Raw genomic sequence first — 55,745 nt, forward strand, 5'->3', positions numbered from 1 at the left:
CCTGGCAACGGCCCGCGGACCCAAGGTGACCAACGCCGTCGTCGCGGTGAAGCTGAGGAGCCGCCAGGACCTGATCGTCACCGCCACCGGCCATGTGATCTCCCTGATCCCGGGCTCGCTGGTGGTGGAGGTGGACCGTTCCACGTCCACCCTCTACCTGCACGCCCTCAACATCACCTCAAAACAGGACGTGGAGGGCCTGCGGAACGAAGTCCGTTCCATCGAAGCCGGCCTGATCCGCATCATGGGCAGCCGCGAGGAACTTGAAGAAGTGCGAATGGAGGCCACCGCATGATGAACGTTGTCCTGGCCGTCACGGCCGTCATTTTCTCGCTGGCCGCGGCGGGTGCCATCCTCCGGATCGCCCGCGGCCCGTCGCTGCTGGACCGTGTCCTGGCAGCCGACGTCCTGCTCGCCATCCTGGGCGGTGCCCTGTGCGTGGATATGGCAGTGAACCGGCACTTGAACAACCTGATGCTGGTGGTGGCCATCTCCATCATCGGGTTCATCGGGTCCGTTACAGTGGCCCGGTTCGTGGCGGACCGGAGGGTGAAGCCCAATGAATCCTGACTTTTCCGGGCCGGATGCCTGGATCGACGCTGTCTCGGCCGTGTTCATGGTGGTGGGCGCGCTCATGTCCCTGGGCGCGGCGATTGGCCTGCTGCGCTTCCCGGACCTGCTGAGCCGCATGCATGCCGCCACCAAGCCGCAGGTCCTGGGCCTGTTCCTGCTGCTGGCCGCCATTGGGCTGCAGATGCGGACCTGTTCGGTGTGGCCGGTCCTGGCTGCGGCATGGATCTTCCAGCTGCTCACGGTGCCCGTGTCCGCCCACATGGTGGGCCGGGCCGGCTACCGCACCAAGCACCTGCACCGGGAACTGCTCACAGCCGACGAGCTGGAAGCCGTGGTGCAAAAAGCCGCCGCCGAGACCGCCCTGGAGGACAGTTCCGACGACGGCCGGCAGCGCTAAGCGAAGCTTTGGGCAGCTAGACGATGTCTTGCGTCTTGGCGAACCGGGTGATGGCACGCTGGGTGCCGCGGTTGGCCAGGACCTGGATGATGGCGCTGACAGACGCCGAGATCAGCGCGAAGGTCAAAGCAGACCGGAGGCTGGTGGGGACGTCCTCATTCTTGCCGGTGGGTGCTTTCTGCCCCGTGGTCTTTTCCCAGATGGTGTTGACCAGCTTGGTGCCGGCCAGGCCTGCGCCGAGGCTCACGGCGGTCCCGAGCAGTTTGATGAGAAGGTTCATTGCTGGTACTCCTTGCGGGCGGAAAACGGACTGGTCCCAGCCTAGCCTCACACCCGGGCTGGTCCGGGCAGGGCGTGGCCGGCGGGCGGCTCTGTGGTCAGGCCGGGGGCTGGCCGGCCTTGGGTTCGGTGCGGAACTTGATCATCTTGTGGGTGCCGTCGCAATAGGGCTTGATGGCGGACGCCCCGCACCGGCACAGGGCGACGGTCCTCCGCTCCCTGGGCACGGCGTCGCCGGAAGGGGTAACGATCTCGAAGTCACCCCTGACAATGAGGGGACCATCGGGGCACACCACGATCGAGCCGGGGGCGGGTTCCTGCTCCACGTCCGGCCGTGTTCCATGCTGTTCGAAGTTCATGCCTGCACCACATTCATTGTTGTTTCCGGTTTCCTCGGCGCCCAGCCGCTGCGGCTTCGCAGAATCGTCGTAGGCCTGCCGCCAGCCTGTCACGCTGCCGCCGGCACGGCCGCCCGGAGCGATGTTTCCCCGGCTTCCCAGGAGGACAGGAGGTGGGCGGAGACGCGGCCGTCAATGGCCATGACGGCGGTGGCACCGAACAGGACGTCCGCAAGGAGCTTTGGCTCGGCCTCAACCAAGCCGCCGGCGAGGTCCCGCCCGGCAATCTGCTCATGCACGGCGTCGGCCTCCACATGCTCATCGAAGTAGTGGGTGACGTCCGCGGCGAAACCGTGCCGGCGGAATCCGTTGCCGTAGAAACGGTTGGGCTGGGATGAAGTCATTTCGTAGATGGCCAGGTGGCCGGTGATTGCCCCGCGGAGCCGCCGGTTCAGGCCGCACAGCGACATGAGGTTCACGGATGCGAGGGAGACGGCCGGGATGGTGTCGACGTACGCGCCGTACCTGTCGTCCAGGCCCAGCCCGCGCATGGTCCGGGCAAACAGCGCGCTGTGCATCCGTTCCGGCCTGCCGCCGCCGTATTCGTCCGCCTGGATTTCCACGAGGGCAGCCTTCGCCCGGCCGGTGAGCCGCGGAATGGCCCAGGTGTGCGGATCCGCTTCTTTCAACTGGTACACGGACTTGTGGATCAGGAACTCTTTGAGCTGCTCCAGGCTTGCCTTCCGTGCGACAAAGCGGGAAACGCTGGGACCGGTGTCCATACCGGCGAGGCCAAAAAGGACGTCGGCAACGGCATCGCTGGTCATGGCAATCCCGGCGGGCAGGTCGGCGTCACCGGCGGCCTGGCGTGCGGCGGCACGAAGGGCGGCTTCGAAGGGTTCCTCGATCAGGCGCCGGACCCTGATCAGGGCCGGTTCCCACTCCCAGGCGTCGCTGACCCCGTCCAGGCCCGAATAATGCAGTTCGTAGAGGCAAAAGAGGGACAGCTGGATGTCTTCGTCGGCGATGATGTCACCGGTTCGGGCCACCTGCCCCGCGACCAGCCGGTGCAGCCCGTCCAGCTCGGGCGTGGCTGCATCAGGGGCCTTGGACAGGGCCGCAAAGAGGGCGCTGCTGATGGGGCCTCTGGTGTCCGGGATTCTCATGGTGCTCCTTGGTTGCCGCGCCGGTTGCGGGAAGGGACGCCGAAGGTGCTCCCATTCCCTGTGGTGGTCGTACCCCGGGGACAATATAGTAAGCATGATTACTAATGAAAGCTAAGCGGCCTGGTGTCGCCGGGCATGTACGGTGCTTGTCCCGCTGCGCCTGGTCAGCCAGGGCTGGTTGGCCGGCGCTACTCGTCCAGCGCCGACCCCAGGATGTCGCGCAGTGCCTCAACCACCAGTTCGTGGTCCTGCAGCTGCGGCAGTCCGGACACCGCCACGGAAGCCACCACCCCAACGCCCGTGACGTGGATCGGAAACGCGCCCCCGTGTGCCGCATAGCGGGACTGGTCGAACCAGGCGTTGTCCTCGATCCGGCCGCCGCCCAGCCGGCCACGCAGTCCCACCAGGAGGGAGGGCACCTCGTACCGGAGGGCAGTGCGCTGCTTGGCCCGGATCCAGTGGCCGTTGTCAGGCGTGGCGCCAGGAAGTGCGACATGGAACAGCACCTGCTCACCCTTGGCGATGTCGATGGCGATGGGCAACGACCGCTCCTTGCCCAGTTCAACGAGGAGCAGGCCAAGGTTCAACGCATCGTCCAGCGAGAAGCCGGGGAACTGGAGCTCCCGGACCTCCGCCTCGATGCGGGCAATCTGCGCCTCCAGTGAGCCCTCCGGCTGGGCGTCGCTGGAATCAGGATCGAACCCGGTCACATCCGGTGGATTGGCGGTCATGGCCCTCAATCTACTCCTGCCAGGTGTAAACTTGACCACGCCCAACTGGGCGAAATGAACAGCGTTACCCAACCACAAAGCAACACTAAAAACGACAGGGGAGCGCCGCCGTCGGGCATCCTGGCGCAGGCCGGGCACCGCAGGTGGGCGCTGAGAGTGCGGACAGCCGCAGACCCTCGAACCTGATCCGGTTAGTACCGGCGCAAGGGAGTCGAGTTCTCAAAGTGTCGCGGATGCACGGCCACAGGCCGGCAGCCGGGTCCACTTTCCCCTCCTGTTTCCCAGGAGGATCACATGAGTACTGCAGCAATCAAGAAGACCACCAGTAAGTCCTGGCGCGTCGTGGACATCGTCGTCGCCGCCCTGGTGGCCATCGCGGGCGGCGTCATTTTCTGGGCATGGGACCAGGGGGCCGCCGCACTGTCCGCCCCCATGAACGCCGCCTACCCGCCCCTGACCGGACTGCTCGCCGGCGGCTGGATGATTCCCGGGGTGCTGGGCATGCTCATCATCCGCAAGCCCGGGGCTGCCCTGTTCTGCGAGACCGTAGCCGCCACCGGCGAACTGCTGATGGGTTCCCAGTACGGCGCCTCGGTCCTGTTTTCGGGTTTCATCCAGGGCCTGGGCGCGGAAATCATTTTCGCGATCTTCGTCTACCGCAAGTTCAACCTTCCTGTATCGCTGCTGGCCGGCGCCGCGGCAGGGTTCTTCTGCGGCCTGAATGACTCGTTTGCCCCGTGGGGCTGGAACATTGCCTACTCCGGCGCGGACAAGCTCGCCTACATCGTGCTGACCACCCTTTCCGGGGCCATCCTGGCGGGCGCTTTGTCCTGGCTTGCCACCCGCGGCCTGGCCCGCACCGGCGTGCTGAGCTCCTTCGCGTCCCGCAAGGCTGCCACGGAGCCCGTCTTCTCCTGATGGCACCCTCCCAGGACGCCTCCGGCATGGTCCGGCCTGCCGCCATCGCCGCCCGCGGCTGGGGATGGCGGCACGCCGGCCGGGCCAAGCCCGCCGTCCACGGCCTTGACCTGGACATCGCCCCCGGGGAGCGGGTGCTCCTGCTGGGGCCCTCCGGCGCCGGGAAGTCCACGCTGCTGCACGCCCTTGCCGGCGTCCTGGGGGACATCAACGACGACGGCGAGGCAGGCGACGCCGACGAGTCCGGTTCGCTGCTGGTGGACGGGGCCCCGCCACGGGCACGGCGCGGCCGCGCCGGCCTCATGCAGCAGGACCCGGAGACCCAGGTGGTCCTGTCGCGGGTGGGGGACGACGTCGCCTTCGGCGCCGAAAACCTTGCGGTGCCCCGCGACGCCATCTGGCCGCGCGTTCACGAGGCACTTGCCGACGTCGGGCTCGCCCACCTCCCGCTGGACCACCCGACGTCGGCCCTCTCCGGCGGCCAAAAGCAGCGCCTGGCGCTGGCGGGCATCCTGGCGATGCGTCCCGGACTGATCCTGCTGGACGAGCCCACCGCCAACCTGGACCCGGACGGCGTGCTGGAGGTCCGCGACGCCGTGGCCCGCTCCCTGGACAAAACCGGGGCGACGCTGGTGGTGGTGGAGCACCGGGTGTCCGTCTGGAAGGACCTCGTGGACCGGATCGTGGTCCTGCAGCCCGGCTCCGCCGCGGATCCTGCAGTGCTCCTGGACGGGCCGCCGGACCGCGTCCTTACGGAGGCGCGGACCATGCTGGCCGCTGCCGGCGTGTGGGTGCCCGGGTATGTGCCGGCCACACGCGCCCGCGCCGCCGTCCCGGCTCCCGGTGCAGGCAGCCTCCTGCTGGCCGCAGAGCAGCTGGGCGTCTCCCGCGAACGCCCCCGCCGCAAAGGCTTCCGGAAGATCCCGCCGGTCCCGGTCCAGGAGGGCGTGGCCGCGCAGGTCCGTGCCGGGCAGGCCCTTGCCATCACCGGCGCAAACGGTGCCGGCAAGTCCACTTTCGCGCTGACCCTCGCAGGGCTGCTTGAGCCGGTGTCCGGAAAAGTGTCCGCGACGCTGGATCTCAGCCGCGGTGCCGGCATCGATCCGTACAAGTGGAAGGCCGAGCAGCTGATATCGCGGGTGGGCACGGTGTTCCAGGAGCCGGAGCACCAGTTCGTCACCGGAAAGGTGCTTGACGAGCTGCTCTTCGGCCCGCGGCACCTGGGGCACGGCGAGGACCGGGTTGAGGAACTGCTGGAGCGGCTGCGCCTTACCCAGCTGGTGGACGCCAACCCCTATACGCTCTCCGGCGGTGAGAAGCGGCGGTTGTCCGTGGCCACCGTCCTGGCCGCCAGCCCCCAGGTGCTGATCCTGGACGAGCCCACGTTCGGCCAGGATGCCAATACCTGGGCCGAGCTGGCATCGTTCCTGTCCGAGCTCCTTGATGCCGGCACCGCGGTGGTAGCCGTGACCCATGATGCCGAATTCACGGAGGCGATCGGCGGGGCGGAACTGCGGATGGCCGTGGCGGAAGCGGTGGCGCCATGAGGCAGCAACTCGCCTTGAGCGGCAACCACGCCCTCCTGGCCCGCGCCAACCCCTTGAGCAAGTTCGCGGCCGTCCTGCTCATCACGGCCGTCCTGGCGCTGTCCATCGACTGGGTGTCCGCGTCCGTGGCCCTGGTGTTCGAACTTCTGCTGTTTCCCCTGGCAGGGCTCACCTTGTCCCTGCTGTGGCAGCGCGGCTGGCCGCTGATCCTCGCCGCTGCCGTGGGAGGCTGGAGCACCTCCATCCTGGCACCGGACAGCGGCAGGATCCTGCTCGACGCCGGCATCTGGAGCATGAGCGAGGGTTCCCTCCAGCTGGGCATCGGATTCCTGCTGCGGGGTTTTGCGATCGCCCTCCCGGCGGTGCTCCTGATGAGCTGCACCGATCCCACCGACCTCGCCGACGCGCTCGCGCAGAAGGCACGCCTGCCGCACCGGTTCGTCCTGGGAACCCTGGCTGCGATGCGTTTGGTGGGGCTCATGGCCGAGGAATGGCAGACCATCGGGATGGCGCGGCGTGCCCGCGGCGTAGGTGCGCGGGGCAGCCTGGGGCAGCGGGTGAAGGCGACACTCGGGCAAAGTTTCGGGCTCCTGGTCCAGGCCATCCGCCGTGCATCGAGGCTCGCCGTCACCATGGAGGCGAGGGGTTTCGGCGGCGGCCGGCGGACCTGGGCCCGGGTGTCCACCTTCAGCCCGCTGGACCTCTGGGTGGTGGCAGGCGGCGTCCTGGTGGCCGGACTCGCCCTTTTCGCAGCTGTTACGGCCGGTACCTGGAATATGGTGTGGCTGGGGAGTTAAGCCACCCGCCCGGGGGACAGGCGGGGCTCCCTATCGCACCGAATGGGTACCGCCCTCCTGGAGCCCCCTTCCCCGCCCGCGGGTAGCTGCCACGAAGGCTGGATAACTCATTTATGATATATTCGCGGTATGACCCAGGAGACCGCTGAACACGTTGCCGCCATGCTGAGGGACGCCCGGAGCGAGAAAGGGTGGACCCAGGGGCAGTTGGCCGCCGAACTTGGCACCAGCCAGAGCGCCGTGGCCCGGATGGAACAGGGCAAGCAGAACCTGAGCCTGAAAATGATCCAGCGGCTGGAAAACATCTTTGACCGCAGCATCGTGAACGTGGCCAAGCCGCAGATGACCCACCTGCGGGTGGAAGGCGGCCGCACCCTGTCCGGAGCCGTCGACGTCAACAGCAGCAAGAACGCCGGCGTCGCCCTGCTGTGCGCCAGCCTGATCAACAGGGGCACCACCGTGCTCCGGCGCCTGGCCCGGATCGAGGAAGTCAACCGCATCGTCGAGGTTCTGACCAGCATCGGCGTCGAGTGCACCTGGCTCAATGACACGGATCTCCGCCTGCGCCGGCCTGCCGTCCTGGACCTGGACGCCATGGACGTGGACGCGGCACGCCGGACCCGCAGCGTCATCATGCTTCTGGGCCCCCTGCTGGATGAGTCCCGTGAGTACCGGCTTCCCTACGCGGGAGGCTGCGACCTGGGCACCCGGACCGTGGAGCCCCACATGCAGGCACTGCGCGAGTTCGACCTGTCAGTGGAGGCCACCGCAGGTTTCTACACCGTGCAGGCGCCGCCCGCCGATACCCGGGACCGCTCCTTCGTCCTCACCGAACGCGGGGACACCGTCACCGAAAATGCGATCATGGCCGCGGCGCACCGCGCCGGAACAACCGTGATCCGCAACGCCAGCCCCAACTACATGGTGCAGGACCTGTGCTTCTACCTGCAGATGCTCGGCGTCACCATTGAGGGCGTGGGCACCACCACGTTGAAGATCACCGGACAGCCGGAAATCGACGCCGAGATCGAGTACTTCCCCTCCGAGGATCCCATCGAGGCCATGAGCCTCATCACGGCCGGCATCGTCACCAACTCCGAGGTCACCGTGCGCCGGGTGCCCATCGAATTCATGGAGATCGAACTGGCCACTCTGGGCCAGATGGGGCAGAAGCTGGAGATTTCGGGCGAGTACATGGCCCGCAACGGCCGCACCCGCCTGGTGGACGTGACCACCAAGCCCTCCGAGCTGCGTGCCCCGGAGGACAAGATCCACCCCATGCCGTTCCCCGGGCTGAATATCGACAACCTGCCGTTCTTCGCCGTCATTGCTGCGAACGCCCACGGCCAGACCATGATCCACGACTGGGTGTACGAGAACCGCGCCATCTACCTGACGGAGCTGAACCGGCTCGGCGCGCAGGTGCAGCTCCTGGACCCGCACCGGATCTACGTCAACGGACCCACCAAGTGGCGCGCCGCCGAGGTGGGCTGCCCGCCCGCGCTCCGGCCTGCCGCCTGCCTCCTGCTGGCCATGCTCGCAGCGCGGGGTGTGTCCGAGCTGCGGAACATCTATGTGATCGAGCGTGGTTACGAGGACCTGGCGGAGCGGCTGAACACCATCGGCGCCAAGGTGGAGTACTTCCAGGACTGACCCATTCACGCTTCGTCATGAACGGCGGGCCACGGTTCCAATGGCCGCCCGCTGCCGCAGAATATTCGTATGCGTACATTTGGCGTAGAGGAAGAACTCCTGATCGTTGATCCGGAGTCCGGGGAGCCGCTTGCCCTGGCCGACGCCCTCCTCGCCAGCCACCGCGTCGCAGCCGACGATCTTCCCGTGGACCTGGATGGCCGCCATGCCGGCAACCAGGCGGATTACGACGACGAGATGGGCCTGAGTGCCGAGCTCAAGCTTGAGCAGATCGAGACGCAGACCCGGCCGTGCCGGGAGTACGGCGGCCTGCTGGAGCAGATCCGGGCAGGCCGGGCGCTGGCCGACCAGGCAGCCCGGAAGCACGGAGCCAGGGTGGCGGCGCTGGCCACCTCACCCGTGGCATCGCCCAGCCACACCACACCTGACCCGCGCTATGCCAGGATGCTGGAGCGCTTCGGCCTCACCGCCCAGGAACAGCTCACCTGCGGTTTCCACGTCCACACCTTCATCGAATCGCCGGAGGAAGGGGTGGCGGTCCTGGACCGCATCCGCGACAAACTGGCCGTCCTCACGGCGCTGAGCGCGAACTCGCCGTTCTGGAACGGCGTCCCCACCGGCTTCGAAAGCTACCGCACCCAGGCCTGGAACCGCTGGCCCACAGCCGGCCCGGCCGGCATCTACGGAACGTACCCTGCCTACCGCCGGGTGGTGACCCGGCTGCTGGACAGCGGCGTCATGCTCGACGAGGGCATGCTCTATTTCGACGCGCGGCTCTCCCGCAACCACCCCACGGTGGAGGTGCGGGTGGCGGACGTATGCCTCCGTGCCGGGGACGCCGCACTCATCGCCGTGCTGGTCCGGGCACTGGTGGAATCCGCCAGCCGGGAGTGGCGGGACGACGTGGACCCTGCGCCCGTTCCCACCGTCCTGCTGCGGATGGCGTCCTGGCAGGCCAGCAGCGCCGGGTTGAGCGGCGAACTGCTGGACTTTGGCAACTTCCGGCCGGCGCCGGCTGCGGATGTGGTGCGTTCCCTGGTGGATTACCTGGCCCCCGTCCTTGACGAACAGGGCGAGCTCGCATTGGCCCGCCAGGGGGTGGAGGACATCATCGCCCGCGGGACAGGGTCCGCTGAACAGCGCCGCGCCCGCGACAAGGCCCTGGCGGGGCAACCGCCGGAGGACATGGGGTTCGGCGCGGTGGTCCGGCAGGCCGTCCACCTGACCATGCGTGATGCGCTGGACCTTGCGGACGTGGCGGCCACGCCCGAGCTGCTGCGTGTCCGGCAGGCCTGACGGGGCAAGAGCCGCCAGGAGCAGACTTGTAGAACCTCAGGTGTCTTGTAGAACGGCAGGTGTAGAGACCCGCAGCGAAGCAGGTGCTAGGTAGCGAGGCGCTGTAGAACGACCTGTTCCAGCGGGCTTCGTTGCGCCGACAGGATGCCCGGGGGCCAGTGGGTTGGTTCTGGGTCCTGGTATTCGGCGTTGTAGTGCCGTCCCGTGGGTGAGGTCCAGCCGGGTGGTTCATTCTTGGTGGCGGGGTCGGGTGTCCATTGGCTGTGGTGTTTGAGCCGGTGGTGCTTGGGGCAGAGTTGGGCCAGGTTGCTGACGTTGGTGGTGCCGCCGTGTTGCCAGGCGGTGAGGTGGTCTGTTTCGTTATCGGGGGTGCGGTTGGCGCAGCCCCGGAAGGTGCACTTGGCATCGCGCATCCTGATCCAGCGTTTGATGGTTTCGGTGAGCCGGTAGTTTTTCCGGCCAATTTCCAGTGGTGCGCCGTCGCGGGGGTCGACCAGGACCCGGTAGAACGATTCCGCCCCGTCGGCGACAAGTTTGCGCGCCATGGACGCCGGGATCGGCCCGAAACCATCCAGTACGGCGGGTTCATCGGTCACGCCGAGGAGGGAGAACACCGGCACCATCACCAGGACGTCGGCCCGCGGCGCAGGGACCTTCCCGATCCCGGTGACACCCTGCGTGCCCTGAACGCCGGGGCCGGGACCGTCTTCCTCGGCGTGGGCGGCGGTCTCCCCGGCTGCGGGCTTCATGCCAACCCCCAGCAGCAGGGATGCTGCGATGTCGGGGCGGAGCTGGGTGAGGGGGCGGGGTTCGTCAGGGCCTTGGAGTCCGCGGGCGGTGGCGGTGGTCCGGTTCCAGATGGCGCAGGCGGTATCGCCGGGCAGGTAGAGGGAGATCCAGGCCATGCCGTCCTTGTCGGGGGTGTATTCCATCCGCCGGTCGGCCACGCCCTTTGCGTGGCGCTTCTCGATCGATTCCGGATGGTGGCGTTCCCGCCACCCACGGACCTTGGCCCGGAACCGTGACGGGACGAGCTCGCCGGGCGCGGCGCCGCGGGCGGGCTGGGGTGCAGCCGGGTCGAAGAAATGCGCCACCAGAGACGCCGCGCCCTCCGGGGTGAGGCCTTCAGTCTCATCGGCGACAATCCGGGCGTGCTGCCAGGACATCGCGCCCGCGGACAGGGCGTTCATAACGGGCGGCAGGGAGCAGATCCGCCGTGACTGCTTCACAAGGGCGCCCGCGGCTGCGGAGCTGATGGTCAGGACTCCGGCGATTTCCTCCACCACCGACATGTCAGCGTAAGTGCGATCCTGGACGGAGGCGTCCGGCGGCGTCATCGCCTGCTGGAACTCCACTGCCTCAGCAGCGGTCGCCGCTTTCACCGCGGCCAGTTGCGCCTCCAGCCGAGCCATAAGCTCCAGCCGTTCCAGCCGGATCCCATACCGCCGCTGCAAAACATCCGTACCGGCACCAATATCCACACCGGCACCACCATGAGCCCCGGCAGCAAGGAAAGAGTCCTCACGGTTCAGCGAATCGAGGGCGGCAACAGAGGCATCGATTGACGCCAGCACCACCCCGACACCACCGCCGATTCCCATACCGACATCATCCAACGAGGCACTGACATCTGTATTTGGCCACGCGGACCTGGTCCCGCCCCCGCTAGATCTGCTTCAGCGCCTGTTCCAGGTCGCGGAGGAGGTCCTCCGGGTCCTCGAGCCCCACCGAGAGCCGGACCACGCCGTCGCTCAGGCCGATGGCGGCCCGCCCCTCCGGGCCCATGGCGCGGTGGGTAGTGGTGGCGGGGTGCGTGATCAGGGACTTTGCATCACCGAGGTTGTTGGAGATATCGATGATCCGCAGCCCGTCCAGCAGTGCGAACGCCGCTTCCTTGCCCGTGCGTCCGCCGGAAGGAGCGAGCTCGAAGGTAAGGACAGTGCCACCTGCACTCATCTGCTTTGCCGCCAGCCCGTACTGCGGGTGCGACTTCAGGAGCGGGTACTTCACCCAGCTCACCGCCGGCTGTTCCTCCAGCCATTCTGCGAGCCGGAGTGCGGTCGCCGAGGAGTGGTTGACGCGCAGGCCCATGGTCTCCAGGCCCTTGGTCAGGACCCAGGCGTTGAAAGCGGAAAGCGCGGGGCCGGTGTGGCGCATCAGCTGCTTCACCGGTCCGTCGATGAATTCCTTGGTGCCCAGGATGGCTCCGCCCATCACCCGGCCCTGCCCGTCGATGTGCTTGGTGCCGGAGTAGACGATCACGTCGGCACCAAGGTCCCCGCAGCGCTGCAGCAGGGGAGTGGCGAACACGTTGTCCGCCACTACGGTGGCCCCGGCCGCGTGCGCCAGTTCGCTGACGGCGGCGATGTCCACGATCTCCTGCATGGGGTTCGACGGGGACTCGAAGAAGACGGCGGTGGTGGGCTTGGACAGGGCTTCGCGCCACTGGTCCAGGTCCGGGCCGTCCACGAAGACCGTCTCCACACCCCAACGGGGCAGGATCTCGTTCAGGATCACAAAGCACGAACCGAACAGTGACCGGGCGGCCACCACCCGGTCGCCCGCAGCCAGCAGGGCACCCAGCGCGGTGAACACGGCGGACATGCCCGACGCCGTCGCGAAACATGCTTCGGTGCCTTCGAGCAGCCTGAGCCGTTCCTGGAAGGTGGCCACGGACGGGTTGCCGTAGCGGGAGTAGACAAAGCGCTCGTCCTCGCCGGTGAAGGCCCGTTCAGCTGCCGCGGCGGATTCGTAGACGAACCCTGAGTTCAGGAAGATGGCCTCGGATGTTTCCTGGAAGTTGGAGCGGTCCAGGCCTCCGCGGACTGCCTGGGTGTCGGGGTTCCAGCCGGGGGCGTCTGGGTTGAAGGTCACTTAGTTCTTTCCGAGGTTGGTGGGGAGGCCGCGGTTCTTCCAGCCATTGACGGTCCGCTCGCCGTAGCGGTCGGGCTCGCCTTCGAAGCCCTCCAGCACGCTGTACGCGGTGAAGCCCGCCTGGGTGGCGGCAGTTGCGGCCGCGATGGACCGCTGGCCGGACCGGCACAGGAACAGCAGTTCCGCGTGGGGATCCTCCGGCGCCTGCTCCTGGAGGTCCTTGACGAAGTCCGGGTTGGGGATGCCTCCGGGGAAGGTCCACTGGATGAACAGGGGATCGTTGTCCGTGGCCTTGGTGTCCGGGATGCCGATGTGGGCCCATTCGCCCTCGGTGCGGACGTCCACCAGGATGGCGCCCTGCTCCAGCTTGGCCCAGGCTTCCTGCGGCGTCAGGTCTCCCGCGTAGCTCATGCGTGGCCCTCGCCGTCGAACTCGCCCTCAAATTCGGCATCGAGCTGGTCCACGGCGGTGGCCACGGCGGCGTCGGCGGAAGCGATCGCGGCCGGAAGGACGATTGCCTGCGCCACGATGACGGTGGTGCCGTTGAAGGTTGCCGCCGGGCTGCCGTGCAGGACGTAGCCATCGGCGAGTGCAGCGGAGATCCGCTCACAGAATTCACGGTTGTCCGCGCCCGTAATCAGGCGGTAGGACAGTCTTTCGTCAGGGGCGGGTGCGTCGGACACGACGGATCTCCTTCTCTCACGCTTGCAGCTCGAATCGGTCGATATGCCGAGTATTCACCTGAGGCACCCCGCCGCGAAAGGGAGGGTTGCCGACCGGCAAGTCAGGGCTTGGCGCCGGTACTCATTACTCCCCAAAAACGTAACACCTGCCGCGCCCGGCCGCATCGCCGCCGTCGTCATGTTCCGTAATTGAGCCGTCCGCGTCACGGCACGGGTTATGCCCACGGGCCGATAAAGTTCTTACCGGGGGCGCCGCCCCGTATCCAGAGCAATGAGTACCGGGGGGTCCTTGTCAGCATGCGGGCACACGTATCGCTCCACCACGCCGCCATCCGGCGGAACCGTCCGCGATCCATCGCAGCCTTTTTCGCCGCCGCGTTCATCGCCCTCCTGGCCCTGGTTGTCCCGGCAAGCCCGGCACACGCCGCGCCTGCTGCACCGGACAAGGGCAAGCCGTGGCTGGGGGCGGTCCTCGAGTGGGGCGAGGATACGGCCGCGGGCTTCAGCGACAGGCTGGGCGCCGGCCCCGCCGTCTTCGGCCACGACATCACCATTCCGTACCGCGAATCGGAGCGGAATGACATCGACGGCTTCCTGCAGCAGACTGCAGCCAAAGGCGCCCACGCCCTGCTCTCGGTGAAGCCGTCGGTGCCCCTGGACCAGCTCGGCTCCGCGGAGGCGGAAGCGTTCGCAGCCCAGGTCCGTGACCTGACATCGGGGTTCAAGGGCCAACTGCTGGTCCGGTTCGCCCCCGATATGAATGCCAGCTGGGTGGCTTGGGGCCAGCAGCCGGCCACGTACCGGCAGGCCTTCCAGGCCGTGGCGGCAGCCTTCAAGAAGGACGACGGCGGCCGGGCCGCCATGGTGTGGGCGCCTTACCTGGGCAAGGACTACCCCTTTGAACGGAACCGGAATGCCCCGCAGCCGGGAAGCGACGGGTTTTCCCTCCTGGATACGAACGGGGACGGGACCTGGAACGGAAGCGACAGCGCCTATGCCCCCTACTACCCGGGCGATGACGCCGTGGACTGGGTGGGCCTGACCGCCTATCACGACGACACTGCCGGCGGGGCCGCCGTCAACACGACGCCGCGTCCGGGCGAACTCCAGGAAATGCTGACGGCCTCCGGCGGCGAGAACTTCTACGGCACCTACGCCGAGGGACGCAAAAAGCCTTTCCTCCTCCAGACCTCGGCCTTCTACAGCCCTGCGTCCGGTGGGGCGCCCGAGGCGGACATCAAGACGGGTTGGTGGGATCAGGTGGTGGCCACTGCCACGTCACCCGCTTTCGCCGGGACGGCCGCCGTGGTGTGGGACGAACGGACCAGCACGCGGGATACCGGCGTGGCGAGCATCAGCTGGCTACTCACGGGAAGCCCGGATATTGCCAAGGCCGCCCTGGACAGGCTGAAGGCATCGCCGATGGTCACCGGCCCTGTCACGGATGTGGCGTCCACAGGCACCTACGTGCGGGCCAACACGCTTTCCGGCGCCGCCCCCTGGACCGTTGGTGCCGCCATGGTCATCCTCTTGGTGGCCCTGTGGCAGGTTCCCCGCCGGATCAACACCGCCACGTCCTGGAGCTACCAGGACCCTTCCACCAGGGATTCGCGGGTGGACCTGCTGCGCGGACTGGCCATTGTCTTTGTGGTGGTCAACCACTTGGGCATGGCCTCACTGTTCCAGCTGCTCACCCAGGAGGCGGTGGGCTTCGTGTCAGGCGCGGAGCTGTTCGTCCTGTTCTCCGGCCTGGTGGTGGGCATGGTGTACGGGCCCAAGGCCAAGGAGGACTTCGGCCGGGTGGTGGACCTGACGTCCCGCCGGGCTGGGAAGCTCTATGTGACCGCCCTGGCCGTGCTGATCGGCGTCTTCCTTCTTTCCCTGCTCCCGTTCTTCCACACTGAGGCCCTGACCACGTTCGTGGACCAGGGGACCGGCGGCGCGGGACACAGCGGTGCCGGCCGGACCTACGACCTCTACGCCGGCATGTCGTCGCTGTTCCAGTTCCCCGTGCCGCCGCAGGTGCTGCCGGCCATCGTGCTGCTGCAGTTCGGGCCTTGGCAGTTCAACGTCATGGGCCTGTATGTGGTGCTCCTGCTGGCCAGCCCGCTGATCCTTGCGGCGCTGAACCGCGGCAAGGCCGTCTGGGTTTTGCTGGCGACGTTCGCCGTGTACGCAGTGGGCGCCGTGACCCGGTTCAGGATCCTGCCATCCCAGTTTGAGGACTCGTTTCCGCTGCTGGTGTGGCAGGTGCTTTTCGTCCTCGGCCTGGTTGTTGGCTACTACCGCCGCAGCATTGTTGCGTGGTTGTCGGCGCACACGTGGGTGGTGGCGGCCTGCACTGCGGCAGCGTTTGCGCTGGCCTTCCTGTCCTGGGGGAATCCGTACCTGGCCAACAACTACGACGTCCGCCTGGCGCTCATGCCGGACGCCTCCTACCGGGCCATGTATGACGCACTCTTCGGCCGGACCTACCTGGCGCCCGGCCGGCTGTTCAACGTCCTGGTCCTGGTGGTGGCCGCCTACGCGTTCCTCAGCGCTTACTGGAAACCGGTGGAGCGTGCCCTGGGCTGGTTCCTGATTCCGCTGGGCCGCGCCACGCTGTATGTCTTCATCATGCATGTGGTGCTGATCGCCGTCGTCACAAACATCCCGGCGCTCCAGCAGCAGAGCATCTTCCTCAACACCGCGGCCTACGCCGTGGTCCTGGGCCTGTTGTGGGTGATGGTCCGCACCAGGTTCCTTTTCCGGATCATTCCCACCTAGGGATTCCCGCCTGGGGGATGGCTCCTTTGCCTGGTTCCAGGGTGCATCCGGACACGAAAATGCTGCGGCACAAAAGTGCCACAGCATGTGATCGTGCGCCGCTGGTTACCCTGCGGCCTGTTGGCAGCCCGGTGGGGCCTTAAACAAGCCGCGGGTAGCTGCTGAGGATGTAGTCCGCAGCGGCCGGCCCCTTCATGCGCAGTCCGTTGCGGCGAACCGAGACTTTGTGTTTCATGGCAGCCCAGAAACTGGACTCGGTGCCGGTGGGCTGCTCGTTGACGAAGCACCAGCTGGTGTACAGCCCGTACAGGCGGTCGCGGTCCAGGCTGGATTCCGAGGCATGGTCTGCGTAGGTGGCTTCGTGGAGGAAAAGATCAAACTGCGAATTGGCCATGAGGCGTCCCTTCGCTCGGTGCGTGGTGCCGCCGGTAGGCTCCAGCGGCGAACCTCGATGCCCTGCACAAGGTGGCAAAGGATTGTGTAGCCGCTTTCCTTGAGAGGTCCCGAAAAGCTCAAGAGTTCATCTTGTCTACGATGTAGACTTTACCTGTAGACCAGATATGAGGCAACCGTCCCAGTTACTTCGGGACGAGGGCCGCCAGTGAGGACCTTTGTGATGACTTCCGCCAACACTTCCCAGACCGGGCAGGCCAAAACGAGGCTGAGCAGGGACATTGTGCTGGCCAAGGCCCTGGAGTTGGTGGACGCCGAAAGCCTGGAGGCCCTGACCATGCGCCGGCTGGGGCAGGAACTCGGCCGGGATCCGATGAGCCTCTACCGCTACGCCGAGAACCGCGCCGCTCTGCTGGACGGGGTTACCGAGCTGGTACTCAACCAGCTCAGCATCCATCCATCGGACCCGGACTGGAAAGCCCAGCTGCGGAAGATCGCCCACAGCCTGCGGGCGCTCGCCCTGCAGCATCCCAATGTGGTTCCCCTGTTGGTCACGCGGCCCCTTTCCACGCCCCTGGGCCTTCGCCCCCTGGGCACGCTGCGGCCGCTGGAACAGATCCTGTCCCTGCTGGGCTCGGCAGGATTCGCGCCGGCCGATGCCCTCCACGTCTACCGCGCCTACTACGGCTTCCTCTACGGGCACATCCTGAACGAGCTGCAGGAGTACGTGGTGGATCCGGAAGAGAACGAGGTGCTGTTGCGCCTGGGGCTCCACCGTTTGCCGGCGAAGGAATTCCCCAAGCTGCGTGCCCTTGCTCCCGCCCTGGCAGAGTACGACGGCGAGGCGGAGCTTGACCAGGGACTTGGCATCCTGCTGTCCGGGCTGGAAGCACAGCTGTCACGGCAGGCGGCAGGCCCCGCCGCCTGACCCCGGGGGCTGCTGACCGCGGATTGCCCGGGGCGGCCCTATTCGAAGGACGCGCGGCGCCGGTCCTGCAGGCGGGTGTTCCAGATGTCCGGCCGGTTCACGCGGAACCGGCGCCCCGTCAGTGCTTTGGCGTTCAGCCGCACGTAGTGGGCCTTTTCGCCCGGCTGCCACGGTTCCAAGCCGAGTGCGTCCACGGCATCCTTCACGCCCTGGTCCTCGATGATTTCCGTTTCGCCGCGCACCACTACGCTCCAGGCCTGTTCCGATGCGGGGTCGTAGCCGTCTATTTCCAGTGCTGCCGGCCGTTCCATCCTGGCGCCCCAAAGCTTTGACCCGGGTGCGGTGCGGAAGACGATGCTGCGCAGGTGGACGGCGTAGTTCACGGGGAAAATCTCGGGATGCTCGTCCACCACGATGGCCAGCCTGCCCACCGCGTCATTGTCGAGGAGTTCCCAGCAGTCGTCGAAGGACAGGTTTTCAATCGGCAGGTTTCGCGAGTCCATGGTCCACACCTTACGGGTGATGCGGGAGTGGGAAAAGGGATTGCGCCGCTTGTTGCGGCCTAGTGGATGGCGGCGAAAAGTCCGCTCAACTCGGCGGTCAGTTCCTTCTGGACGGACGGAGTGCCGATTTCCTTGCCGTCGATCCGGTTTACGGGCGCCAGCAGGCGGACGCTGGAGATCAGCCAGACCGCGTCAGCGTCCATGAGGTCCCGGGGCTCCAGCGGACCGTAGCCCAGTTCCCAGCCCGCCGCCTTGGCGGCCGCGAAGAGGGCGCCCTGGGAGGTCCCGGCCAGGATGCCGCTGTCCAGCTGGGGCGTGATGAGGCGCTTCACTGTTGTGCCGTCGTCGGACTTCTCCACATGCGCAAGCAGCACCGTGGACGTGGGGCCTTCCAGCACGCGGCCATCGGAGGACAGGAAGATGACGTCGTCGGCGCCCTGTTTGTGGGCATGGCGCAGCGCTGCCATGTTGACGGCGTAGGAAAGGGTTTTGGCGCCGAGGAGCAGCCAGGGCGCCCGTTCGGCCACATCACTGTCGTAACCCCGGTCAAGGAGGATGACGTCGATGCCCGTTTCGCGCTGCCTGCGGCCGGCAGCGCCGGCCGGCGACGCCTGGACCCAGGCCGTGGGCGCCTCGCCTTCAACGCCGCGGGTGACCACCAGTTTGACCACCAGTTCATCGGCGGCGGGGTCTGCCGGCGGGTTCTCGGACCGGTGCCGGGCCACCGCCGCCGCAATAACGCGCCGCCATGCCTCCTGGTCCGGGATGGCCAGGTCCAGTGCCGCGGCGGAGCCCCCAAGCCGGTCCAGGTGCGCCTGCATCTTCCGCACCGTTCCACCAACAGCCAGCATGGTTTCGAAGACGCCGTCGCCGCGCGTGACCCCCAGATCCGTGACCAGCAGCTGGGGTTGGGTGGCATCGGCCACCCTGCCGTCGGGGAAAGCAGGATCGAGGAAGGCAAGAACCACGGGGGCTGGAGAGGTCATGGCACCAGCTTAGTGCTGTACCGCGGATAAGCTGGGCAGAGTGCACCGGCCGGAAGCCGTCCTCCGGAGCCCAATCTCCCCGGGGGTTTTAGACGTGTTGTGGCCTTTTTCGCTTGCCGGCACCGCGCCCACATGGGTGGTGGTGCTCCTGGGCTTCGCCGACCTGGCCATCAGGATCCTGGCGCTGGGCATCATTCCCGGCAACCGGCGCCCCACCACCGCCATGGCCTGGCTGCTGGGTATCTTCTTCATTCCGTTCGTGGGCATCGTCCTGTTCCTGCTGTTCGGCAATTTCCGCTTGTCCAGCCGGCGGCGCGCACAGCAGCAGCTGGTCAACGAACGCGTGCAGGCGGGCATCACCGCGCTTTCGGATGCGGAAAGCGACTACCCCGGCCCGGAGTGGGTGAAGTCCGCTGCTGAGCTCAACCGCACCCTGGGCTCGCTGCCCATGGTGGACGGAAACTCCGTGGACCTGATCCCCGGCTATCCGGATTCCATCCTGGAAATGACCAAGGCCGTGCGGAAGGCGAAGAAGTTCGTCAACGCCGAGTTCTACATCATGAGTTCGGACCACGTCACCAACGACCTGCTCACCGCCATGGAGGAAGCCGCCGAACGGGGCGTGGAGGTGCGGCTCCTGTTCGACCACATCGGAACGCTGCGCATCAAGGGGTACCGGAAGCTGCTCAACCGCCTCCGCGCGGGCAAGATCCAGTGGAAGCGGATGCTGCCCCTCCTGCCCATCCACGGACAGTGGCGCCGCCCTGACCTGCGGAACCACCGCAAGATCATGGTGATCGACGGCGAGATCGCCTTCACGGGTTCGCAGAACCTGATCGAGCCCTCCTACAACAACCCGCGGCACCGCAAGGCCGGCCGTGAATGGGTGGAACTGATGGCGTGCCTGCGCGGCCCCATCGTGACCACCCTGAACGTCGTCTTCGCCACCGACTGGCTGAGCGAGACCGACGAGTCGCTGGAACACCAGCTGCAGCTCCCGGCGAACCCGGAACCCGGCACCGTCACGGCCCAGGTGGTTCCCAGCGGTCCGGGGTTCATTACGGAGAACAACCTCCGGCTCTTCAACACCCTCATCTATTCGGCCCAGCACCGGATCTCCATCTGCAGCCCCTACTTCGTGCCGGACGACTCGCTGCTCTATGCCATCACCACCGCGGCCCAGCGCGGCGTGGATGTTGAACTGTTCGTCTCGGAGAAGGGGGACCAGTTCCTGGTCCACCACGCCCAGCGGTCCTATTACGAGGCACTCCTCGAAGCCGGGGTGCGGATCTACCTCTACAAGGCCCCGTTCGTGCTGCATGCCAAGCACTTCACCATCGATGACGAGGTAGCGGTCCTGGGGTCCAGCAACATGGACATGCGGTCCTTCTCGCTGAACCTGGAGGTGTCCGTGATGCTGCTGGGTGAGGACATCGTGAACAAGATGCGGGCGGTGGAGGACACCTACCGGGACATCTCCCACGAGCTCAAGCTCGCGGACTGGCTCAACCGGCCGCTCGCGGCCCGGTACGTGGACAACGTGGCCCGGCTGACGGCCACTGTCCAGTAGGCCACTGTCCAGTAAGACCTGTCCAGTAAGACACCGTCCAGTAAGTTGTCAGTCGGCACTGACCCGCTGCCCGTCGCCGTGCCCGGCGTGCTCGGGCCAGCCGCCGTTGCGGTAGGCCGGCGTTCCCAGGGCAAGCACCAGCACCGCCACGGTGCAGCTGCCGATCATGACGCTGGCCATCGACAGGGAATTCCCGCCCAGGAGTCCAACCAGGGGGCTCACCAGTCCGGCGACCCCGGACTGCAGGGCCCCAATGACAGCCGCCGCCGTTCCCGCCATGTGGCCGTAGTTGTGCAGCGCGAGTACGGAGGCGTTCGCCGGGATCATGCCCTGGGCTGACAGGACCAGCCACAGGCCGGCCACCAGGCCGGCCGCGCCGCCGGCACCCGTGGCCACCACACCGAGCAGCACCAGGGCCAGGCTCAACTGGACCAGGAGGGCGGTGCGCAGGATGCGGACGGGCGGGAACTTCCGGACCAGGGCGGCGTTGAGCTGGGCCGAGAGGACAAGTGCGGCGCCGTTGAGGGCGAAGACGAGGGCGAACTGCTGGGCGGTGAGGCCGTATTCGTTCTGGAAGACGAAGGGCGAACCCACCACGTAACTCATGATCAGGGCCAGCCCCAGTCCGGGGATGACGGCCAGCGCCATGAAGTGCCTGTCCCGCAGCAGCACCCAGTAGGCCCCCGCCACGTGCCGGGGGTGGCCCGGGCTCCGGCTGTCCCCGGGCAGCGTTTCCGGCATGAACTTCCAGACAATTGCCACCAGGACCAGCCCGATGAGTGCCAGTGCATAGAAGACGGCGCGCCAGTTCCAGAGCCCGGCGATGGCCTGGCCCACGGTGGGGGCCAGGAGCGGAGCCACGCCGATGACCAGCATCAGCCGCGACAGCAGCTGGGCGGCGTCGGAGCCGACGAAGCGGTCGCGGATCACCGCGAGTGCCACCACGGCAGCGGCGGCGTTGAAGAAGCCCTGCAGGACGCGCAGCCCTGTCAGCGTTTCGATGTTGGGCGTCAGGGAACACAGCAGCGAGATGGCTACGTGCAGCGAGATGCCGATGAGCAGCGGAAGCCGCCGGCCGAACCGGTCCGAGAACGGGCCGATCACCAGTTGCCCGATTCCGCCGCCCACCAGGGTTCCGGACAGCGTCAGCTGGACAGCGGTCTGGGTGGTGTGGAGGTCGGCCTCGACGGCGGGCAGTGAGGGCAGGTACATGTCCGTGGTGAGGGCGGGGAGCGCGGCCAGGGCGCCAAGCATGAGAACGTACTTGACGCTGCGCGGTGCCTTGCTGGTCTGGGGAGGGGACGGTTCCGTCACGCGGCATACCTAACTTGTGTGGAAGCACCCAGGGATGGGTCCGCCGCCTGGCTTGGGCGGTTCAGCTAGGTCAGGGGCGTACCCCCGGGGGCGTCTTCCTAAACGGGCGTCCGCGGAGTGGATGCCCCAGGGAGCCGATGGCGTCAGTCGCCGGGGAATGCGGCGCCAAGGGTGGAGAGGACCCCGTAGGCCTTGGTGCGTATTTCGTCGTATTCGTCGTCCGGGACGGAGTCCGAGGTGATGGCACCGCCGACGCCGAGCGAGAGTTCAGCCGTCCCGTCCCCGGCCGTGCTGATCACCAGTGTCCTGATGGCGACGGCGAGGTCGGCCGCCGCGTTGAGTGAGAAGTAGCCGATGGCCCCCGAGTACAGTCCGCGCGGACCTGCCTCCAGGTGGTCCAGGATGGCCATGGTGCTGATCTTGGGGGCGCCGGTCATGGAGCCGGCCGGGAAGCACGCAGCGACTGCCTCGGCCCGCGGTGCGCCCGGGAGGAGGCGGGCGTCAATGGTGCTGACCATCTGGTGGACCGTGGCATAGCTCTCGATCGCGCAGAGCCGGCTGACCGTCACGGAACCGGGCTCCGCGAAATGGCTGAGGTCGTTGCGCAGCAGGTCCACGATCATGATGTTCTCGGCCCTGTCCTTCAGGGATGTGGCCAGGTCCGCGCGCAGCCGGCTGTCCTCCTGCGGATCGGCAGCCCGGCGCCGGGTGCCCTTGATCGGTTCGGCGCGCATGCCGCCGTCGGACGCGATCCTTAGGAACCGCTCGGGCGAGGTGCTGGCCACGGCAAGGTTTCCCAGCCGGAGGTAGCTGGCAAAGGGGGCCGGGTTCCTCCGGCGCAGCGCGAGGTAGGTGGTCCACGCATCCAGCGACGCTGCCTGCACCCTGGCTTCGAGCGTGGTGGTCAGGCAAACCTCATACGTGTTTCCCTGGGCGATCTGGTGCTGGGCGGCGGTGATCTTCTCCCGGTACCGCGCACCCGTGTCCCGGCTGCGGAAGGCCGGCGCTGTGGAAAGCGCGACGCCGGTGCTGCCGCCGGCTTGCGCTGCCGGGCCGTCCGACGGCGGCCCTGCGCCGCCGCTGGCGGCTTCCACCGCTGCCCTGGCCTGCGCCAGCCACTCGCCGGCGTCGGAGGCGTCCAGGGCAAGGAGCCAGGCGGCGCCTTCGGCATGGTCCAGGACCACGGCCCGGCCGGCGAAGATCAGGGCAGCATCCGGCGTGGGCGCGGACAGGTCGCTGCCGCCCGTTTCACGCTTCAGCTCGTAGCCCAGGCAGCCGAGCCAGCCCAGGGTGAAATCGCAGGGATAGCCGTCCGGGGTGCGTACGGCCCGGCGCCCCCAGACGGTATCCAGCCAGCGGAAGAAGGGGCCGGGGACCCTGGCAGCGGAGGAGCCCGTGCTGATCAGGCTCACCCCCGAACGGTGCGTCACGAACTGTCCGAAGGTGCCGGCGTCGTCCGCCATGATGCTGAACCTGCTGCGCTCCGCAGCAGTCCGGGCCGCCGGGTCTGCGCTGTCTTCTCCGGCGCTGCCCGGGACGGCGTCAGCATTGGAGGAATCAAGCCAGACGGCATTGGCCGACCGTCCGTACAGCGACTGGAACAGTGCCGGTGCGTCCGGGAGGGCGTCCAGGCGCTCGGCATGGAGCCGAAGTCCGCGTCGTGCGGACAGCTCCGGGGCCAGGACAGGCGCCAGGGCCGGCAGGCAGGGGAGGAGCTTCAGGAGGTCCGCCGGGGCTGATCCGTCAGCGAGGTTCTGGACGCGAAGGTCTGCGTGGGCGGGGACGTCGTCGCGGCCCAGCCACTCTTCTTCCTGGGCGGCCCACTGGTCCCAGTACGGCTCATAGGTTTCGCCGTCGCGGCCCAGAGCCCGCGTCCGGCGGACGTCGTCCGGAGACTCGGCCCAGATGACGGCGCCAAGCATGGGCCGGGCTGCCTCGGCGGCGGCCCCCACTCCCTCCACGATGACGATCTCCGCGGGCAGCGTGACCCGGGACTCGCCGTCGTAATGGTTCCCCCAGTCCCAGCTGGTCCAGGTGGCCGCCTCGCCACGGCTCAACGGCGCGAGGACCGTGCTGACATAGCGCTCCACGCCTGCCGCCAGCCCATCCCACCCCGGGTAGATGTCCTCAAGGTGGAACAGGGACACCTTGTGGTGCGCGCGGAGCCGGGCCGCGAGTTCGACGGCGAGGGTTGTCTTTCCTGCGCCGGAGCGCCCGTCGACGGCGATGATGACGGGGGCTGGGATCATGGACTAGAGCGTACCGTTTTCCGTTGGCCGCTTTCATCCATGAATGACACCGTGCCGTGAGGCATGGCGGCCGCTGCTGAGGTGGCCGCCCAGGAACCCGCTTACCAGCAGCAGGACGGCCCCCGCCCGCGCCAGCCGCACGCCCAGCCGGTGGTTTCCGCGGGACCGGGCCCGCCAGGAGGCGAGGTACACCAGGGTGGCTGCGGCGTTGGCGGCGGCGTGCACAATCCCCACGCGCTTCAGGCCGCGGTCTTTGCCGGACCAGGTTGCCCAGCCGGACAGGGCGGTGGGAACGGCGGTGATGACGCCGAGGGCCACCAGCCGCTGGGCGGAGCGGCGGGAAGCCTGGTCGTCAAAGAAGTCCAGGAACACCGCCGACCACCAGGCGCCAAAGGGTGCGTCGGTAAGGATGGTGTGCAGCGGAATGCCCGTGGTGTCGCCGCGGACCAGGCTGCGGACGTTGGGCTGCGCCATGAGGCGGGACGCCAGCGGTTCTGCGGCCTTGACGGCAGCGTCCAGGGGTTTCGCCTCCTCAAGGCTGCCAAGGAGACGGGTGTACCTGCCGGTGCTGGGTGCGGCGTGCATGCAGCACAAAATACTCCAGCTGCTGCCGGATTGCACCGTGTTTTCCTGCCCCGCTATCGCGCCCGGACACTGCTGTCGCGCCCGGACACTGCTAGTGCGGCTGAAGCTGCGTGTTCTGCAGGACCGCTGCCCTGATGTGCTGGACCAGGCCCGGCAGCGCCGTGTGGATCTGGTGCCAGACGGCGTCGAAATCCGCATGCCCGCCGTACCAGGGGTCCTCGATGCCCTGCTCCAGCCGGTCCCTCCCGGCCATGGCGGGATCGAAGCTGCGGAGCATCCGGATCTTGTCCAGGGACTCCTGGTCCGGGGCGGCTTCGCTAAGCCACGCGTAGTGGTCAATGTCCAGGGCCAGGATCAGGTCGCGCTCGCGGAACCACTCCGGCTCCCACTCCCGGGCCACGTGGTGTTCCGATGCCAGTTGCGTCACTGCGAGGCGGCGTGCGGCGCGGGGATCGATGGGCCGGCCGGCCTCGTACCCGGTGGTGCCCGCGGAATCCACTTCCACCAGCCCGTCCAGGCCCTCGCGTTCGAGCGCTGCCTGGAGCATGAGCTCGGCCATGGGGGACCGGCAAATGTTGCCCGTGCAGACAGTGATGACGCGGTATGCGCTCGACGTTGAGGTCATGGAACTAAGCATGCGCGCTTCCCATCACCTTTGGCTAGCCGCCTGTTCACAAAGTTTTACGGGCTTGTAAAGAAGCATTACTGCGCGTGAAAAGGGTACCTGCACCTGTGGCGGAAAGCCCTGTCATGAATCAGCCCGTCAGTGGATCAGGGCCAGCAGGATGCCCACCCCAACGAACAGGGCGCCGAACACCCTGCTGAGGACCAGTTGGCCCCGTTCCGTGCTGGTGAAGCGCTGGAATGACCTGGCGGCGGCGGCAAAGAAGAACCACATCACCAAAATATCGATGACCACAATGGTGGCCGTCAGCACGGCGTACTGGGTGAACAAGGGCTGTTCCGGGCGGATGAACTGGGGGGTGAAAGCCAGGAAGAACACGATGGCCTTCGGGTTCAGCAGGTTGACCCAGAAGCCGCGCCTAAAGATGGACCAGGCGGGTTCGTTCCGGAGGGTGGCGGCCTGCTCCTGGGCCACCGATGGCTTGCTGAGGAACTGGCGGATGCCCAGGTACACCAGGTAGGCCGCGCCCGCGTAGCGGATGACGTTGAAGGCAACGGGCGAGCTGGCCACCAGCACGCCAACGCCGAGGGCGACAATCAGGACGTGCACCACCAGCGCCGCCTGCTGGCCCAGGATTCCCCACATTGACCGGCGGAACCCTGCGTTCAGCGAGTTGCTCATGGTGTTGATGGCCCCGGCGCCCGGGGTAAAGCTGATCAGGGCGCCGGCACCCGCAAGGGCCAGCCACAGGGAAAATTGCACTACACAATTTTACGGGGCCAAAAGCACCTCTTTCCGTCGGTCGCCGGGGACAGTGGGCCACGGCTGGGCGGACACCGCAACCTAGGCCCGCGCGATGACCTCACCGTTCGGGATCAGGAACCAGCCGTCGTCCGTGGAGCCCCAGCGGTGCCATCCCGCCGAGATCCGGGCAAGGTCGGCCGCGTTGGCGAATCCGTACTCCAGTGCCTGCTCGGCGAAGGCGGAATGCAGCACCCGCTCACCCCAGACACGTGCCTGCCAGCGGCGCTGCTGCGCCGTGGCGTAAAGCCAGTTGCTGCTGGTGGGGGCGACGTCGGTGAATCCCGCAGACTGGGCCCAGCTGACCAGCCGCCGCCCGGCGTCGGGCTCTGCTCCGTTGCGCCGGGCAATCCGCTGGTAAAGGTCCATCCACTCGTCCAGCTCCGGGATCTCCGGGTACCAGCTCATGCCGTGGAAGTCTGCGTCCCGGACGGCCACGATGCCGCCGGGCTTGGAGACGCGGCGCATCTCGCGCAGTGCCTCGACGGGGTCGGTCAGGTGCTGGAGCACCTGGTGGGCGTGGACGACGTCGAACGTTTCATCGGCGAAGTCCAGGTCGTAGATGTTGCCTGCCACGAATTCGATGTTGGGCACTTCCCGCTCGACGGCGAGTGCCTGGGCCTGTGCCACGATGTCCGGCGAGCGGTCCAGGCCGGTGACCTTGCCGGGGTCGACCAGGGCTGCGAAGTCGCAGGTGATGGTGCCAGGCCCGCACCCGACGTCGAGCAGGGTGGATCCCGGCGTGAGGTAGGGGAGGACGAACGCGGCCGAATTTTCGGCAGTCCTGGCGGCGTGGGCGCGGACTACGGACTCGTGGTGGCCATGCGTGTAGACGTCGTCTTCAGGCTGCTGGTCGCTCATAACCAAACGCTACCCCTCGGGAGCGGGAGCTACCCGGATTCTGTCCTTGCCGCCACGGTGGCGTCGATCATCGCCGTCATGAAGCGGGTGACGGTATCCAGCTCCTCTTCCGTGAACCCGGCCATGGCACTGCCCATGTGCTGCGCCAGCGGGGCGAAGATGGCGCCGCCCTCCTGGAAGGCCTTGGGGGTCATCTTCAGCTGGACCTGCCGCCGGTCCGTGCTGTGCCGCTCCCTGACCACGTGCCCGGAGTTGTCCAGCCTGTCGATCAGTGCCGTGGTGGCGGGGGAGCTAAGGTTCAGTTCTTTCCGCAGCAGCCCGGGCGTCACCACGTTGCCCCTGGCGGTGTGGCGCATGATCACGGCGAGTGCGTTCATGTCCGTGCGGTGCATGTCCTTGCGGTCCCCGGCGGCATCCACGTACCGGTTCGCCTCGATGGTGAACTCCTGCAGGATCCGCAGCAGCGGATGGCCGAACTGCGGTCCCGCCTGCTCGAAGGGGGATGGCTGGGGAGTGATCGTCTCTGCCATCTCCACCTCCCTTGTCTTTGTTCACGGCCCATTTCCTGCGCCGGCGTCCTGACGGATATTACTCCAGCGCCGGGCATCGCCGGCTGTCGCAGCTGTCGGACAGGGGGCCGACCCCGAAAAAGCTTGACTGGCACTTATCTCTGTTATGGAGATAATCTATGCTGGAACAAATACTACTCCCCACGCTCACCATGGAAGGCATCATGAAACGCTCAAAAGTTGGCAGGGAACGCGTTCCGTTCTGGCTGCGCTGGCTGGTCCCCGTTGTCTTGGTGCTGACATGGCTGGGGCTGGCCGGGGTAGGCGGTCCCACCTTTGGCCGCCTGGAAGAGGTCTCCTCCAATGACCAGGCATCCTTCCTTCCTGCCAACGCCGAGGCCACCGAGGCCCAGGACTGGCAGGCGAAGTTCCGCGACTCCGATGAGGTTCCCGGCATTGTCGTCATCGAGCAGGACCAGGCCTTCACGCCGCAGCAGCTGGGCGGACTGTCCACCCTGAAGACCGGCCTGGAGAGCCTCAAGCTGGGCAGCACCGTCATTGGCCCGATTCCGTCCAAGGACGCCAAAGCCGTCCAGTTCGTGGTCCCCATCGGATCCTCCGCAGAACTCAAGGACGCGGTCAAGGAACTCCGGGCCACGGTGCAAGAGGCGGCGCCGGACGGTGCGCGGACCTTCGTGACCGGCCCGGCCGGCCTCGCGGCGGACCTCACCGCAGCCTTCGGCGGCATTGACGGCATCCTCCTGCTCGTGGCCCTCTCCGCCGTCTTCGTGATCCTCCTGGTCGTCTACCGGTCCCTGCTGCTGCCCATCATGGTCCTGCTCACCTCAGTGTTCGCGCTCTGCGCGGCCATCCTGCTGGTGTTCGGCATGGCCAAGGCCGGCTGGATCCAGCTCAACGGGCAGAGCCAGGGCATCCTTTCCATCCTGGTGATCGGTGCCGCCACCGACTACGCCCTGCTCTTCGTGGCCCGCTTCCGCGAGGCCCTTACCCACACCACCAACCGCACGGCTGCCGTCCTGACCGCCTGGAAAGCGTCCTTTGAGCCCATCCTGGCGTCCGGCGCCACCGTGATCATCGCGCTCCTGTGCCTGCTCTTCTCCGACCTGAACTCCAACAAGGCCCTGGGCCCGGTGGCCGCCGCGGGCATCCTTTGTGCCCTGTTCGCTGCGCTGACCCTGCTGCCTGCCCTGATGGCTCTGCTGGGCCGGGCCGCGTTCTGGCCTTTCCGTCCCAAGCTCCTCCCCGCTGACGAACGCGAACCTGAACTGGTCACCGGCCTGGAGGGCCAGAAGGGCCTGTGGCGGGCCACCGGCTCGCTCGTCTCGCGGCGGCCAAGGACCGTCTGGGTCGCCTCGGTCCTCCTGCTCCTCGTGGCCGCGGGCGGCCTGTTCCAGCTGAAAGCCAACGGCGTGCCGCAGACGGACGTCATCCTCACCGCATCCAACGCCGTGGACGGCCAGGATGCGCTGGCCCGCCACTTCGACGCCGGCAGCGGCAGCCCCGCCGTCGTGGTTGCCGACCAGGGCAAAGCCGCGGAGGTGCTGGACAAGGTGAAAGCCGACGACGGCGTGGGCGAGGCGTACCTGATGGGCCGCGGCAGCGTGCCTGTCACCGGAGCCCCGGGTGCTCCCACCGCACCGGACGTCCGGGACGGGAAGGTGCTCATCAACGCCACCCTGAAGAACGCCGCGGACTCGCTGGAGGCGGAGGAGACCATCAAGGCCCTGCGCACCGAGGTGAAGGCCGTTGATCCCGGCGCCCTGGTGGGTGGCGTTACTGCCACCGCCCTGGATACCAACACCACCGCCCAGCGCGACCTGCTGGTCATCATCCCGGTGGTCCTGGTGGTCATCCTCTTCATCCTGATGCTGCTGCTGCGCTCCATCGTGGCCCCGGTCCTGCTGGTGCTCTCCGTGGTGCTCTCCTACGCGGCCGCACTGGGAGTCTCGGCCTTCGTGTTCAACAACCTCTTTGGTTTCCCGGGAGCCGACGCCACCGTTCCGCTGTTCGGCTTCGTCTTCCTGGTGGCCCTGGGCGTGGACTACAACATCTTCCTGATGAGCCGGGTCCGCGAGGAATCGCTTAAGCACGGCACCCGGCCCGGCATCCTGCGTGGCCTGGTGGTGACCGGCGGCGTCATTACCTCGGCCGGCGTGGTGCTGGCCGCGACCTTCGCCGCCCTCGGCGTCATCCCCATCATGTTCCTGGTGCAGCTGGCCTTCATCGTGGCATTCGGCGTCCTGCTCGATACCGTGCTGGTGCGCTCGCTGCTGGTGCCGGCCCTGGCCTACGACATCGGGCCGAAGATCTGGTGGCCCAGCAAGCTGGGACGGACGGATGGCCGGGATGCCGTGCAGCCGCGGGAGCCCGACGTCGAGCCCCGGGAAGAGGTTCCCGCCCGTTAGCCCCTGCGTTCCGCCGGACTACCGCTGCTGCCGCCACCATTCCACGGTGACGGCAGCAGCCGTTTCCAGCGGCGTGTGGCTGACTCCAAGCGCTGCCTCGGAAGCTGCGGAGTCCATGACGAAGGGCCGCTCAAACTGGTACAGCATCTCCGCCAGCTCGCGGGCGCCGGCTGAAACCAGTGCCGCCGTCCGGATGGTCCAGCCGGGAAGGACGCGCACCTTCGGGGTGGGCCGTCCCGCCGCCGCAGCGAAGGCCGCTGCAAGTTCCTTCTGCGTGCGCGCCGGCCCCGTCGGGGCATGCCATACGGCATTCCAGGCGGACGGCTGGTCCGCGGCCGCGATCATGGCGCCGGCCAGGTCGGGTACGTAGGTGAACGAGTGCGGCTGGCGGGCGCTTCCCATCACGCTGACGTTCTTTCCCGCAAGGACCGGGGCCAGCATGCGCTCGCCGGCGTGCGCCATCCGGACGCGCGGCCCAAAGAAGTCGCCGGCCACCACGCTTACCGTGGGCGTGGCCGAGGCCTCGCGCGCCTGCAGCAGGTCCGTCCGCACACCGCGCTTGCCTCCGGTGGCCCGGCGCGGGCCCGCCTCGGTGATCACGCGGTCCGGCTCGCTGTAGGAATAGAGGCTTTCAGGGAAGACGACGACGGCGCCCACCTCCTGCGCGGCGCTGAGGACTGCCTGTTCGGCGGCAGGCAGCTCTGCCCGCCACGCGGCCGCGGTGTATGCCGAGCCGTGGATGCAGTGGAAGACGGCTTTGGCGCCGGCAAGGGCAGTGCGCAGAACCGCCGGATCCTTCGCGTCCCCGCTGATGCGCTCGATGAGCGGGTGGTCCGGTCCGCTGCCCGACCGGGTCAGGATGCGCACCTGCCGTCCCCGGTCCGCCAATTGTTCCGCTACCGTCCATCCCACCGGTCCCGCCCCGGTCACAACATATATGTCAGGCACTTTGTCTCCCTTTCAGTAGTTGAGAGCAGTGCTCTCGAAAACAAGGATGCGCGCACAGGGTGTCAGAGTCAAGAGCACTGCTCTCTTTAGCTTCCTACGCTCTCGTTTATGGCATGCTGGGGTCATGGATGATGCCCGCGGAACAGCCGCCGACCAGCCCCGGCTCCTGACGCCCCGGCAGCGCGCGCGGTCGCAGACGGTGGCGGACATCGTCCGGCTGGGCCGGCAGCACCTGGCCACCGACGGTGCGGCCGCCCTCTCCCTGAGGGCCGTGGCGAGGGATCTGGGAGTGGTGTCCTCCGCCGTCTACCGCTACGTGGAGAGCCGGGACGAGCTGCTCACCTTGTTGCTTATCGACGCCTTCGGTGAACTGGGGGACGAGGTGGACGCGGCCGTTGCGGCGGCCCCGGAGGGTGACCATCTTGGCCGGTTCCTGGCCCTGGGCGGAGCCGTCAGGACGTGGGCCCTGCGCGAGCCTGCCAGCTATGCGCTGCTGTTCGGCAGTCCGGTTCCCGGCTACAACGCCCCGGCCGAACGCACCACGGGTCCCGGCACGCGCGTCATCATCAGCCTCATCGGCATCCTGGACGCCGCCTCCCGGGCGGGGCAATTGGCGGTTGTGGGACCATCCCCGCAGCTTCCGCCCACGCTGGCCGCCGACCTGGAGGCCATCCGCCGGGAATTCGGGCTCGCCATCCCGGACGGGCTGGTGGCGCGGGGCGTTTTGGTGTGGAGCTCACTTTTCGGTGCCGTCAGCTTCGAAGTGTTCAACCAGTACGGGCCGGACACCTTCCGGGCGCCGCATGAACTCTTCGACCATCACCTCGCCGTCCTGGCGGGGACCGCGGGCCTGCCGGCGCAGCCCTCCTGACGGGGCGGTTCAAGGCCTGTTGGTGCGCCCGCCCCGTCGATAGACTGCCAGTGCGCCCGGACGGACGCGGAGCCTCAAAGGAGAGATGCACCATGACTGAGAATCCTGAAGTTGCAGCCGAGGAGCCCCGCAAGGGCAGCAGCGCACCCGGCCTGGAGGGGGAAGGCGGCCAGTACGTCGACGGCGACTATGGCGACGCCGGGACCCTCAACGAGCCCGACCGTGACGTTTCGGATGGCGAATACGAGGAAGGCGACTACGGCGACGCCGGCACCACCGGAGGCGCCCGGACGGAGCGTGCCGTCCGCGAGGGCCTCACCGACGGCCAGGTCCAGGCGACCGATGAGGAGCGCGGACCGCTCCATGGGCGCCCCGACTCCGGCCGGTAGGCACCCGCAGGGGTCCCCTTACCCGACGGCGTCCACCGCCACCAGGCCGTCCTCCTTGGCGGGTTGGGCGTCCTTGCTGCGGGCGCGGCTGATGGCTGCCACCGCAGCCAGGACCGTCACCAGGCCGCCATAGGCGTAGGTGGTGACCGGGAGGGAGAGGATGGGGGCCAGCAGGCCTGCCAGCACCGCCGGAACGCCGAAGGCCGTGTAGGCCACGACGAAGAGCGAAGCGAAAGTCCCGGCGCGTTCATGATCCTCCACCAGGGGGCTGATGGACCGGATGACGCCCATGAAGGCAGTGCCGAAACCGGCGCCTGCCACCACCACAGCGGCCAGGAACAGGCCAAACGAATCCAGGCCGAGGGCCAGCAGCGACAGTGCGGTCCCCACGGCCAGCGCCGTCGTGCCGAAGATAGTGATAGTGCGGGCTCCAAAGCGGTGCAGGCAGGCCGCCGACGCGGCTCCGGTCCCCGCCAGGATGGTGATCACCATGCCCTGCCACAGATGCTCCCGGATGCCGAAAGTGGTGTGCACGATCGCGGCGCCAAGGGAGAGGTACAGCCCGCCCGTGGCCCAGCCGGCAAAAACGGCCGGGGCGCCGGTGAGGAATGCGCGGCGTGCGGCCGGCGGCAGGGTCAGGTGCGGCTTGAGTGACGCCGCCGCCCCGGCCGTGCGGGGTGAGGTTTCCGGGCAGGCCCGCACCAGTGCGGCGAACACCACGTACAGGACCGAAAGCGAGACGAACACCAGCACGCGGGGCTCCGCCAGGAGGTCCAGCAGCAGGCCCGATGCCAGCGCGCCCAGGGCCAGGCCGCCCAGGGGTGCCACCGTGTTCCAGGCGGCGCTGGAGCCCGCGTCGTCCTCCGGTTCCAGATCGGCGATGGCCGCGGAGAGCGTGGTGAGGAGGATGCCGCTGGCCACCCCCTGGAGGACGCGGGCCGCCAGCAGCATCGCCAGCGAATCGGCTGCCAGGAAGGTCACGACGCTGCCGGCCAGCAGGAGGAATGCCACGCTGATGACCGGCCGGCGGCCGAGGTGGTCGGAGATGGAACCGAAGACCAGCAGGGCCGCCAGGAGGGCCACGGCGTAGACGGCGAAGATCCCGGTGGTGGCCACCGGCAGCAGGTGCAACTGCTCCTGCAGGGTGGGGTAGAACGGGGACGGCGCGCTGGCTCCGGCCATCATGGCTGCCGTGGCGGCGGCAATGAGGACGAAACCCAGCCGCCGGTGCGACTCTCTGGGCCGGACTGCGGGTGGGTGCGTCACAACATGCCGCCTTCTGCATTGGGGGTGTGGTTGGTTCGAAAATAATCGAAACCTCAGACTACTGGCATGTCCACGATGGTTCAACTAAAGTCGAACCGTGGCTACACCGGCGAACCTCACCCATCCCGAACGCGCGGACCTCCACTTGCCCAGTGTGCTCTTCGCCCTGAGCGATCCCGACCGGCTGGAAATCGCACGCCAGCTCCGTGCCGGCCCCCTCGATATGGCCGAATGCACCCTCGGCAATCCGGAGATGCCCAAGTCCACCAAGTCCCACCTGATGAAGGTGCTCCGCGAGGCAGGCATCATCCGGAACGAGGCCAACGGGCGCGGCCGCAGGCTGACCCTGCGCGCCGAGGACCTTGATGCCCGGTTCCCCGGATTGCTCGCCGCGGTCCTGGACGCGCCCGGCGCGGACTGACGCCTCCGCCCCCCGGCGCGTGCCGCCGTCCTGCGCTGTTGTACGCCCTGAGCAAAGTTGAGCGTAGTTCGCTCAACTTGTGTTGACATCCTTTGGTGGCTGAGTAGAGTTGAGTGCAGAACGCTCAATCATTGGGCGCCAACCAGTTTCCAAGGAAAGAAGGAAGCAACACATGTCACGTGCAGTAGGTATCGACCTCGGAACCACCAACTCCGTCGTCTCCGTTCTCGAAGGTGGCGAGCCCACCGTTATTGCCAACGCCGAGGGTGGCCGCACCACGCCGTCGGTCGTTGCATTCTCCAAGTCCGGCGAAGTCCTGGTTGGCGAAATCGCCAAGCGCCAGGCCGTCAACAACATCGACCGCACCATCGCCTCCGTCAAGCGCCACATGGGCACTGACTGGACCGTCGCGATCGACGACAAGAAGTACACCCCGCAGGAAATCTCCGCGCGTATCCTCATGAAGCTGAAGAACGACGCCGAGTCCTACCTGGGTGAAAAGGTCACCGACGCGGTCATCACCGTCCCGGCCTACTTCAACGACGCCGAGCGCCAGGCCACCAAGGAAGCCGGCGAGATCGCAGGCATGAACGTCCTGCGCATCGTCAACGAGCCCACCGCCGCAGCACTCGCCTACGGCCTGGACAAGGGCAAGGAAGACGAACTCATCCTGGTGTTCGACCTCGGCGGTGGTACCTTCGACGTCTCCCTGCTTGAAGTCGGCAAGGACGAAGACAACTTCTCCACCATCCAGGTCCGCGCCACCGCCGGTGACAACCGCCTGGGCGGCGACGACTGGGACCAGCGGGTTGTCGACTACCTGCTGAACCAGCTCAAGGTCAAGGGCATCGACCTCTCCAAGGACAAGATCGCCCTGCAGCGCCTCCGCGAAGCAGCCGAGCAGGCCAAGAAGGAACTCTCCTCCTCGTCCAGCACCAACGTCTCCCTCCAGTACCTGTCCGTCACCCCCGATGGCCCGGTCCACCTGGACGAGCAGCTGACCCGCGCCAAGTTCCAGGACCTCACCAAGGACCTGCTGGAGCGCACCAAGAAGCCGTTCCACGACGTCATCAAGGAAGCCGGCATCAAGCTTTCCGACATCAACCACATCGTGCTGGTGGGCGGTTCAACCCGTATGCCCGCCGTGTCCGAGCTGGTGAAGGAACTGGCCGGCGGCAAGGAGCCCAACAAGGGCGTCAACCCGGACGAGGTCGTGGCAGTCGGCGCAGCCCTGCAGGCCGGTGTGCTGAAGGGTGAGCGCAAGGACGTCCTCCTGATCGACGTCACCCCGCTGTCCCTCGGCATCGAGACCAAGGGTGGCGTGATGACGCACCTGATCGAGCGCAACACCGCCATCCCCACCAAGCGGTCCGAGACCTTCACCACGGCCGACGACAACCAGCCGTCCGTGGCCATCCAGGTCTTCCAGGGCGAGCGCGAGTTCACCCGGGACAACAAACCGCTGGGCACGTTCGAGCTGACCGGCATCGCCCCGGCACCGCGCGGCGTTCCCCAGGTTGAGGTCACCTTCGACATCGACGCCAACGGCATCGTGCACGTCTCCGCGAAGGACAAGGGCACCGGCAAGGAACAGTCCATGACCATCACCGGCGGCTCCAGCCTCTCCAAGGAAGACATCGACCGCATGGTCAAGGACGCCGAGGAGCACGCAGCCGAGGACAAGGCCCGCCGCGAGGCGACCGACACCCGCAACACCGCCGAGCAGCTGGCCTACTCCGTGGACAAGCTGATCGCCGACAACGCCGACAAGCTGCCCGAAGAGGTCAAGACCGAGGTCCAGGCCGACGTCGACGCCCTCAAGAAGGCCCTCGAAGGCACCGACGACGCCGCAGTGAAGTCCGCATTCGAGAAGCTGCAGGCTTCCCAGACCAAGCTGGGCGAGGCCATCTACTCCCAGGCCGGTTCCCCGGACGGCGCAGCCGCTCCCGGCGCTGAGGGTGCCGCCGGAGCTTCGGCAGGTTCCTCGGACGAAGACATCGTCGACGCCGAGATCATCGACGAAGACGAAGCGAAGAAGTAAACCATGCCGCACCACGGTAACGAGGAAGAGCACAACGCATCCGCCGGCCAGCACAACGCGCACGGCAACGGCCAGGAGCCGGTCATCCGGGACCACCGCAAGGTTGACCCGGTGACCGGGCAGGCCCGGCACCCCGAGGGCGGCCAGTCCGCCCCCGGGGCCGGGGCCCAGCCCGGAGCAGCGGATTCCGACGGCGACGCGCTGGCCCAGGCCGAGGAGATTCTCAACGGCGTGGACATGCCGGCCGAGGAATCCGTGGCCCAGGGGGCTCCGGCAGGATCCACCGGCAACGCCGAGGCAGCCGAACTGCGCAACGACCTGCTCCGCCTCCAGGCTGAGTACGTCAACTACCGCAAGCGGGTTGAACGCGACCGCGCCGTGGCAGGGGAAATGGCCGTCATTGGCGTCCTGAACTCCCTGCTCCCGGTCCTGGACGACGTCGACGCCGCCCGGCAGCACGGTGACCTCACCGATGGTCCCTTCGCCGCGATCGCCAACAAACTGGAGAACGCGCTGAAGACCTACGGCCTGGTCCGCATCAACGAGACCGGCGTGGAGTTCGATCCCACGATCCACGAGGCCCTGATCCAGCAGCCCGGCGAGGACATCGAGGTTGACACCGTCAGCCAGGTCCTCCGCTCAGGCTACAAATCAGGAGAACGCGTCCTCCGCGCAGCCCAGGTCATCGTCGCGGTCCCTGCGTAGCATTACCCCGGTGGCTGAGCTTGTTGGAACCCAGGTTTCGACAAGCTCAACCACCGCCCCTAACTTTTTGAAAGGAAACGCCATTGGCTAGCCAGGATTGGGTGGACAAGGACTTTTACAAGATCCTTGGTGTTGCCAAGGACGCTTCCGAAGCCGATATCAAGAAGGCCTACCGGAAGCTTGCGCGGCAGCACCACCCTGATACGAATGCGGGGAACGCTGCTTCCGAGAAGAAGTTCAAGGACATCTCCGAGGCTTATTCGGTGCTCTCGGATCCCGACGAACGCCAGCAGTACGACGCTATCCGGGCCATGGGCAGCGGTGCCCGCTTTGCTCCGGGGGGTGCCGCGGGCGGCAACGGCGGGTTCGAGGACATGTTCGGCGGCCTGTTCACCGGCAACACCGGACGCCATGCGGGCGGATTCAACCCCGCAGGCGGCGGGATCCCGCCCGAGTTCGCTGACCTCTTCGGCGGCTTCGGCGGTGCACCCGGCTTCCAGCGCACCCCGCAAAAGGGTGCCGACCGTACGGCCTCCACCAGCATTTCCTTCGCCGGGTCCATCCGCGGCACCACCATTGGCCTGCGCGAGCCCAGCGGGGAGGTCATCGACGTCCGTGTCCCTGCTGGCATCAAGGACGGCCAGAAGGTCCGCGTCCGCGGCAAGGGCCAGCCGGGTGCGGCCGGCAACGGCGACCTGGTGGTGTCCGTCTCCGTCCAGCCCCACGCCTTCTACACGCGCGACGGCGACAACCTCCGCATCCACGTACCCGTCACCTTCCCGGAGGCTGCGTTGGGAGCGGACATCGAAGTTCCCACCATCGACGGCGAGAAGGTCAAGGTGCGCGTTCCGGCGGGCACGCCGTCGGGCCGTACCCTGCGGGTCAAGGGCAAAGGCGTGAAGACGTCCAAGGCCACGGGCGACCTCCTGGTGACCATCGACGTCGCGGTTCCCAAGAATCTCAACAAGGATGCCGAAGCTGCGGTCAAGGCGTTCGCCGAGGCCACGTCGTCGGCGGATGTCCGTGAGGGCCTGGCAGCCAAGGCCCGGCTCTAGGAGCGGAGGTGAGCCGTGGACATCAGTGCTGACCAGCCGATCTTCGTGATCTCCGTGGCTGCCGAGCTGGCGGACATGCACCCGCAGACCCTGCGGCAGTACGACAGGCTCGGGATCGTCAAGCCCAGCCGTGCCCCGGGCAAGTCCCGGCGCTACTCACAGCGGGACGTGAACATGCTGCGCGAAGTGCAGCGGCTGTCCCACGAGGGTGTGTCGCTGGAGGGGATCAAGCGCATCCTGGAACTCGAAAACCAGGTGGCCGCGCTGCAAAGCCGGATCTCGGAACTCACCGAGGAACTGGGCCGCCGTCCGCGGGCGGTGGATTCACGGATCTTCGCCGCCGGCGCCGCCGGTGACGTGGTGAGCCTGGCGCGGGGGCAGCGGCCCCGGCCGAGGTCCCAGGCCATGGTGGTCTGGCGGCCGCGGGCCATCGGGCAGTAGAAGCCGGCCAGCAGGGCCCGGCAGGTACCGCCTTCCGGCGTTCCGCGAAATTAGAGTACCCACTACTCGTGACGGAAAAGCCCCCTGAAACTTGAATGGAACCATCGCCGGATCAGCGGCGATGGTTCCGCAAGTTCTGGGGGTTTTCCGTGTTTGAAGTTCTCAGCAAAGCTCTTAACAGCAAGGCCCGGCCGTGAGCCCGGGAATGGAAGCCGTGGCTGCCTTCAGCGGCTCCATGCCGGGCCAGGTCCTGCTGGCCATCGGCCAAACCATCGTGGTGGTCTGCGTCTGCTTCGACATGGTCCGCGAGTTGTCCGTCCCGAGGTCGCACCGGCGCTTCGTGGCCAGTACCGTGTTCCGGACCTTGGCCATTCCCTCGGTCATGGCCAACGCCCTGACCGTCTTCATCGCCCTGGTGAGGTCGTCCTGGGTCGATGTGGTGATGGGCATGTTCGTGCTGGTGGCCATCGTCTTCCGCTTCCACCACAACAAGGACGAGGACAACTGGTGGAAGGGCAAGGGCAAGAAGCTCGCCCGCTGGGCCCGCCGGCAGTTCGCCGGCCGGACGTCCACCGCACCGGCCATGGGCTAGCAACACCGGCAAACAGTACAGCGGGGTCCTGCATGCGGGTTGCATGCGGGACCCCCGCCGTTGAAGTCTCGATCAGCCGTTGATGACCTGGGGGACGCCGAGCGCTTTGAGGCCTTCGACGCCGAACTCCACGCCGTAACCGGACTGCTTGGCTCCGCCGAACGGGATGCGGGGGTCAACGGCGCCGTGCCGGTTGATCCACACCGTGCCGGCCTGGATCCGGGCTGCGACCTCGCGGGCGGTCTTCAGGTCCGGGGACCAGACGGAGGCGCCGAGTCCGACGTCGAGTCCGTTTGCCTTCTCCACTGCTTCGTCGATGGTGCTGTAGCGGATGATCGGCAGGGCCGGGCCAAACTGTTCCTCAGCCACCAGCGGGTTGTCGTTGTCGATGTCCGCTACCAGGGTGGTGGGGTAGAAGTAGCCGGGCTGGCTGGTGTCCGGGTTCCCGCCGAGCAGGACGCGTGCGCCCGAAGCCTTCGCTGCCTCCACGAGGTTCGCCACGACGTCGTACTGGGCCTTGTTCTGCAGTGGGCCAAGTACGTTGTTCTCGTCCAGGCCGTTGCCCATCGGCATGGCCTTGGCCACCGCTACAAGTTCTTCGCACACGGCGTCGTAGATGCTGTCGTGGACGTAGAGGCGCTTGAGCGCGGCGCAGGTCTGGCCGGTGTTGAGGAACGCACCCCAGAAAACGTCCTGGGCGATGGCCTTGGGGTCGGCGTCCGGCAGGACGATGCCGGCGTCGTTGCCGCCCAGTTCCAGGGTTAGCCGTTTGACGGTGTCCGCGGAGGACTTGATGATGGCGCGGCCGCCGGCGGTGGAACCGGTGAACATGATCTTGCCGATCGCCGGGTGGTCGGTGAGGCGGGCGCCGACCTCGCGGCCGCAGGAAACCACCGAGATGATGCCGTCCGGGAGTTCCTCGTTGAGGACCTTGACCAGGGCCAGCACGGACAGCGGGGTGTTGCCGGAGGGCTTGACCACCACGGCATTGCCCATCCGCAGGGCCGGGGCGAGCTGCCAGACGGCGATCATCATGGGCCAGTTCCAGGGGCCGATCGCGCCGACGACGCCGATGGGCCGGTAGTGCAGCTCGGCTCGGGTCTCGCCGTCGTCCACGATGGTTTCCGGCTCCAGCGGCAGGCCGGCGGTGGCGCGGAGCCACGCGACGCAGGCGCCGACTTCGAAGCGGGCGTTGGGGCCGTTGAGGGGTTTGCCCTGCTCGCGGGAGAGCAGTTGGGCGAGTTCCTCGGCGGAGCGCTCGACGGCGTCGGCTGCTTTGAGGAGCGCGGCGGACCTTGCGTCGTGGCCCAGGGCAGCCCAGGTGGGCTGGGCGGCGACGGCGGCGGACACGGCGCCTTCAAGGTAGTCGAGATCGTGGATGGGGGCTTCGCCCACGGCTTCACCGGTGGCAGGGTCAAAGATGGTCCGGCCGGTGCCGGCGGCGGGGGCAATGGACGCGAGAAGCGCATCATAGGTTTCCAAGGGATACTCCACTTCGAGTAGGCAAGGACGCCAGCCGGTCGGCGTAGCGGGTTACTCCCAGTGTGGGCTGGCCCCTGCTCCAGGCTCTTGTCTTTGTGCGCAGACTCCTTGACGCTGGGAGCATGTCCCGCCGGACGTGCCCGGCTGCCCCGACATATTGCTGGATCCCACTGTGCCGGGGAAACTGTTCGAAGCAGGCCACCTCGAATACCGGCAGCAGGGAGCACGTCCATGAGCGAACAGGCAACTGCGGACAGCAATACTGCGGCCGTTCCGGTGGTCCTGATCACCGGAACGTCTACGGGTATTGGCCTGGCCAGCGCGATTGAGACAGCCCGTTCAGGCTGGAAGATAGTTGCCACCATGCGTGATCTGAAACGTGCAGAGGCCCTGCGGGCAGAAGCGCGCGCGGCAGGAGTGGAGCTGGACATCCGGCAGCTCGACGTCACTGATGCGGGGGACATCCAGCGGGAAATCGCCTATTGCCTCAACACATACGGCGGGCTGGATGCCCTGGTCAACAATGCCGGCAGCGCAGCCGTGGGCACGGTGGAAATGATGGAAACAACCGACTTCCACAATGCCATGGAAGTGAACTTCTTTGGCGTGGTCGCCCTGACACGTGCCGCCATGCCACTCCTGCGCGACTCCAGTGGATGCGTCATCACCGTCAGTTCCGTTGGGGGAGTGGTGGGCCAACCCTTCAATGAGGCCTACTGCGCGGCGAAATTCGCTGTGGAGGGCTTCCTGGAGAGCCTCCAGCCCGTGGCCAGGACGGTTGGGGTAAGGGTGCACCTTATTGAGCCGGGCGCGGTCTCCAGCAGTTTTGTGGAGAACGCCGGAATCGACTCAGGTGCCTTGCTGTCCGCAGCAGGACCGTACCGCCCCGCCATTTCGGCCTACCTGGAAAGAACCAGCCGGCAGTTCGCAAGCAGCAGCGCTCAACAGCCGGCCGATGTTGCGGAGGTGGTCCTGTCCACGCTCCAGGACAGCAGCGCGGCGTTCCGTATCCAGACGTCCTCCTGGGCACGCGACTTCGTAGCTGCCAAGCTGAATGACCTGGACGGGAGCAAGGTCACCGGCCTGACGGCCGGCTGGGTCACCACGCAACAGGGTTGACTTCACCTCCCTGCTCCCGCCAACACCCACCATGCCGCCGCGCGCTAGTGGCCCGCGTGGGGGTCGGCGATGCCGATGTATTGGGTCGTGGTGTATTCGGCGATGCCTTCGGAGCCGCCTTCCCGGCCGAGGCCTGATTGTTTGACGCCGCCGAAGGGTGCTGCGGCGTTGGAGATGACGCCGGCGTTGAACCCGACCATGCCGAACTCGATCTGTTCGGCGACGCGGAGGAGCCGGTTGAAGTCCTTGCTGTAGAGGTAGGAAGCCAGGCCGTACTCGGTGTTGTTGGCCAGTTCGATGGCTTGCTGCTCGCTGCTGAAGGTGGTGATGGGGGCGACGGGTCCGAAGATTTCCTGGCCGAGGATCGCGGCGTGGTTGGGGACGTTGGCCAGGACGGTGGGCTGGTAGAAGTAGCCGGGCCCGTCCACGGGGGCGCCGCCGGTCACGGCCACCGCCCCGGCCTCCACGGCCGCTGATACCAGGGTGTGGACGTCGTCGCGGGCGCCGGCGTCGATCAAGGGCCCGACGGTGGTGGCGGGGTCGGTGCCGCGGCCGGTGGTCAGGGCGCCCATGGCGGCGGCGAACTTGGCGGTGAACTCGGGGGCGACGGTTTCGTGGACGAGGAAGCGGTTGGCGGCGGTGCAGGCTTCGCCCATGTTCCGCATTTTCGCGGCCATGGCGCCGTCGACCGCGGCGTCGAGGTCGGCGTCCTCGAAGACGATGAAGGGGGCGTTCCCGCCGAGTTCCATGGAGGTGCGGAGGACGTTCTGGGCGGCGTCGGCCATCAGGCGCTTCCCGACCGGGGTTGACCCGGTGAACGAGACCTTCCGGAGCCGGGAGTCCTTCAGCAGCGGCCCGGAAATCCCGGACGCGGAGGAGGAGGCGACGACGTTGAGGACCCCGGGCGGGAGGCCGGCGTCGAGCATGGTCTGGGCGAAGTACTGCGCCGTGAGCGGCGTGAGTTTGGCGGGTTTGAGGACCATGGTGCAGCCGGCGGCGACGGCGGGGGCGACCTTGCGGGTGGCCATCGCGAGCGGGAAGTTCCAGGGGGTGATGAGCAGGCAGGGTCCGACGGGTTTGTGCTGGACCAGGATTTTGTTCTTGCCCTCGGGGGTGGTGAGGTAGCGGCCGTAGTCGCGGACGGTTTCCTCGGCGAACCAGCGCAGGAACTCCGCCCCGTAGGCCACTTCGCCGCGGGCCTCGGCCAGGGGTTTGCCCATCTCCAGGGTCATCAGCAGCGCGAAGTCCTCCGCCCGTTCGGTGACCAGGTCGAAGGCGCGGCGGAGGATCTCGGACCGTACCCGGGGTGCGGTGCGTGCCCACGACGCCTGGGCCGCGTCGGCCGCGTCCAAAGCCGCGACTGCATCGGCGCTGGTGGCGGAGGCGAGGGTGGCGAGCACCTCCCCGGTGGCCGGATCGTGCACGTCGAACGTGCCGCCGTCGGACGCTTCCACCCACTCACCATCGATCAAAAGACCAGTGGGCACGGAGGCAAGGAGCGTGGCTTCGCGCTCCGGTGTGAGGGCAGGGGGCAGCTCGGAAGTAACTGTCATGGGAAGTCCTTAGGAAGGGAAGGTCAGTAGCTGGCAGGGGCGTCGCCGCCGGCGGGTTTGATGTACTTTGCGGCGAGGGCTTCGGAGCCGCGGGCCAGGATGGCGACGTCGGCGCCCACCAGGATGAAGTCGGCGCCGTTCGCGAGGTAATGCTTGGCGGTGTCCGGGTTGAAGGCGTTCACGCCAGCGGGCTTCCCGGCCGCTGCGGCAGCCGACAGGCAGTGGTCGACGGCGGCGCGCACCTCGGGGTGTTCCTGCTGTCCCAGCAGGCCCATGGAGGCGGCGAGGTCTGACGGGCCGACGAAGACAGCGTCCACGCCGTCCACCTTGAGGATGTCCTCCACCGCCGCCACGGCGGCGGTGGATTCGATCTGGACGGTGACGCTGATGGTCTCGTTGGCCCGGGCCAGGTAGTCCGGGACCCGGTTCCAGCGTGCGGCGCGGGCCAGCGCGGACCCCACTCCGCGGACGCCGTGGGGCGGGTAGCGGGTGGCGGCCACCGCGGCTTCAGCCTCGGCCACCGAGTTGACCATGGGTATCAGCAGGTTCTGCACACCCAGGTCCAGGTATTGCTTGATCACCACGGTGTCGTTGACCGGGGGCCGGACCAGGGTGTGGACCGGGTAGCCGTGGACGGCCTGGAGCTGGGCCAGGATGGATTCGAGCCCGTTGGGGCTGTGCTCGGCGTCCACCAGGAGCCAGTCCAGGCCCGATCCCGCGCACAGTTCGGCGACCAGCGGGCTGCCGGAGCAGACCCACATCCCGGCGAGAGGGCGGTCCGCCTGGGCCAAGGCGGACCGGAAGGTGTCCTCTATTCGAAACGGCATGTCACGCTCCCCAGGGGACCGTAGTCGGCGTGGACGGTGTCGCCCTTGTAGACCCACATGGGCCGGGTGAAGGACCCTGCCAGGATGATGTCCCCGGCCTTCAGGGCGTCGCCGTGGGCGGCGATCTTGTTGGCCAGCCAGTGGACGCCGTTGGCAGGGTGGTCCAGGACTCCGGCGGCCACACCGGTCTCCTCCACGGTCTGGTTCTTGTACAGGATGGCGGAGACCCAACGGAGGTCCACGGCGTCCGGCTTGACGGGGTTGCCGCCGATCACCATGGCGCCCATCGCGGCGTTGTCGGAGATGGTGTCCACGATGGTCCGGCCCTCCATCTCGATCCTGGAGTCCAGGATTTCGAGGGCCGGAACCACGTAGTCGGTGGCCTTCAGGACATCGAAGATGGTGACGCCGGGGCCCTTCAGCCCGTCCTTCAGGACGAACGCCAGCTCCACCTCCACCCGCGGGTGCGTGTACTTGTCCCACGCCACGGAGCAGCCAGTGTCCAGCACCATGTCATCGAAGATGGCGCCGTAGTCCGGTTCGGTGATGCCGGTGGCGGCCTGCATGGCCTTGGACGTGAGGCCGATCTTGCGCCCTACCAGGGTCCGGCCCGCGTCCTCGTTGCGGCGGCGCCACAGCTGCTGCACGGCGTAGGAGTCCTCCACCGTCATTTCCGGGTAGCGGGCCGTCAGGCGGGGAACAGGGGTGCGGGTCCGGCCGGCTTCCACCAGCTCGTCCGCGATGGCCTCAATCGTCTTTGGCTCCAGCATGGTTAGACCTGGACTCCCAGCTTGAAGCCCTCAGCGGCTTCACCTTCGGGCTTGCGGGTGTAGGAGAAGCCGTCGGCGCCCACGGTCACGGCCATCTCGGACTTTTCCTCGCGGACGATGACCGGCTGCGGGTTGCCGTCGAGGTCGAGGACCAGGGAGGCTTCGGTGTACCAGGACGGGACCACGGGGTTGCCCCACCAGTCGCGGCGCTGGTTGTCGTGGACGTCCCAGGTGATGGTGGGGTTGTCCGGGTCGCCGGTGTAGTAGTCCTGGGTGTAGATCTCGATGCGGTGTCCGTCCGGGTCCAGGATGTAGAGGTAGAAGGCGTTGGAGACGCCGTGCCGGCCGGGGCCGCGTTCGATCCTGTCGCTGATGCGCAGGGCGCCCATCTTGTCGCAGATCTGGATGATGTTGTGCTTCTCGTGCGTGGCGAACGCGACGTGGTGCATGCGCGGGCCGTTGCCGCCGGTGAGGGCGGTGTCGTGCACGGTCTGCTTGCGGTGCATCCACGCGGCGTAGGTGACGCCGTCGGAATCCTTGATGTCCTCGGAGACGCGGAAGCCCAGGTCCTCCAGGTACTTGCGGCCCTTGGGGACGTCCGGGGTGACCTGGTTGAAGTGGTCAAGGCGGACCAGTTCGCCGGCGGAGTAGAGGTCGTAGCGCTGGGTGAGGCGTTCCACGTGCTCTACGTCGTAGAAGAACTCGTAGGGGAAGCCCAGCGGGTCCTCCACGCGGACGGAGTCGCCGACGCCTTTGGTGAAGCCTTCCTTGCGGCGCTCCACCCGGCAGCCGAGTTCCTTGTAGTAGGCCTCTGCGGCGTCCACCTCGGCGGGGGACTTCACGCGGTAGGCGAAGGCGGCGACGGCGGCCACCGGTCCCTTGCGCAGCACCAGGTTGTGGTGGATGAACTCCTCGAGGGAGCGCAGGTAGATGTTGTTTTCGTCTTCTTCGGTGACGTGCAGGCCCAGGACGTCAACGTAGAACTCGCGGGACTTGGGGAGGTCCGTGACCACGATTTCCATGTAGGCGCAGCGGACGATGTCCGGTGCCGGGACGGTGGGGGTGGGGACGAAGTTGGTCATTGGATTCTCTCTTCTTTGAAAGGGGGCGTGGAAAGTAGGACGGCGGCCGGTTGGCTTAGGCGCCGAATTTGGGGGTGTGGACGGTGCCGAGCGTGATGTGCACGGCCTGCTGGTCGGTGTAGAAGTCGATCGAGCGGTAGCCGCCCTCGTGGCCCAGGCCCGAGGCCTTGACGCCGCCGAACGGGGTGCGCAGGTCGCGGACGTTGTGGCTGTTCAGCCACACCATGCCGGCTTCGACGTTCTGCGAGAAGTTGTGGGCCCGGGTGAGGTTCTGGGTCCAGATGTAGGCGGCCAGGCCGTACTTGGTGTTGTTCGCCAGGGCGAGGGCCTCGTCGTCGTTCTCGAACGGGGTGATGGCCACGACCGGTCCGAAGATCTCTTCCTGGAAGATCCGGGCGTCGGGGGCGACGTCGGCAAACACCGTGGGTGCGATGTAGTTGCCTTCGGGCAGGTGGCCGGGGCGGCCGCCGCCGGCCAGGAGCCGGCCCTCGGACTTGCCGATCTCCACGTAGGATGCCACCTTCTCGTAGTGCTCGGGGTGGACCAGGGCGCCCACCTGGGTCTTGGGGTCGTGCGGATCGCCCACCACGATGTTCTTGGCCCGGGCGGCGTACTTTTCGCAGAATTCGTCGTAGATGGCGCGCTCCACCAGGATGCGGGAGCCGGCGGTGCAGCGCTCGCCGTTGAGGGAGAAGACGCCGAACAGGGCGGAATCGATGGCGGCGTCCAGGTCGGCGTCGGCAAATACGACGCAGGGGGACTTGCCGCCGAGCTCCATGGAGAGGCCCTTGAGGTTGGTGGCGGCGTTGCGGAAGATCGTCTGGCCGGTGGTGGTCTCGCCGGTGAAGGAGATCAGCGGGACATCTGGGTGCTTGACCAGCGCGTCGCCGGCTTCCTCGCCCAGGCCGTTGACCAGGTTGAAGACGCCATCGGGCAGGCCGGCGTCCTTGAAGATGGTGGCCCACAGCGACGCGGAAAGCGGCGTGAACTCGGCCGGCTTGAGGACCACGGTGTTGCCGGTGGCCAGGGCCGGGGCCAGCTTCCAGGACTCGAGCATGAACGGGGTGTTCCACGGGGTGATCAGTCCGGCCACGCCGATCGGCTTGCGGTTCACGTAGTTGATCTGCGAGCCCGGGACCTTCATGGCGTCGTCGAACTGGGCCACGATCAGGTCAGCGAAGAAGCGGAAGTTCTCGGCGGCGCGGAGGGCCTGGCCCTTGGCCTGGGTGATCGGCAGTCCGGTATCGAACGTTTCCAGTTCGGCGAGGCGGGCTTCCTGGGCCTCGACGGCGTCGGCGATCCTGTTCAGGATGCGGGCGCGCTCGCGGGGCTTCATCTTCGGCCAGGGGCCGTTCACGAACGCGTCGCGGGCGGCGGCGACGGCGAGGTCGATGTCTTCCTTTTGGCCGGCCGCGGCGGTGGCGTAGTTCCTGTTGGACACCGGGTCCAGGACGTCGAAGGTCTTGCCGCCCACGGAATCGACGAACTGGCCGTTGATGTAGTGCTGGATGTGGGTGGGCAGGTCCTCAGGGACGTAGTGCTTGGCGGTTTCTACTGAGGTCGTCATCGTTGAAGTCCTTACTGGTGCTTTGCTTGGGCGAGATATGCGTCAAGGGTTGCCGAGCGGTGGAGCCGGGCGGCTTTTTCGATCTGCTCTGCGTCGGCTCCGGTTTCGATGAGCTTCAGCAGGTTTTCGTGTTCATCCACGGAATCGCGGGCGCGGCCCGGGACGAAGCGGAACGTGGAGGACCGGATGGCTGCGAGCCGGTTCCAGCCGCGGTGCACCAGGTCCAGGATGTGCGGGTTGGGGCAGTGCTCGAACAGGACGCTGTGGAAGTCCTGGTTGAGCTGCGTGAACCGGACGGGGTCGAAGTGGTCCAGGCACTCGCGCATCTCTTCGTTCACGGCGCGGGCCCTGGCCACGGCTGCGGGATCGATCAGCGGGGCGGACAGCGCTGTGGCGGCGCCTTCCACGATGCTGAGGGTCTGCATGGTGTAGAGGTATTCGGTGGGATCAATGCCGGCCACGGTGGCGCCCACGTTGCGTTCGAACGTCACCAGGCCCTCGGCCTCGAGCCGGCGGATGGCTTCGCGGACGGGGACCACGCTGAACCCCAGGTCCTTGGCGATGGAGCCCAGCACCAGCCGGTAGCCGGGGGTGTAGGCGCCTTCGACAATCCGGGCCTTGACGGCCTGGTAGGCCTGCTCGGACTTGCTGCCGGCAACCATGGTGGCCTCAGTCATTGTGGTTTCCTGCTTCCCACTCCTGGTACCGGGCCTGCCATTCAGCGTTCATGGGGTAGAGGCCGTCAACGCTGTTGCCCTGCTTGACCATCTCGAAGATGAAGGTTTCTTCCTTCTCCTGCTGGATGCAGTCCGCCACCAGTTCTTCGGCGATGGCCGGCGGGATCACCAGGATGCCGTCGGAATCGGCCACGATGATGTCGCCGGGCTGGACGGTGGCTCCGCCGCAGGCGATGGTGATGTCCGTGTCCCACGGGATGTGGCGGCGCCCCAGAACGGCCGGGTGCGGGTTGGCGAAGTAGGTGGGCATTTCCAGGTCCGCCACGGCGGAGTAGTCGCGGACGCCGCCGTCGGTGATGATGGCAGCGGCGCCGCGGACCTGGGCGCGGAGGGCCAGGATGTCGCCCACGGTGCCGGTTCCCTTTTCGCCGCGGGCTTCCATGACCAGGATTTCGCCTTCGTTCACGGAGTCGATGGCCTTCTTTTGGGCGTTGAAGCCGCCGCCGTGGGTCTTGAACAGGTCCTCGCGGTTGGGGACGTAGCGCAGGGTGCGGGCCAGTCCCACCACGCGGCGGTCCGAGCGGGTGGCCTGCAGTCCGTCGATGCTGACGTTGTTAAGGCCCCGCTTGCGCATCTGGGAGGACAGGGTGGCGGTGGCGACGGACTCCAGCTTGGCTTTCAGCTCCGGAGTGAGGGCAGGCGCGACGGCGGCAAGCCCCGCCGCTTCACGGGAACCGTAGGCTTCCTCCCGCTGCAGGTCATCGACCTTGGGCCGGGCACCAAAGTCCGCGAACGCCGTCGTGCCTTCCTCAACGGTGGTGACCAGCCGGCCGGTGGTCAGGCGGCCGTCCACCGTCTCCACTTCCACTTCCAGCATGTCGCCCGGCTTCGCGACCGAGGCGCCGGCCGGCGTGCCGGTGAGGATGATGTCGCCTTCCTCGAGCGTGAGGAGCTGGGAGAGGTCCGCCACCAGCCGGGCGAACGGGAAGAGCAGGTCCCCGGTGGTGTCGTCCTGGACCAGGTCCCCGTTGTGCCAGGTACGGATCCGCAATTGTGAAGGGTCGACGGCGTCTGCCGGAATCAGTGCCGGGCCCACCGGGGTGAACCCGTCCCCGCCCTTGGACCGGAGGTTGGAGCCCTTGTCCGCCCAGCGCAGGTCGTACACGCCGAGGTCGTTGCTGGCGGTAATGGCCGCAACGTGGCTCCACGCATCCTCGATGCTGACGCGGCGGGCGGCCTTGCCGATGACCAGGGCGATCTCGCCCTCGTACCCGAGCAGTTCGCAACCGGCCGGACGCTCTACGGGGCTTCCGCCTAGGGCCAGCGAACTGGAAGGCTTGAGGAAGTAGGACGGCTGGGCCGGCGTGCGGCCACGCTGCGCCGCCCGGCTGGGGTAGTTGATGTGCACTGCGATCACCTTGCGTGCTGCCGCCAGGGTGTCGCCGTTGACCTGCTCCAAAGCCTTCTCCTCATCAGGTACGAAATCGTATACGATCACTATCACCCATCGGGCGCAGACCGTCAACCCCCAATTTTCCGGGCTTTTGACGAGTTGACCGATGGCACTTGTAGCCCGGATCACATGGGGCGTACAGTGGAAGCCAGATTTATAGTTTCGATTATCGAATCACGTGTTCTGATATAGAACACAGTCCCGATAGTCATCCACAACGAAGTGAGGAAAGCCCGTGCAGTTCCACCACCACGGATACGTATCCGGTGACCCCCGAATCCAGCCGGCGGCCGGCGTCGGCCTTAACCGCCCCGAGGAACTTCCTGACGAAGTGGACGTCCTCATCGTGGGCACCGGACCTGCCGGCATGCTCGCCGCGGCCCAGCTGTCCATGTTCCCCAACGTGACCACCCGGATCATCGAACGCCGCCCCGGCAGGCTCGCCATCGGGCAGGCCGACGGCATCCAGGCGCGCAGCGTGGAGACGTTCCAGGCCTTCGGTTTCGCGGAGCGGATCATCGCCGAGGCGTACCGCATCACCGAAATGGCGTTCTGGAAGCCGGATCCCGCCAACCACGCGAACATCATCCGGACTGCCCGGGCCGTGGATGACGAGATGGGCATCAGCGAGTTCCCCCACCTGATCGTCAACCAGGCCCGCGTGCTGGACTACTTCGCGGAATTTGCCGCCAACTCGCCCACACGCCTCAAGCCTGACTACGGCTACGACTTCGAGGGCCTGACGGTGGCCGCCGAGGGCGACTACCCCGTCACCGTGACCCTCCGCCACACCGCCGGACCCAACGAAGGCCAGGAACGGATTGTCCGCGCCAAGTATGTGGTGGGCGCGGATGGTGCGCGCAGCAAGGTGCGCCAGGCCATCGGCTGCACCCTTGCCGGCGACCAGGCCAACCACGCCTGGGGTGTCATGGACACGCTGGCCGTCACCGACTTCCCGGACATCCGGACCAAGTGCGCCATCCAGGGTGCCGAGGGCAGCATCCTGCTGATCCCGCGCGAGGGCGGCCACCTGTTCCGCATGTACGTGGACTTGGGCGAAGTGGATCCGAACAGCCAGCACTCGGTCCGCAACACCACCATCGAGGAGATCATCGCCAAGGCCAACGCGATCCTGCACCCCTACACGCTGGACGTCCGGAACGTCGCGTGGCACAGCGTCTACGAGGTGGGCCACCGGCTCACGGACAGGTTCGACGACGTCCTGCCGGCCGAGCGCGGCACCCGCACCCCGCGGGTGTTCATCACCGGGGACGCCTGCCACACCCACAGCGCCAAGGCCGGCCAGGGGATGAACGTCTCCATGCAGGACGGCTTCAACATCGCGTGGAAGCTGGGCCACGTGCTGGAGGGCCGCAGCCCGGAGAGCCTGCTCACCACGTACTCCGAGGAACGCCAGGTGGTGGCCAAGAACCTCATCGACTTCGACAAGGAATGGTCCACCATGATGGCCAAGAAGCCGGAGGAGTTCGAGCACCCTTCCGACCTTGAGGACTTCTACGTGCAGACCGCCGAATTCCCTGCCGGCTTCATGACGCAGTACACGCCGTCCCTGATCGTTGGGAGCACCGACCACCAAGACCTGGCCACCGGATTCCCCGTGGGCAAGCGCTTCAAGTCGGCACCCGTGGTCCGGGTGGGGGACACCAACCCCCTCCATCTGGGCCACCACGCCACCGCCGACGGCCGCTGGCGGATCTACGTCTTCGCCGACCCCGCCCTGCCGGGCACCAACTCGGCAACGGACATGCTCGCCGAGTGGTTCGCGAACTCTCCGGAGTCCCCGCTGGCCGCCACCCCTGCCGGCGCCGACCCGGACGCATGGTTCGACCTGAAGGTCATCTACCAGCAGCCGCACACCGCCGTCGACATCAATGCCGTGCCCGCCGTCTTCAAGCCGCTGGTAGGCCCGTTCAAGCTGACCGACTACGAGAAGGTGTACGCCACGGATCCCAAGGCGGACATTTTCGACCTCCGCGGCCTGGATCGCAGCGGCGTTGTGGTGGTGGTCCGCCCGGACCAGTACGTGGCCAATGTCCTGCCGCTGACGGCAACCGCGGAGCTGGGCGCGTTCTTCACGCCGCTGCTGAAGGCCGCCCCCACGGCACCGCGTCAGGCGGTTGCGGCCGCGGCCCGGTAGTCGGCCGCGGCGTACACGCCGAGGATCCGCACCTCGGTGGTGAAGAAGTCCAGTTCCTCGAGGGCCAGCTTCAGCGGCAGGTCCTCGGGGTGGCCTTCGACATCAGCCATGAACATGGTGGCGGCGAACTCGTTGCCCACCATGTAGCTTTCCAGCCGGGTCATGTTCACGCCGTTGGTGGCGAAGCCGCCCAGTGCCTTGTACAGGGCGGACGGGACGTTGCGCACCCGGAACACAAAGCTGGTGACTGCCGGTCCGGGAAGTTCGTCCCGGACCGGCAGTGCCTTTTCGCGGGCCAGGACCACGAAGCGGGTGGTGTTGGAGGGGTCGTCCTCCACCCGGGAGGCCAGGACCTTCAGGCCGTAGATGTCGGCGGCCAACGGGGGAGCGAGGGAGAGCTTGCGCGGATCGTTCCATTCCGCCACCTCCCTGGCCGAACCGGCAGTGTCGCCGGCGATGACGGGCTTGAGGCCGTGCTCGCGGATCAGCTTCCGGCACTGGCCCAGTGCGTGGATGTGGCTGTGGACCTCCGTGGCGCCTTCAATGGTGCTGCCCGGGATGCCCAGCAGGTCGAAATGGATGGGCAGGAAGTACTCGCCCACGATCTGCAGGTTGGACTGCGGCAGCAGGATGTGGATGTCCGCCACCCGGCCGGCGATCGAGTTCTCGATGGGGATCATGGCCAGCTCCGCCTCGCCGCTGGTCACCAGCTCAAAGGCATCCTCAAAACTGGCGCACGGCACGCTTTCCATGTCCGGGAACATCTGCTGACACGCGATATTGGAGTTGGCGCCGGGCTCACCCTGGTACGCAATCTTGGAGGCCATGATCCGTATGGTTTCACGCCCCGGTGCCAGGTCCCAATCGCAGCCTCCCGGTTACCGCGGCGTGACGCGCAGCCAGAGGTATTGCCGGGGGAGGAGGGTGACGCCGTCGACCAGCTGCATGGTTGCTTCGGAGAGAAGGTCGACGGCGGCACGGGAGAAGCCGCCGAACGTTTCAGCCGGGAGGGTCTGGGCGTCGTCGCTGAAGTTGGCCAGGGCCAGGACGGTGGGACCGTCCTCCGTCGCGCCCGGCCGCTGGTAGCCGAGCACTGCGCGGTTGTTGGTGCCGAAATCGATCAGCGTGGTCCCCGCCAGTCCGGGGGTGCTGGTCCGGACCTCGATCATCCGCTTCAGCCCGGCGTACACGGCTCCTTCCGGCGTGGCAGGGTCCAGGCGGCGGGCGTACTGCTCCGCGGGGAAATGCGGCCGGTGCACCCAGCGGCTATCCTCCTCGTGGCCGGGCTCGGACGCGTACCCATAGTCGTTGACCTGCCCCACCTCGTCGCCCAGGTACAGCAGCGGGACGCCGCCGGTGCTGAAGGGCACCGAATGGGCCAGGAGGATCCGTTCCACCGCCTCAGCGGGGTCCACCTCCATGCCGCACAGGGACGCCGTCGTGCCTGAAATCCGGCAGTCGCCGGTCTTGGGGTTGTCCTGGAACGGGACGCCGCGGGCAAAGCTTCCCGGGAAACGGTTGACGTAGAAGGAGTTCAGGAAGCGGCGGTGGTCGAAGCCGTTGATGCCCAGTTCGGCGGCGTCCTCATCGGCGAAGGTCCAGCCGATGTCGTCATGGCTGCGGACGTAGTTCACCCACGCCGTGCCCTCCGGGATGTTGTGCCGCCGGTGCAGTGCCTGGGCCAGGAGCGAGACATCCCTGGTGGCCAGGGATTCCCAGATGAGGGCCATCTGCAGCGGGTTGTAGGAAAGCTGGCATTCCCTGCGGTCGATGTAGAGCGCTACCTCGTCCGGGTGCACGATGGCCTCGGACTTGAACAGCAGCGCCGGAGCCGCCAGCCGGCACACCGCGTTGAACGCCCGCAGCAGCGTGTGCGCCTGCGGAAGGTTCTCGCAGGGGGTACCCAGTTGCTTCCAGATGAACGCCACCGCATCCATCCGCAGGATGTCAACGCCCTGGTTGGCAAGGAACAGCATCTCGGCAGCCATGGCCCGGAAGACCTCCGGGTTGGAGTAGTTCAGGTCCCATTGGTAGGTGTGGAACGTAGCCCAGACCCACCGGCCGTCCTCCATCCTGATAAAGGATCCGGGGTGGTTTTCCGGGAAGATCTCGCGGACATCCGCCTCGAAGGCGTCCGGGAGCGTCCGGTCCGGGAAGATCCAGTAGTAGCCGCTGTATTCCGGGTCCCCGGCGGCTGCCTTCCGGGCCCAGTCGTGCTCGTCCGAGGTGTGGTTGAAGATGAAGTCCACCACCAGGCTGATGCCGTTGTCCCTCAGTTCTGCTGCCAGGGATCGCAGCTGCTCCATGGTGCCCAGCTTTGGGTTGACCTCACGGTAGCTTGAGACCGCATACCCGCCATCCGAATGTGGTTCCGGCGCCAGGAACAACGGCATGAGGTGCAGGTAGGTGAGGCCCAGTTCCTTGAAGTACGGAATGCGGGCGCGGACCCCTTCGAGGCTTTCGGCGTAGCGGTCCACGTAGCAGACGCCGCCCAGCATCCGGTTGGACTGGAACCAGTCCGGGTCCGCCTCCCGTTCGGCGTCCAGGGTTTTCAGCTCCTGCGGGCGTTCCTGCCAGGAGGCTGCGCTCTGCACCACCAGCGCGGAGAGCTGATCCAGCCAGTCCGTCCGGTCACCGTACAGGGAATGGAAGAGGCTGCGGAGGGTGGGAAAGTGCCGGGCCATCCTCCGGTCGAAGTCCGGGTCCGCTGCGAGTCCGAGGCCACGTTCCCGTGCCAACGCGGACAGCACATACTGGCGCGCTTCTTCGTCCTCGTTAACGGTTCCCTGCATGCCACTGCCCCTTCCGGCCGACGCCGGGACGTCCGGCGGCATTTGTACTGAAGTATTCCACGTCACACTTCAGGTATTTTGGATGATCTCGTTGCCGGCAGCTGTTGCCTGCAGGGCAGCGCCCACCACGCCCGCCGAGTTTTCCAGCCTTGCCGGGATGACCGGGGTGCGCAGTGACAGGCGGGGCAGGTATTCGTGGCTGCACGCCGAGATTCCCCCGCCGATGATGATGAGGTCCGGCGAGAACAGGAACTCAACATGGGCCAGGTACCGCTGCAGCCGGCCGGCGTACTCCACCCAGTCGAGGCCTTCGTTTTCGCGGACGACGGCGGAGGCCCGGGATTCTGCCTTGAAGCCGCCGATTTCCAGGTGGCCCAATTCGAAGTTTGGCACCAGCCTGCCGTCCACGATGAGTGCCGATCCGATGCCTGTTCCCAGGGTCAGGACCAGGACGACGCCCTGGGTGGCTGCGCCGGCACCGTAGCGGGCTTCCGCTTCCCCGGCGGCATCGGCGTCATTCACGACCCCTACAGGCCGGCCCAGGTGGGATTCCAGGTAGGACTGGACATCAAGCCCGACCCAGCTGCTGTCCATGTTGGCCGCGGACCTGGCAACCCCTCGATGGACTATCGAGGGGACAGCCACCCCGACTGCCCGGGTACCAGTCCCCGGGCTTTCCGGCTCAAGATCCGCGATGAGCCGGGCAACGGTGTCCGCGACGTCATGCACCCTGCCGCCGGACGGCGTCGGGAGCCGGCGGACGCCGCTGCCCATCCTCCCGTTGGCCACGTTGACCACGGCACCCTTGATCCAGGTCCCGCCGACGTCGATTCCGATGCGAAAGTCCGCGGTTGTGCTGGATTCCACGGCTGCGCCGGGCGCCGGGTGTGAGGTCGCCGTGATGGGCACGATGCATTCCTTCAGGTTGTTCAGTGGGTGTCATGCCGGGGGGGCAGGTGGCGCGAGGCGCCTTACTTAACGGCACCCTGGGTGAGGCCGGACATGACCCACCGCTGGGTAAAGAGGTAGACGATGATGGCCGGCGCCATTGCCATCAGGTAGGAAGCGAAGGCCACGTTGTAGCTGTTGCTGAACTGCGTCTGGAAGATCTTTTGCAGCACGGGGATGGTCTGCAGTTCGGGGTCGGAAATGATGAGTGAGGGCATCATGAAGTCATTCCAGGACGCGATGAAGGCGAAGATCCCCACGGTTGCGCTCATTGGTCCGAGCAGCGGGAAGATGAGCCGCCAAAATACCTGCCACGTCCCGGCGCCGTCCATTCGCATGCTTTCCTCCAGTTCCAGGGGGATGGAGCGCAGGAACGCGGTGAACAGCATCGTGTTGAAGGCCAGGGCAAAAACGATGTGCAGGATCGCAACGCCGAGTGGATTGTCCAGCCCCACCATGCCCGTCAGTTGGATTTGCGGCAGTGCCACGACGGGGAACGGGATGAACATGGCTGCGAGCAGGTAAAAGAATGACCAGCGGAAGATCCGGCGGTCCCAGTTGCGGACTATGGCATAGGCGGCCAGCGCTGATACGACGATCTCTCCAACGACTGCCGTGGCGGATACGAAAACGGATATCGCGAAGCCCCGGGGAAAGTTCGTCAGCGTCCATGCCTGGCTGAAGCCTTCGAGGCTCAGGGGCGCCGGCAGTGAGAAGGCGTTGCCGTTGACGGCCTGCCCGGTGGTTTTGAAAGCCATGCTGACCGTTACGTACAGCGGGACGAGCACACCGAGCGTGCACACGATGAGGATGACGGTGG

Annotated in this window: 54 protein-coding genes and 2 riboswitches (2 of these 56 cut by a window edge); of the genes, 22 read left to right on the top strand and 32 right to left on the bottom strand. The window is 67.1% G+C overall.

Annotation, left to right across the window (positions count from 1 at the left end; genetic code table 11):
* The 3 genes in view from AB0280_RS04055 to mnhG are tightly spaced (each overlapping or abutting the next) and all read left to right on the top strand, a layout consistent with a single transcriptional unit that may run on beyond the window.
* A protein-coding gene (locus AB0280_RS04055; RefSeq protein WP_307491916.1) for a Na+/H+ antiporter subunit E crosses the window boundary here: on the top strand, positions 1 to 295 show its 3' portion. It extends 251 nt beyond the left edge of the window; only the last 295 of its 546 coding nucleotides appear in the window; its start codon lies beyond the left edge, outside the window; its stop codon occupies positions 293 to 295.
* The gene (locus tag AB0280_RS04060) at positions 292 to 570 is read left to right on the top strand and encodes a monovalent cation/H+ antiporter complex subunit F (RefSeq protein ID WP_224023491.1); all 279 of its coding nucleotides are present in this window, start codon (positions 292 to 294) and stop codon (positions 568 to 570) included. The genes AB0280_RS04055 and AB0280_RS04060 overlap by 4 nt, the downstream gene beginning before the upstream one ends.
* A complete protein-coding gene (gene mnhG / locus AB0280_RS04065; RefSeq protein ID WP_307491912.1) occupies positions 560 to 970 on the top strand; it encodes a monovalent cation/H(+) antiporter subunit G in 411 nt (136 codons plus the stop codon). Before AB0280_RS04060 ends, mnhG begins: the two co-directional genes overlap by 11 nt.
* Before the next feature lie 16 nt (positions 971 to 986).
* Here the strand turns inward: mnhG and AB0280_RS04070 are convergent, their stop codons facing one another.
* The 4 genes from AB0280_RS04070 to AB0280_RS04085 form a co-directional block, all read right to left on the bottom strand.
* Positions 987 to 1,250: a DUF4235 domain-containing protein gene (locus AB0280_RS04070; protein WP_159630162.1), complete on the bottom strand. Its 264-nt coding sequence runs from the start codon at positions 1,248 to 1,250 to the stop codon at positions 987 to 989.
* Between the two features lie 97 nt (positions 1,251 to 1,347).
* Positions 1,348 to 1,608 (bottom strand): CDGSH iron-sulfur domain-containing protein, encoded by a 261-nt coding sequence (locus tag AB0280_RS04075; protein WP_277999432.1) that lies wholly within the window; start codon positions 1,606 to 1,608, stop codon positions 1,348 to 1,350.
* A gap of 89 nt (positions 1,609 to 1,697) precedes the next feature.
* Positions 1,698 to 2,753, bottom strand: coding sequence for an iron-containing redox enzyme family protein (locus tag AB0280_RS04080; protein WP_307491906.1), 1,056 nt, complete (start codon positions 2,751 to 2,753; stop codon positions 1,698 to 1,700).
* A gap of 188 nt (positions 2,754 to 2,941) precedes the next feature.
* Positions 2,942 to 3,484: a heme-degrading domain-containing protein gene (locus AB0280_RS04085; RefSeq protein WP_275180606.1), complete on the bottom strand. Its 543-nt coding sequence runs from the start codon at positions 3,482 to 3,484 to the stop codon at positions 2,942 to 2,944.
* A gap of 86 nt (positions 3,485 to 3,570) precedes the next feature.
* A riboswitch (TPP riboswitch) is annotated at positions 3,571 to 3,711 on the top strand.
* 67 nt (positions 3,712 to 3,778) lie between these two features.
* Here AB0280_RS04085 and AB0280_RS04090 point away from each other — a divergent pair.
* The 5 genes from AB0280_RS04090 (at position 3,779) to AB0280_RS04110 (ending at position 9,695) form a co-directional block, all read left to right on the top strand.
* Entirely contained in the window at positions 3,779 to 4,402 is a 624-nt protein-coding gene (locus AB0280_RS04090) for an ECF transporter S component (protein WP_018769981.1), read from the top strand.
* Entirely contained in the window at positions 4,402 to 5,949 is a 1,548-nt protein-coding gene (locus AB0280_RS04095) for an ABC transporter ATP-binding protein (RefSeq protein WP_307491903.1), read from the top strand. The genes AB0280_RS04090 and AB0280_RS04095 overlap by 1 nt, the downstream gene beginning before the upstream one ends.
* Positions 5,946 to 6,746 carry an energy-coupling factor transporter transmembrane component T family protein gene (locus AB0280_RS04100; RefSeq protein WP_307491900.1) on the top strand — a complete coding sequence of 267 codons (801 nt, stop codon included), beginning with the start codon at positions 5,946 to 5,948 and terminating at the stop codon, positions 6,744 to 6,746. The genes AB0280_RS04095 and AB0280_RS04100 overlap by 4 nt, the downstream gene beginning before the upstream one ends.
* A gap of 129 nt (positions 6,747 to 6,875) precedes the next feature.
* Positions 6,876 to 8,399 carry a UDP-N-acetylglucosamine 1-carboxyvinyltransferase gene (locus AB0280_RS04105; RefSeq protein ID WP_224023477.1) on the top strand — a complete coding sequence of 508 codons (1,524 nt, stop codon included), beginning with the start codon at positions 6,876 to 6,878 and terminating at the stop codon, positions 8,397 to 8,399.
* 69 nt (positions 8,400 to 8,468) lie between these two features.
* The gene (locus tag AB0280_RS04110) at positions 8,469 to 9,695 is read left to right on the top strand and encodes a glutamate--cysteine ligase 2 (protein WP_159630174.1); all 1,227 of its coding nucleotides are present in this window, start codon (positions 8,469 to 8,471) and stop codon (positions 9,693 to 9,695) included.
* Positions 9,696 to 9,781: 86 nt separating this feature from the next.
* On the opposite strand, the gene AB0280_RS04115 is transcribed toward AB0280_RS04110, so the two are convergent.
* The 4 genes from AB0280_RS04115 to AB0280_RS04130 form a co-directional block, all read right to left on the bottom strand.
* Positions 9,782 to 11,296: an HNH endonuclease signature motif containing protein gene (locus AB0280_RS04115; protein WP_307491897.1), complete on the bottom strand. Its 1,515-nt coding sequence runs from the start codon at positions 11,294 to 11,296 to the stop codon at positions 9,782 to 9,784.
* Between the two features lie 64 nt (positions 11,297 to 11,360).
* Positions 11,361 to 12,569, bottom strand: a complete 1,209-nt coding sequence (locus AB0280_RS04120; RefSeq protein ID WP_307491895.1) for an O-succinylhomoserine sulfhydrylase — start codon at positions 12,567 to 12,569, stop codon at positions 11,361 to 11,363.
* A complete protein-coding gene (locus AB0280_RS04125; RefSeq protein WP_224023473.1) occupies positions 12,570 to 12,980 on the bottom strand; it encodes a rhodanese-like domain-containing protein in 411 nt (136 codons plus the stop codon).
* A complete protein-coding gene (locus AB0280_RS04130; protein WP_224023471.1) occupies positions 12,977 to 13,252 on the bottom strand; it encodes a DUF1737 domain-containing protein in 276 nt (91 codons plus the stop codon). The genes AB0280_RS04125 and AB0280_RS04130 overlap by 4 nt, the downstream gene beginning before the upstream one ends.
* Positions 13,253 to 13,265: 13 nt before the next feature.
* Positions 13,266 to 13,381: riboswitch (SAM riboswitch) on the bottom strand.
* 168 nt (positions 13,382 to 13,549) lie between these two features.
* On the opposite strand from AB0280_RS04130, the gene opgC reads away from it, so the two are divergent.
* Positions 13,550 to 16,018: an OpgC domain-containing protein gene (gene opgC / locus AB0280_RS04135; RefSeq protein WP_307491887.1), complete on the top strand. Its 2,469-nt coding sequence runs from the start codon at positions 13,550 to 13,552 to the stop codon at positions 16,016 to 16,018.
* Positions 16,019 to 16,157: 139 nt separating this feature from the next.
* On the opposite strand, the gene AB0280_RS04140 is transcribed toward opgC, so the two are convergent.
* Positions 16,158 to 16,412 (bottom strand): hypothetical protein, encoded by a 255-nt coding sequence (locus AB0280_RS04140; RefSeq protein ID WP_159630184.1) that lies wholly within the window; start codon positions 16,410 to 16,412, stop codon positions 16,158 to 16,160.
* A gap of 222 nt (positions 16,413 to 16,634) precedes the next feature.
* Here AB0280_RS04140 and AB0280_RS04145 point away from each other — a divergent pair, with 222 nt between their 5' ends.
* Entirely contained in the window at positions 16,635 to 17,339 is a 705-nt protein-coding gene (locus AB0280_RS04145; protein WP_307491883.1) for a TetR/AcrR family transcriptional regulator C-terminal domain-containing protein, read from the top strand.
* A gap of 38 nt (positions 17,340 to 17,377) precedes the next feature.
* On the opposite strand, the gene AB0280_RS04150 is transcribed toward AB0280_RS04145, so the two are convergent.
* Positions 17,378 to 17,842 carry a pyridoxamine 5'-phosphate oxidase family protein gene (locus tag AB0280_RS04150; RefSeq protein WP_159630188.1) on the bottom strand — a complete coding sequence of 155 codons (465 nt, stop codon included), beginning with the start codon at positions 17,840 to 17,842 and terminating at the stop codon, positions 17,378 to 17,380.
* A gap of 59 nt (positions 17,843 to 17,901) precedes the next feature.
* Positions 17,902 to 18,828, bottom strand: coding sequence for an aminodeoxychorismate lyase (locus tag AB0280_RS04155; protein WP_307491881.1), 927 nt, complete (start codon positions 18,826 to 18,828; stop codon positions 17,902 to 17,904).
* 94 nt (positions 18,829 to 18,922) lie between these two features.
* Between AB0280_RS04155 and cls the strand changes: the two genes are divergently transcribed.
* On the top strand, positions 18,923 to 20,398 hold the full coding sequence (cls, locus tag AB0280_RS04160) for a cardiolipin synthase (RefSeq protein ID WP_370871809.1): 1,476 nt from the start codon (positions 18,923 to 18,925) through the stop codon (positions 20,396 to 20,398).
* Positions 20,399 to 20,446: 48 nt separating this feature from the next.
* On the opposite strand, the gene AB0280_RS04165 is transcribed toward cls, so the two are convergent.
* The 7 genes from AB0280_RS04165 to AB0280_RS04195 all read right to left on the bottom strand — a co-directional run bounded on the left by AB0280_RS04165 (position 20,447) and on the right by AB0280_RS04195 (position 27,363).
* Positions 20,447 to 21,712 (bottom strand): multidrug effflux MFS transporter, encoded by a 1,266-nt coding sequence (locus AB0280_RS04165; RefSeq protein WP_307491880.1) that lies wholly within the window; start codon positions 21,710 to 21,712, stop codon positions 20,447 to 20,449.
* Between the two features lie 143 nt (positions 21,713 to 21,855).
* Complete coding sequence (pabB, locus tag AB0280_RS04170) at positions 21,856 to 23,961, bottom strand: aminodeoxychorismate synthase component I (protein ID WP_307491877.1); 2,106 nt, start codon at positions 23,959 to 23,961, stop codon at positions 21,856 to 21,858.
* A 33-nt stretch (positions 23,962 to 23,994) separates the two neighbouring features.
* Positions 23,995 to 24,546 carry a DUF2231 domain-containing protein gene (locus tag AB0280_RS04175; protein ID WP_275180625.1) on the bottom strand — a complete coding sequence of 184 codons (552 nt, stop codon included), beginning with the start codon at positions 24,544 to 24,546 and terminating at the stop codon, positions 23,995 to 23,997.
* Positions 24,547 to 24,637: 91 nt separating this feature from the next.
* Positions 24,638 to 25,171 (bottom strand): low molecular weight protein-tyrosine-phosphatase, encoded by a 534-nt coding sequence (locus AB0280_RS04180; protein WP_159630198.1) that lies wholly within the window; start codon positions 25,169 to 25,171, stop codon positions 24,638 to 24,640.
* Positions 25,172 to 25,309: 138 nt separating this feature from the next.
* Positions 25,310 to 25,933 (bottom strand): LysE family transporter, encoded by a 624-nt coding sequence (locus AB0280_RS04185; RefSeq protein ID WP_224023452.1) that lies wholly within the window; start codon positions 25,931 to 25,933, stop codon positions 25,310 to 25,312.
* A gap of 81 nt (positions 25,934 to 26,014) precedes the next feature.
* On the bottom strand, positions 26,015 to 26,833 hold the full coding sequence (locus AB0280_RS04190; RefSeq protein ID WP_307491873.1) for a methyltransferase domain-containing protein: 819 nt from the start codon (positions 26,831 to 26,833) through the stop codon (positions 26,015 to 26,017).
* Positions 26,834 to 26,862: 29 nt separating this feature from the next.
* Positions 26,863 to 27,363, bottom strand: a complete 501-nt coding sequence (locus AB0280_RS04195) for a MarR family winged helix-turn-helix transcriptional regulator (protein WP_307491871.1) — start codon at positions 27,361 to 27,363, stop codon at positions 26,863 to 26,865.
* A gap of 203 nt (positions 27,364 to 27,566) precedes the next feature.
* Here AB0280_RS04195 and AB0280_RS04200 point away from each other — a divergent pair, with 203 nt between their 5' ends.
* A complete protein-coding gene (locus AB0280_RS04200; protein ID WP_366366279.1) occupies positions 27,567 to 29,768 on the top strand; it encodes an MMPL family transporter in 2,202 nt (733 codons plus the stop codon).
* An 18-nt stretch (positions 29,769 to 29,786) separates the two neighbouring features.
* Here the strand turns inward: AB0280_RS04200 and AB0280_RS04205 are convergent, their stop codons facing one another.
* A complete protein-coding gene (locus AB0280_RS04205) occupies positions 29,787 to 30,707 on the bottom strand; it encodes an NAD-dependent epimerase/dehydratase family protein (protein ID WP_370871810.1) in 921 nt (306 codons plus the stop codon).
* Between the two features lie 133 nt (positions 30,708 to 30,840).
* Between AB0280_RS04205 and AB0280_RS04210 the strand changes: the two genes are divergently transcribed.
* Both AB0280_RS04210 and AB0280_RS04215 read left to right on the top strand, forming a co-directional pair.
* The gene (locus tag AB0280_RS04210) at positions 30,841 to 31,587 is read left to right on the top strand and encodes a TetR/AcrR family transcriptional regulator (protein ID WP_307491866.1); all 747 of its coding nucleotides are present in this window, start codon (positions 30,841 to 30,843) and stop codon (positions 31,585 to 31,587) included.
* A 92-nt stretch (positions 31,588 to 31,679) separates the two neighbouring features.
* A complete protein-coding gene (locus AB0280_RS04215; protein WP_159630210.1) occupies positions 31,680 to 31,976 on the top strand; it encodes a hypothetical protein in 297 nt (98 codons plus the stop codon).
* Between the two features lie 18 nt (positions 31,977 to 31,994).
* Here the strand turns inward: AB0280_RS04215 and AB0280_RS04220 are convergent, their stop codons facing one another.
* Entirely contained in the window at positions 31,995 to 33,242 is a 1,248-nt protein-coding gene (locus AB0280_RS04220) for an MFS transporter (protein WP_307491863.1), read from the bottom strand.
* A 97-nt stretch (positions 33,243 to 33,339) separates the two neighbouring features.
* Between AB0280_RS04220 and AB0280_RS04225 the strand changes: the two genes are divergently transcribed.
* From AB0280_RS04225 to AB0280_RS04250, 6 genes are all read left to right on the top strand, one after another.
* Positions 33,340 to 33,663: an ArsR/SmtB family transcription factor gene (locus AB0280_RS04225; protein WP_043453649.1), complete on the top strand. Its 324-nt coding sequence runs from the start codon at positions 33,340 to 33,342 to the stop codon at positions 33,661 to 33,663.
* Positions 33,664 to 33,835: 172 nt separating this feature from the next.
* A complete protein-coding gene (gene dnaK, locus AB0280_RS04230) occupies positions 33,836 to 35,704 on the top strand; it encodes a molecular chaperone DnaK (protein WP_307491861.1) in 1,869 nt (622 codons plus the stop codon).
* 3 nt (positions 35,705 to 35,707) lie between these two features.
* Positions 35,708 to 36,409 (top strand): nucleotide exchange factor GrpE, encoded by a 702-nt coding sequence (locus AB0280_RS04235; protein WP_307491859.1) that lies wholly within the window; start codon positions 35,708 to 35,710, stop codon positions 36,407 to 36,409.
* Positions 36,410 to 36,492: 83 nt separating this feature from the next.
* Positions 36,493 to 37,464, top strand: a complete 972-nt coding sequence (locus AB0280_RS04240) for a DnaJ C-terminal domain-containing protein (protein WP_201302379.1) — start codon at positions 36,493 to 36,495, stop codon at positions 37,462 to 37,464.
* Between the two features lie 15 nt (positions 37,465 to 37,479).
* Positions 37,480 to 37,905 (top strand): heat shock protein transcriptional repressor HspR, encoded by a 426-nt coding sequence (locus AB0280_RS04245; protein ID WP_141159097.1) that lies wholly within the window; start codon positions 37,480 to 37,482, stop codon positions 37,903 to 37,905.
* A 205-nt stretch (positions 37,906 to 38,110) separates the two neighbouring features.
* Positions 38,111 to 38,497 carry a hypothetical protein gene (locus AB0280_RS04250; RefSeq protein WP_224027230.1) on the top strand — a complete coding sequence of 129 codons (387 nt, stop codon included), beginning with the start codon at positions 38,111 to 38,113 and terminating at the stop codon, positions 38,495 to 38,497.
* A gap of 72 nt (positions 38,498 to 38,569) precedes the next feature.
* Here the strand turns inward: AB0280_RS04250 and AB0280_RS04255 are convergent, their stop codons facing one another.
* A complete protein-coding gene (locus tag AB0280_RS04255) occupies positions 38,570 to 39,979 on the bottom strand; it encodes an aldehyde dehydrogenase family protein (protein WP_366366282.1) in 1,410 nt (469 codons plus the stop codon).
* Positions 39,980 to 40,210: 231 nt separating this feature from the next.
* Here AB0280_RS04255 and AB0280_RS04260 point away from each other — a divergent pair, with 231 nt between their 5' ends.
* The gene (locus AB0280_RS04260; RefSeq protein ID WP_366366284.1) at positions 40,211 to 41,098 is read left to right on the top strand and encodes an SDR family NAD(P)-dependent oxidoreductase; all 888 of its coding nucleotides are present in this window, start codon (positions 40,211 to 40,213) and stop codon (positions 41,096 to 41,098) included.
* Positions 41,099 to 41,142: 44 nt separating this feature from the next.
* Here AB0280_RS04260 and AB0280_RS04265 read toward each other — a convergent pair whose 3' ends face one another.
* From AB0280_RS04265 to AB0280_RS04295, 7 genes are read right to left on the bottom strand one after another with little or no spacing between them, the layout of a single operon-like run.
* Complete coding sequence (locus AB0280_RS04265) at positions 41,143 to 42,651, bottom strand: NAD-dependent succinate-semialdehyde dehydrogenase (protein WP_366366285.1); 1,509 nt, start codon at positions 42,649 to 42,651, stop codon at positions 41,143 to 41,145.
* A gap of 23 nt (positions 42,652 to 42,674) precedes the next feature.
* Entirely contained in the window at positions 42,675 to 43,478 is an 804-nt protein-coding gene (locus AB0280_RS04270) for an HpcH/HpaI aldolase family protein (protein ID WP_366366286.1), read from the bottom strand.
* A complete protein-coding gene (gene hpaH / locus AB0280_RS04275; protein ID WP_364402057.1) occupies positions 43,463 to 44,248 on the bottom strand; it encodes a 2-oxo-hept-4-ene-1,7-dioate hydratase in 786 nt (261 codons plus the stop codon). The genes AB0280_RS04270 and hpaH overlap by 16 nt, the downstream gene beginning before the upstream one ends.
* 2 nt (positions 44,249 to 44,250) lie before the next feature.
* A complete protein-coding gene (gene hpaD, locus AB0280_RS04280; RefSeq protein ID WP_366366288.1) occupies positions 44,251 to 45,330 on the bottom strand; it encodes a 3,4-dihydroxyphenylacetate 2,3-dioxygenase in 1,080 nt (359 codons plus the stop codon).
* A 55-nt stretch (positions 45,331 to 45,385) separates the two neighbouring features.
* Positions 45,386 to 46,897, bottom strand: coding sequence for a 5-carboxymethyl-2-hydroxymuconate semialdehyde dehydrogenase (gene hpaE / locus AB0280_RS04285; RefSeq protein ID WP_366366289.1), 1,512 nt, complete (start codon positions 46,895 to 46,897; stop codon positions 45,386 to 45,388).
* A gap of 11 nt (positions 46,898 to 46,908) precedes the next feature.
* Positions 46,909 to 47,574: a GntR family transcriptional regulator gene (locus tag AB0280_RS04290; RefSeq protein ID WP_366366290.1), complete on the bottom strand. Its 666-nt coding sequence runs from the start codon at positions 47,572 to 47,574 to the stop codon at positions 46,909 to 46,911.
* A complete protein-coding gene (locus AB0280_RS04295) occupies positions 47,567 to 49,033 on the bottom strand; it encodes a fumarylacetoacetate hydrolase family protein (protein ID WP_366366648.1) in 1,467 nt (488 codons plus the stop codon). The genes AB0280_RS04290 and AB0280_RS04295 overlap by 8 nt, the downstream gene beginning before the upstream one ends.
* A 229-nt stretch (positions 49,034 to 49,262) precedes the next feature.
* Between AB0280_RS04295 and AB0280_RS04300 the strand changes: the two genes are divergently transcribed.
* A complete protein-coding gene (locus tag AB0280_RS04300) occupies positions 49,263 to 51,185 on the top strand; it encodes an FAD-binding monooxygenase (protein WP_366366292.1) in 1,923 nt (640 codons plus the stop codon).
* Here AB0280_RS04300 and AB0280_RS04305 read toward each other — a convergent pair.
* The 4 genes from AB0280_RS04305 to AB0280_RS04320 form a co-directional block, all read right to left on the bottom strand.
* Positions 51,158 to 52,012: a prephenate dehydratase gene (locus tag AB0280_RS04305; RefSeq protein ID WP_307491842.1), complete on the bottom strand. Its 855-nt coding sequence runs from the start codon at positions 52,010 to 52,012 to the stop codon at positions 51,158 to 51,160. The two genes, AB0280_RS04300 and AB0280_RS04305, sit on opposite strands and share 28 nt — an antisense overlap.
* Before the next feature lie 51 nt (positions 52,013 to 52,063).
* Positions 52,064 to 53,977, bottom strand: coding sequence for an amylosucrase (locus AB0280_RS04310; protein WP_366366294.1), 1,914 nt, complete (start codon positions 53,975 to 53,977; stop codon positions 52,064 to 52,066).
* Between the two features lie 69 nt (positions 53,978 to 54,046).
* Complete coding sequence (ppgK, locus tag AB0280_RS04315) at positions 54,047 to 54,844, bottom strand: polyphosphate--glucose phosphotransferase (RefSeq protein ID WP_307491992.1); 798 nt, start codon at positions 54,842 to 54,844, stop codon at positions 54,047 to 54,049.
* 104 nt (positions 54,845 to 54,948) lie between these two features.
* Positions 54,949 to 55,745, bottom strand: the 3' portion of a protein-coding gene (locus AB0280_RS04320; RefSeq protein ID WP_224023412.1) for a carbohydrate ABC transporter permease. It continues 136 nt past the right edge of the window; the window shows 797 of its 933 coding nt (coding positions 137–933); its start codon lies beyond the right edge, outside the window; its stop codon occupies positions 54,949 to 54,951.

Origin of the sequence: Pseudarthrobacter sp. 902506025 (genome assembly GCF_040702325.1) — a bacterium.
Lineage (GTDB): Bacteria > Actinomycetota > Actinomycetes > Actinomycetales > Micrococcaceae > Arthrobacter.

Excerpts from the sequence above, each read along its gene's own strand:
- AB0280_RS04060 (WP_224023491.1), top strand. The coding sequence starts at position 292 with ATGATGAACGTTGTCCTGGCCGTCACGGCCGTCATTTTCTCGCTGGCC.
- mnhG (WP_307491912.1), top strand. The coding sequence starts at position 560 with ATGAATCCTGACTTTTCCGGGCCGGATGCCTGGATCGACGCTGTCTCG.
- AB0280_RS04070 (WP_159630162.1), bottom strand. The coding sequence starts at position 1,250 with ATGAACCTTCTCATCAAACTGCTCGGGACCGCCGTGAGCCTCGGCGCA.
- AB0280_RS04075 (WP_277999432.1), bottom strand. The coding sequence starts at position 1,608 with ATGAACTTCGAACAGCATGGAACACGGCCGGACGTGGAGCAGGAACCC.
- AB0280_RS04080 (WP_307491906.1), bottom strand. The coding sequence starts at position 2,753 with ATGAGAATCCCGGACACCAGAGGCCCCATCAGCAGCGCCCTCTTTGCG.
- AB0280_RS04085 (WP_275180606.1), bottom strand. The coding sequence starts at position 3,484 with ATGACCGCCAATCCACCGGATGTGACCGGGTTCGATCCTGATTCCAGC.
- AB0280_RS04090 (WP_018769981.1), top strand. The coding sequence starts at position 3,779 with ATGAGTACTGCAGCAATCAAGAAGACCACCAGTAAGTCCTGGCGCGTC.
- AB0280_RS04095 (WP_307491903.1), top strand. The coding sequence starts at position 4,402 with ATGGCACCCTCCCAGGACGCCTCCGGCATGGTCCGGCCTGCCGCCATC.
- AB0280_RS04100 (WP_307491900.1), top strand. The coding sequence starts at position 5,946 with ATGAGGCAGCAACTCGCCTTGAGCGGCAACCACGCCCTCCTGGCCCGC.
- AB0280_RS04105 (WP_224023477.1), top strand. The coding sequence starts at position 6,876 with ATGACCCAGGAGACCGCTGAACACGTTGCCGCCATGCTGAGGGACGCC.
- AB0280_RS04110 (WP_159630174.1), top strand. The coding sequence starts at position 8,469 with ATGCGTACATTTGGCGTAGAGGAAGAACTCCTGATCGTTGATCCGGAG.
- AB0280_RS04115 (WP_307491897.1), bottom strand. The coding sequence starts at position 11,296 with ATGGGAATCGGCGGTGGTGTCGGGGTGGTGCTGGCGTCAATCGATGCC.
- AB0280_RS04125 (WP_224023473.1), bottom strand. The coding sequence starts at position 12,980 with ATGAGCTACGCGGGAGACCTGACGCCGCAGGAAGCCTGGGCCAAGCTG.
- opgC (WP_307491887.1), top strand. The coding sequence starts at position 13,550 with ATGCGGGCACACGTATCGCTCCACCACGCCGCCATCCGGCGGAACCGT.
- AB0280_RS04140 (WP_159630184.1), bottom strand. The coding sequence starts at position 16,412 with ATGGCCAATTCGCAGTTTGATCTTTTCCTCCACGAAGCCACCTACGCA.
- AB0280_RS04145 (WP_307491883.1), top strand. The coding sequence starts at position 16,635 with ATGACTTCCGCCAACACTTCCCAGACCGGGCAGGCCAAAACGAGGCTG.
- AB0280_RS04150 (WP_159630188.1), bottom strand. The coding sequence starts at position 17,842 with ATGGACTCGCGAAACCTGCCGATTGAAAACCTGTCCTTCGACGACTGC.
- AB0280_RS04155 (WP_307491881.1), bottom strand. The coding sequence starts at position 18,828 with ATGACCTCTCCAGCCCCCGTGGTTCTTGCCTTCCTCGATCCTGCTTTC.
- pabB (WP_307491877.1), bottom strand. The coding sequence starts at position 23,961 with ATGATCCCAGCCCCCGTCATCATCGCCGTCGACGGGCGCTCCGGCGCA.
- AB0280_RS04175 (WP_275180625.1), bottom strand. The coding sequence starts at position 24,546 with ATGCACGCCGCACCCAGCACCGGCAGGTACACCCGTCTCCTTGGCAGC.
- AB0280_RS04180 (WP_159630198.1), bottom strand. The coding sequence starts at position 25,171 with ATGACCTCAACGTCGAGCGCATACCGCGTCATCACTGTCTGCACGGGC.
- AB0280_RS04190 (WP_307491873.1), bottom strand. The coding sequence starts at position 26,833 with ATGAGCGACCAGCAGCCTGAAGACGACGTCTACACGCATGGCCACCAC.
- AB0280_RS04195 (WP_307491871.1), bottom strand. The coding sequence starts at position 27,363 with ATGGCAGAGACGATCACTCCCCAGCCATCCCCCTTCGAGCAGGCGGGA.
- AB0280_RS04200 (WP_366366279.1), top strand. The coding sequence starts at position 27,567 with ATGAAACGCTCAAAAGTTGGCAGGGAACGCGTTCCGTTCTGGCTGCGC.
- AB0280_RS04210 (WP_307491866.1), top strand. The coding sequence starts at position 30,841 with ATGGATGATGCCCGCGGAACAGCCGCCGACCAGCCCCGGCTCCTGACG.
- AB0280_RS04215 (WP_159630210.1), top strand. The coding sequence starts at position 31,680 with ATGACTGAGAATCCTGAAGTTGCAGCCGAGGAGCCCCGCAAGGGCAGC.
- dnaK (WP_307491861.1), top strand. The coding sequence starts at position 33,836 with ATGTCACGTGCAGTAGGTATCGACCTCGGAACCACCAACTCCGTCGTC.
- AB0280_RS04235 (WP_307491859.1), top strand. The coding sequence starts at position 35,708 with ATGCCGCACCACGGTAACGAGGAAGAGCACAACGCATCCGCCGGCCAG.
- AB0280_RS04250 (WP_224027230.1), top strand. The coding sequence starts at position 38,111 with ATGGAAGCCGTGGCTGCCTTCAGCGGCTCCATGCCGGGCCAGGTCCTG.
- AB0280_RS04260 (WP_366366284.1), top strand. The coding sequence starts at position 40,211 with ATGAGCGAACAGGCAACTGCGGACAGCAATACTGCGGCCGTTCCGGTG.
- AB0280_RS04265 (WP_366366285.1), bottom strand. The coding sequence starts at position 42,651 with ATGACAGTTACTTCCGAGCTGCCCCCTGCCCTCACACCGGAGCGCGAA.
- AB0280_RS04270 (WP_366366286.1), bottom strand. The coding sequence starts at position 43,478 with ATGCCGTTTCGAATAGAGGACACCTTCCGGTCCGCCTTGGCCCAGGCG.
- hpaH (WP_364402057.1), bottom strand. The coding sequence starts at position 44,248 with ATGCTGGAGCCAAAGACGATTGAGGCCATCGCGGACGAGCTGGTGGAA.
- hpaD (WP_366366288.1), bottom strand. The coding sequence starts at position 45,330 with ATGACCAACTTCGTCCCCACCCCCACCGTCCCGGCACCGGACATCGTC.
- hpaE (WP_366366289.1), bottom strand. The coding sequence starts at position 46,897 with ATGACGACCTCAGTAGAAACCGCCAAGCACTACGTCCCTGAGGACCTG.
- AB0280_RS04290 (WP_366366290.1), bottom strand. The coding sequence starts at position 47,574 with ATGACTGAGGCCACCATGGTTGCCGGCAGCAAGTCCGAGCAGGCCTAC.
- AB0280_RS04305 (WP_307491842.1), bottom strand. The coding sequence starts at position 52,012 with ATGGCCTCCAAGATTGCGTACCAGGGTGAGCCCGGCGCCAACTCCAAT.
- AB0280_RS04310 (WP_366366294.1), bottom strand. The coding sequence starts at position 53,977 with ATGCAGGGAACCGTTAACGAGGACGAAGAAGCGCGCCAGTATGTGCTG.